Source organism: Streptomyces sp. NPDC003016, from assembly GCF_053591455.1.
Window position 1 is genome coordinate 1 of the sequence record NZ_JBSFTV010000043.1, and the last position, 51,826, is coordinate 51,826.

Consider the following 51,826-nt stretch of genomic DNA (forward strand, 5'->3'; position numbering starts at 1 on the left):
CGTATCGAGAAGAAGCTCAACCGCATGGACGGTGTCGAGGCCACCGTGAACTACGCAACCGAGAAGGCCAAGGTCGTCCCCGAGCGCCCTCGCTCGGGGACCAACCGGACTTCCCCCGCCCTCTGGGGCGGGGGCAAGTGCGTACGACGGGCCGTAGGACCGTCGTACGCGACAACTTGCTCCGCCAGGAGCCGTGGTGGCGTCACGCTGCTGTCCAGCGGAGGTGGCCACCGGGTCGTTGGTGTTCACCGGCTCGTCTCCGGGTCCTGCTGCTGGATTTCGCGGACGAGTTCCTCGATCCAGTCCATGGCCAGGACGGGGTGGTGCAGGGTCCAGGGCCGGTCATGCTGCTCGCGTTGCACGATCCAGGTGGTGTCGGGGCCGGACTGGGCGCGGTGGAGGTGTCCGTGCTGGTGCAGGACGGTCAGCCAGGAGTCGACTTCGGCGGGCGTGGCCGGGTGAGTGCGCATCGGGTGCTCTCCGCTTCTGCTGTGGCGGGGGGTGTCGGTGACATGCGGAGTGGGTGACCGGCCGGGGTGACCGGTTCGGTCACCCACTCCGTGGAGGTTCGGTCAGGGCCGGGAGGAAGTGACCGGCTGGCGGTGCTGCTCACGCAGCTGAGCCATCAGCGCGGTCAGGGTGTCGCTGGACAGCGGGATCTGCTGACCTCGGATCGCCTGGGCGACCACCTTGCGGGTCAGTTTGTCCTCGGCCCCGACCGCCGACCGGGCGATCGCCAGCAGCTCCTCGGTGTCCGGGTCAGGACGCCGGTCACCAGTCGACCGAGCGGCCCGGTCAGTGACCGGCGGCGAGGTGACCGGCGGGGCACTGACCGCCGCCGGGCTGTCCTGGTCATCACCGACCGGGGCCGCACTGCTGGGGCGGTCAGTGACCGTCCGGCCCTTGTCCGCCTGTCCCGGCAGGTCAGGGGCACCGTGGCTGCGGTTGTGGTGGTCGGTGACCGAGTGGCCGCTGGTCGCCGGGGTCGAGTCTCCGGTCACTGACCGGGCGGCGGTGTCCTCGTCGGTCGGGGACAGCGGCAGCCGGTCGGTCAGAGCGGTGACCGACTGACCGGACTTGACCTGACCGGCCGCTGACCGCTGCTGACCGGCTCGGTCGGTCCGGGTGACCTCGATAGCGTCGCTCCGGTCGGTCTCACCGAGGTGACCGGGCTGACCGAGGTTCTGCCGGCCAGAGTCCTCGACCGGGCCCCGGGCAATGAGGATGTAGAGGTGGACCGCTCCGGCCAGTGCGAGCGGGGCGATGGTGGAGAGCACCGCGACCACCGCGTCACCGAGTTGGAGGCCGGTGCCGGCGACCGTGTCCTGGTTGATGCGCACCGCGTGGAGTGCGTTGGCCCAGATGCTGGCGGCGGTGGCCGTGCCGAAGAGCGTCCAGACGTAGAGCCGGGCGCGCAGTGGTGCGTTGCGCAGGACCAGGAGGGCTCGGATGCCGTAGGCGATGAACCCGTCGATCACCAGGGGGAACAGGTAGGTAAGGAAGCCTCGGATGTGGATGGCCACGGCCATCTGCTGCAGGGCGTCGTACGACAGCGCGCACCCCGCGCCCCCGAGCGCCACGACAGCCGCGCGGTCCCACCCGGATATGTGCGCCGTCTTCGACGCGCTTGCGATATTCATGCCGCCGTCCCGAAGTCGTCGCGGATCAGGCGCTCGCCGCTGGTCTCGGGGGGTGTGGTGTTCGTGGTGGGCTGGTTCAGGGTTCGGTTGCGCTCGGCCCGGCGGATCTCGCGGTATCGCTTCTTGGCGTGCTCCTCGGTGACCTTCAGAAGCCAGGCCAGGCGCTGCTCGCTCACCCCGTGGCGGTAGGCCGCGTACTCGACCGCGCGGCGCTCCGTATGGGTGAGGTGCACGTCGCGTCCGGCGATGGTGGCATTGACGCGGCTGTAGTCGAGGCGGCTGGCGAGCTTGTCGTGCAGCGGCCCGCGCTCCTCTTCCGTCAGGCCGCCACGGATCCCGTCGGTGTCACCCCCTTCGAGAGCGGCGTCCAGGCAGGGGCGCCGGACCGGGCACTGGCCGCACAGGGCCTTGGCCGTGGCGATCTTGGCGGTCTCGTCGGGTTCGGGGAAGAAGACTTCGGGGTCCACCGGGTTGTACTCGGTGCTCTGGCAGACGGCGTCGGCCTGCCAGGTCTGGTCGCCGAGCTGACGGTGCTGGGCGGGGCCATTCATCGTGCTGGTCATGCGGGGTGCTCCGATCGCTCTCCGCGCGCAGGGGCGTCGGCGGAGAGGTGCGCTGGCGGTAGGTGCCCGGGGGGACGGCGGTGCGAGGGCGCGGTCCGGCGGGGTGGCCTGTGGAGGGTCAGGCGGCGGCGCTGTGGCGTCTGCGGTCGACGGCCTCGAACTCGACTCGGGTGGTCATCTGCGCGAGCCTGCTGGCGACTCGGTCCCCGAGGTAGGAACGCAGGTCCTTGATCGCCAGGTTGGTCGTGATCAGCGTGGGGAGTTCGTAGTTGTACCGCCGGTTGATCAGCCGGTACGTGATCTCCTCGACCCACTCGCTCGCCTTGGCCGCGCCGAGGTCGTCGATGATCAGCAGCGGGCACCGGCTGACGGCCGCCAGCTCCCGCTCGCTGTCGACCCCGGGCCGGGGGCGGAGATAGGCGTAGAGGTCGGCGGCGGTGGTCGCCCGCCAGCGCGCGCCGACCCCGCTCTGCACCAGCGCTCGGACCGCGCCGTACGCCTGGTGCGTCTTGCCCGCGCCGACGACCCCGGCCATCAGCAAGCTAGGGCCGGTGGTGACCTGTCGTCGGGCTCCTCGGCTGGGGGCGACGGCCGCGTCGGTGACCTTCCGGACCCACTCCAGGACCGTGGGGTGATCGGCGACAGCCGCTTGATAGCGCGGGGGCATCCCGGCGAGCAGAGCGTCCAGCGGTGAGAAGGGCTCGGCGTCGTCCGGCAGCGCGGCGTCCGCCGGGTCGATGTTGCGGGCGGCCAGGATCCGGGCCATGCGCTCCAGCGTGGCTTCGTTGCCGAGGAGCTGGGGTTCGCGGTGACGGGTGTGCATCACAGCTCCTCGGCGTAGGCGGCAGAAGCGTTGGCCGGGTTGGTCCACGCCTGGTGGGCGGGCACGTTAGGCCGGATTCCCGGCCGCGCCAAACCGCCGGGGCGAGCGTTCATCGCCTCGTTGACCATGCTGGTCAGCACGCTCGGGTGCTTGGGGTTGGCCGTGAAGTTCGCCAGCCCGGCTCGGATGTGCGCCGGTGCGATGCCCTCGTCCAGGAGCTTCTTGATGATCCGGCCGAGGTGCCCGATCACGTCGCTCGGGGGACGCTGGTCGCACCCGGCGACGTACTCCCCGACGAGGTCCTTGGCGGAGATGCCGGCTGCGGGCGCTGTGCGCCCCGTAGGGACAAGAGATCCAGGATCCAAGATCCTAGATCCAGGCGCCGAGCCTTCGGGGAGGCTTCGGGGAAGGTTCGGGGAGCCGCCGGAGACAACCCTCTGACCTGCACTTTTAACTCCGGTCCGCCCGGGTGCGCTGCTGGCTCCATCGGCGGCGTCCTGCCGGTCGGCGCTTGGCCCGTCTGCCTGTTCCGACACCGTCGAGGAGGGTGCGGCGGGCAGATCGAGGGCTCGGGGTGCCCTCGCCGAGGTCTCAGCGAGTCCTCGGGAAGTGGTGGGCGAGCCCTTCCCCCTCCGGGAGCAGGAGCCCTTGCAGGGGGCGCACCGGTCGGCAGCCTGGTGCTGCGGGCACGAGGGCAGGCGCGACTGGCTCGGCTTGTCGATCTTCTGGTGCTCGGACCAGGTCACGATGTGGAGGTAGAGGCGGCCGTCGCATCCGGTGTATCGGCAGATCAGTCCGGCGTTCGCGAGCTGGTGGAGGTCGTCTTCGACGTGGACCGAGGTGTGCTCGGCGCGCAGGGGCCAGAGAAGCCCCGCGATGATTGCGGCGTTGTCCCGGTGGCGGCCATGGTCGTCGGCCTGGGTGAGCAGGCCGAAGAAGGTCCGCTCGGCCGCCACGGTCACTTCGGCGAGCGACTCGGACGTGAACGCCTCCGGCTTGACGGTTCGGATCCGGGCCATCTCAGCGGCCCTGCTCAGCGGCGACCAGGTCGCTGCGGGTCAGGGTGGCGTCGACAAGGCAGAAGGTGTGGGGGCGAATCCAGTCCACCTCCGGCCAGACCCGCAGGATCCAGCGTGCCGCGACCCTGGCGGTCGGGCGGCCCAGCTCCAGGGTCCTACCGGCCTCGTCCTTGACGACGGCGCGCAGATGAGGCCACGTCTGTGTCGGGTCGGTGAGGCTGACCCGGATCGTGGCCGCCCCCGGGATCATGTCGGCGAGCTGTGCGGCGAGGCGGCGCGGACGGCCGTCGTCCGCGCAGGCCGGGCTTCCGCTCGGCGTGGCGAGCATGCGATACTCCGTTGTTCGAAGGAGCGCGGTGCGGCGGTCTCGTGCAAGAAGCCCTGCCGCCCGCGTGATGTGTAATTGGCGCCCCTCGGGGTGCCAGCCCGGCGCTTGGGAGTTGGTAGCTCCTCGGCGCCGGTTTCAGTTTCGGGGTCAGGTCACGGGTCGTATGCCGACATCCGTCCCGCCTCCTTTTCGCAGGTCATCGGCCTCTTTCCGGGGTGCTGCCCGGCGTGGGACGACGAACATACGTAGACCCCGCGGACAAGTCCATCCCGTTGCCCGGAAGATCGTTTGCGGTCGTCTTACTCCGTGTCGGCCGCTCTCAGGAGGGCGATGCCGACGTGGATCCATGCCGCCCGGCAAGCGCTGCAAGCGCTTGTCGCCTGAGCGGTTATGGCATACGAATATGCACAGAGGTCCCCCAGGGCTCGGCACCGTAGAATCGGGCCTGATCAACAGGTGCGATACGGAAACGTACGTCAGTTTCGAAAATGCATCAACCCTGGCTTACAGTTGACCCCGACACCGAGCCCATCGCCACCTCGCACCAGGAGTCCCAGTGCCCCCTCGCCAGTTCGACGGCAGCCGCGTGCGTGCTGTCCGCCGACGCAGGGACATGCACCAGAGGCAGCTGGGCGAACTGGTGGGCGTCAGCGGTGCCACCGTCGCACGATGGGAATCCGGGAAGGATTTTCCCAAGGGCGAGAAGCTGCCGGCGATCGCCACGGCGCTCAACGAACCACTCGACGAACTGTTCCCCCACGACGGGCCGCCGGACCTACAGCTCCTACGCTGTGACGCCGGTCTCAGCGTGACGGAGGCCACCGAAATCATCGGCGCAAGCCGGGGGCCGGTGAGCAACGCCGAGTCCGGGCGGCGCAGGCTCAACGCCAGCTATGTGAAGCCGCTGGCGGCGGCGTACGGGGTGACCGAGGAGGAGCTGCTCGCGGCGCAGGATCGCTCGTTCGGCATTCGCACCACCGCCCCATACGGCGTTCAAGAGGCCGCGCCTCGCACGATCGGAGAAAAGATCAACTTTCTCCTGCAGTACGGTTCCACTGGCGAGGAGGCGCTCTCCGACGCGGAGATCGCGCGACTCGTCAACGAGCATGCGCCGACCGCAGCCGTCACCGCCGAGGGCATCGGCGAGCTGCGCGACGGAACCGAGACCGCGGCATCGGATGAAGTGCGCGCCGGCTTGGCGCACGCCTTCCAGGTCCCCGCCTGGCTGTTCGGCGATGACGCCGAACTGAGCCCCATGGTCCAGGAGTTCCTGGAGGCTGTTCGCTTCATCGACTCGATTCACCAGGGGCACATCCTCGGCTTGGCCGCACGCGGCAGCGAGATCCTCTCCCGGAGATCGATGGCCGACATCAACAGGCTCGTAGGAGAGCTGCGGCACGCTCTGTCCGAGGTTCAGGACAAGGAGCAGCCCCGCTAGTAGCGGGCGGGGGAGATCAGTTGCGGTACCGCCGCCTTGCGGGCGCGTCCGAGGATCCCTGACCGCCTATCGCTCCTCGGCTCTGGCCGGGCCAGCACACTTCTCGGACCGGATACACGAAGGGACTACGGCTCGGCCTCCGGGGAGGCCGAGCCGTAGTCCCTTCCCACGGACAGAATCGACGCCGATCTATGAAACGGCCAGGTCGACGTCGAACAGCTCGGACAGGGCTGCGACCGTCTGCTTCGGGTCCTGGTTGTGCACTCCCGCGAGGCCGAGCTGCTCCGCTGCCTGGACGTACGCCTCGGTGTCATCGACGAAGACGCACTCTTCGGCAGGCAGGCCCATCAGCTTCAGCGTGGTCTCGAAGAGCTGGGCGTCGGGCTTACGCATCATGTGGTGCTCGCTGATGACGACGACGTCGTACAGCTTCTCCAGCTCGTAGCCGGCATACAGGTCCCACGGCTCCAGGCCCACGGAATTCGACAGGATGCCGACCTTGATCCCGGCCCGGCGTGCTGCGGCGGCAGCGTCGATCAGCAGCGGCTCAGGACGGAGGTCGCCGAAGATCCTCCCCATCAGCCCGTCCGCCGGCACATTCAGCATCCTGCCGGCGAACTCGTTCCACTCGCGCTGGGACACCACTCCGCGTTCCAGATCGCTAGTGATCCGGACGCCCTCCGGGTCCTTGTACAGGGCAGTGAGGCAGGCCCCCTGGGGAAGCCCTTCACGCTGCTCGAACGCCAACACAGCGGGCAGCAGGGGGGTGGTGAGAACGCCTCCGAAATCAAGAATGAGGCCGGTACGGCGGTTGGACATGCGGGGAACTCCATTGCTGAGATTTCGGACGCCTATCCAGACCGGACAGCGTCGCGGACCCGGCGTACATGGCGGTCGCAGAAGCTGCGCATCGCAGGCCAGGAAGTGCACTTACAGGGCGGAGCAGAAGCTCCTTTTCCGCCTTGCCCACGGTACCAGTCGCGACCGCACGCCCGGTGGTGCCGAATCTCACGCAAGCCTTACAAGATCGCATCTCCGAGCGACAGGGCGCACACGCCGAAAACACGGATACGGCAACCCGACGCACCCCGTGCTCCAGAACTACCGCCGAGATTCCGATTCCAACTTCTCGGAGTCAAAAAGAACTTCTCGCGCTTGGTCACCGGTGATCTGCGTGTAGACCGTGCTGACTCGCACGTACCACGCAGCTTCACTTTCGGTGTCCACGAACGGCTTGTCTCTCATCAGGGTGGCCGAAGACGGCCTGACGGATTCCGCGTTAGCGGCAAGAAGGCCAGCCTTTATCCAGTATGCCTCCGCAGCAGGCTCGGGATCGGAGTGTGGGGACGCCTTATCCTCCGCAGCAAACATCAAGTCGCATGGCACATAGTAGCGCAGTTTCTCGCAGGCGTCGGAGATATCCTGCGTCCATCGGTCCAAGCGAACATCAATCGGGACGCGGAACTGCAAGAGTTCCGTGATCCGTCGGCTGGGCGGGTACAGGCTTGTTCCGGGAAAAGCCTCGACTAGATCGAACCAGAGCGGATAGATCAAGTTCAGGGTTCGGAACGTCTTCCATCGTGCAGCAGCCGCGCGGGTCGTCGGGATGCTTGCCCCTACTGCGACGATAACGAAAAGGAGATTCATCCAGATCGCAGTGGCATCGACCAGGAATCGCACCGTCGATTGACTGAGCGGGAATACTACGGCACTCCACAAGATGGCAATTCTGGCTATCGTGTGAACGAGCCCCATCCACATCGCGAAACCCATCAAACCGAGCCCGATGCGCATGCTCGTGCTCTCAGCTCGGCGTGCCGCCCTCGTCCACTGATAGCCGCATACGGCGGTGGTGACTAGCGGAAAGAAATAGAACACGGTCATGTAGACCGCGACACCCCATTCTCCCGCATGGTTAACGAGAAAGTCCTCGCTCGGCCGATCTCTTTGAACAACGGTAAAGAAGAGGATCGCGAGCAGCACCACGCCGACGGCTCCGGCCTTGTACGACGCTCGGGCGACCCACCGTGAGAACTCCACGTGCCTGGGCACGACCGCCTCAGCGGTCTTGCCGTAGCTGGTGGCGACATAGGTCAGGGCCGCCATGATCGCCGCCGTGCTGGCAAAGTGCCGGAGCAGGGCGCTGAGATCGACCACCGGAATGCGATCGACCGCGTCCATTGCTGCTGGAGTGTATAGACACAGGGCCACTGCAAATCCGGCGTATCCGCCCCAGAGCGCCCTACGATGCGCATCGCCATACCTGACAGCCGGGAAACGCCAGATGGAGATCAGCGTCATGACTGCAGCAGTGAAGTATTTGAAGGAGTCGAACACGGAATCAGTCGATCTATAGATGCCACACCTGTCGCCGCTCACGGGCCCTGCAGAGTGCAGACTTGGGCAGTGCGAGATTGCGGATCTTGTGGAGCTACCGCCGACGCCGCGGCGGGGCAACCGGATGCGCCAACGAATACTCCAACAGGCTGATCACATCGTCTCCGGTAGCAGACTGGCGACGTGCCAGGCGCTTGATCAATGACGCTGAAAGCTCGGCCTGCTTCTCCTCGTGGCTGTCGAAATCTACGCGCGCTTGAATGAGGGCTGATGGGTAGCGCCGAAGCACTTCTTGCCGGATACGCTCAGGGACGTAGCGCTCGATTTCAACGGCCGTCAGAGTGGTGCCGTGATCCATCCACTCATGCGCGATCTCATGGAGGATTATGTGTTCTGTTTGATTTCTGCTTGAGCGGCGACGATAGAGAATGATCGTTGCCTCGGGAGTTTTCACCCGAAGGCCGCACGCAGTCCCTAGGCCCCCGTCGGGGTCGTACAGTGGGACCAACTGGATCTGACGCCTCAGCGCGCTTTCCATATTGCTCACCAGCGTCTCGACGCTGAAGGGGGTTGGTATAGGGAGATCAGCGAGCTTCCTCTCGCATTCCCTCATAAGGGCGCGACGTGAAAGATCCCTACGCCAACGCATAGTCGCTCCATTCTCACTGCAGACCCCATACCTCAATGCGCGTACGCGAGGCGCTGGCAGGCTGGAGCCGTATTCGATGCGCACGGTGCTGGACCGGCACGCACTGTCCGCGCCTAAGCGTACAAGGGGGATTAAGTGATCATGAGAGAAGAACGTGTTGCAAAGGTCACCCGGGTGTGACGGATCACTAGGGCAAAGCAAGATCAAAAGCGGCAGGAGGCACTCCATTTCTCGCCAAGCACCGTTGCCCAGAAAGCCCGAGGACCTTCGCTGACCCGTCGCCTAAATAACCTAGTTGACGGCCGATAAATGCAACGAGTCGTCCAACAGGAAGGGTTGCGTTCGCGCGGATGTCTCAGTGGTGCTGGTCGAGGAGACGTTCGGCTCGCGCCAGATCCTCGGGAGTGTCTACTGCCACTCCGTCGTCCAGGACGGGCACCATCCGCACGGCGTGGCCGTGTTCGACGAAGCGCAGCATCTCCACTCCCTCGGCACGCTCCAAGGGCCTCTGCTGGAGCAGCCGGAAGTGCTGGAGAGCCTCGCCTGTGAAGCCGTAGAGGCCCAGTTGGCGCAGGTACTTCGGCCGGTCGCCCCTGGGGTACGGGATGGGCTGGCGCGAGAACATGAGGGCCTCGCTGTGGGCCGTGACGACGACCTTGACGACGTTGTGGTCCAGGACGGCGCCGACATCGACCAGCTCGGTGTAGGCGTTCACGGCGAGGGTGCCGGGCGGAGCGAATTCCAGGGCTTCGGAGACGTCGTTGATGGCGGTCGGCGAGATGAACGGCTCGTCGCCCTGGACATTGATGTATCCGTCGGCTGGCAGGCGTTCGGCGACCTCCGCGACGCGGTCGGTGCCGGTGAGGTGCTCACCGGTACGGATGCTGTCGATGCCGAGTTCGCGGCACGCTGCTTCGATACGTTCGTCGTCCGTCGCGACGATGGCTCCGTCGAGGCGTTTGGCCTCCAGGCAGCGCTGGTGGACGTGCCAGAGCAGCGGCTTCCCGCCGAGGAGGGCCAGTGGTTTGCCGGGGAAGCGGGAGGCACCCCAGCGGCAGGGTATGACGGCGATGTGCCGGCGCCGTTCGGCGTCGGTCGGTCGGGCTGTGGTGGCGGCCACGGCGTCCTCCAGGTGGTCGGGTTCGGGGGGCTTCAGGTGAGCTGGGCGAGCTTGGCGCGGACGGTGGGTGAGGCGGTGGTCGCGAACGGCCGCCACTGGTAGCCGTCGACCTCCTCTTCCTGCAGCGTCACCGCGTGATCGGCCCCGAGGTGGAAGGCCCAGCGGAAGTCCACGTGGTGGTGGGCCGGCTCGTTCTTCGACGGGTTCGCGTCGATCGCGTGCACGTCGATGTCGAGGGGGATGTCCTCGTGGCCGGCGAGGGCGACGACGGCGCTGGGCGGGATGCCGGCCTCCTCGTGCAGTTCGCGCAGGGCTGCGTCGCGCAGGAGCTGGTCGGACGGTTCGTTGTGCCCGCCGGGCGCCAACAGTTTCCCGGACGCCTTGTGCAGGATGTGGAGCACGTGCCGTTCACCGTTGATGAGGATGGCGCTGCAGGTCACGTGGGCGGGGAAGTCTTGCGGCTGGTGGGATCGTCCGCGCCAGCGAGCACGGCGAACAGCATCGTCAGGGAGGCGCGCTCGTCCGGGTGGCGGGCGAGGTACGCCTCCGTGACGGCACGGACGTGTTCGGTGGAGGGAGGCAACGAGGTCACCTTTCGAAGTGGCGGAGCCAGGTTCTGGCGATGGTGTCGCGGTCGGCCGCCGGCATCTCGTGCAGTCCGGGCTGGAGTCGCGCGTGGCTGAGTGCGGCGGTGGCGGCGAGTATCTCGGCCTGGACGAGGTGGATGTAGGTGCCGACGGCGGCACCGTGCACGAAGTTGACGGCACCTCCGTCGGCGAGGACGTAGAAGTAGTGGCCAGTGACCTCGTATCGAGTCAACTGCGGTCCGACGGGTTGGCGTTCGTAGAGGTCATCAAGGCTGCTGAGCTCGAGTTCATCCTCGGAAGAGGTCACCGATCCGAGGTAGGCGCCGTTGCGCAGGGCGGCGAAATCCTCGTGCCGGAGGGCGAGATTGCCAGTGGCGCAGAGGACGAGTTCCGCGTCGTGGACGGCCTCGGTGGTGGACGAGCTGGTGCGGAATCCGAGGGCGTGCGCCTGTACCCGCTTGACCGCGTCGTTGTCGTACACGGTGACGCGCAGGTCCTGTGCGCGCAGGGTCTGCGCAATCGAGCGGCCGATCTTGCCGAAGCCGATGACGCAGGCGCTGCGGCTCGTGAGGATGTCCCCGCGGGCGCGGACGAGGGCGTCGGTCGAGAACACGATGGACCGGCCGACGAGGTGGTCCTCGCAGTCCTTGAGCGGTGAGCGGGCCACGGACACGACCGGGCACGGCAGCGAGCCGAGAGCCGCGTACCGCTGGTGTCCGTTTTCGGTGTCCTCGACGACGCCGAGGATGCGGCCGGAGAACTTGTTCACGAGGGTGTCGAGGCTGGCCGCGAAGTACCCGCCGATGTCGACCAGGACGATGTCCTGGCCGCCGGCCGTGTCCTCCAGGTAGTGCAGGGCCTGGGTCTCGTCGGTGAACCGCTCCCGGCTCAGGTCGTGGACCGGCAGGGTGCGGCGGACGGTGTCGAGGGTCGGCTGGTGGATCGACCGGGGCTTGGGGAGGACGGCGCCGATCGTGGACACCGCGGTCATGGCGTGCAAGAACGCCGGTCGTTCCGGGAGCAGGTGGGTGATGACCAGCGTCGTGATCGCCTGCTCGGCGGGGAACTGCGCGGTGATCCTCCGGAAGAAGGCGTCCAGCCGTGCTCGCTCGGGGGTTTCCATGGGCACTCCTCTCGGGTTCCGAGGCGTAGGGCTACGCGGCCCGGCTGTAGTCCGGCACCGGGGCGGCCAGAGCCTGCATGTGAGCGCGCAGTCCGCCGTGGAGGTCGACGCGCGGCTGCCAGCCGAGGACCTCTCCCGCACGGCTGGGGTCGGCACGCGTGACGAGAACGTCCCCGTTGCGCACGTAGTCCTGGTGGAGCTGGATCTCGCGTCCGGTGAGGCTGTTGGCGATGTTGACCACGTCCAGCAGCGATGCGTTCGAGCCGCCGCCGACGTTGATGGGGCCGTGAGCATTCGGATTGACGCCGGCGGCGATCGTGGCGGTGACCGCGTCGTCGATGTAGGTGAAGTCGCGGCGCTGGTGGCCGTCTCCGTACAGGCGCAGGGGCTGTCCGGTCAGGGCGGCGTGCAGGGCGCGGTGGGTGAACATGTCGGCGCGCTGCCGGGGGCCGTAGACGGTGAAGTACCGCAGGGCGACGACGCTGGGGCCGCCGGGGCGCTCGGCGTAGGCGAGGCAGAGCTGCTCCTCGGCCAGCTTGGTCACGGCGTACGGGGAGGCGGGATTGGGGCGGTCGGTCTCGAGGCTCGCGTCGCCGTCGGTCGGACCGTAGACGCTGGAGGAGGAGGCGACGACCAGTCGGGGGACGCCGATCCGGGTGGAGGCTTCGAGGACGCGGTGGGTGGCCAGCACGTTGGACGCGAGGTAGTCGCCGAACTGCGGCCCCCAGGAGGGCCGTACACCGGGGATGCCGGCGAGGTGGAAGACCGCGTCGGCGTCGATCAGGAGCGGGTCGATCGCGCAGTGGAGGAGGTCGGCCGTGACGTGGTGGTATCCCGGGCGTCCTCGCAGCGCGGCGAGGTTGGCGGCGGCCGTCGGGTCGGTGGACGGGTCTCGGCGGTCCACGCCGATCACGGTGGTGCCGGCCTGGACGAGGGCGTGGGCGAGGTGGGAGCCGATGAATCCGGCGGAGCCGGTCACCACGGCCCGTCGGGGGGCAGCGTTGGTCGGGGGCTGCTCGTGCTGTGGCACGGGGATCTCCAGAGAGGTGTCGTCGAAGGGGTAGGTCAGGTGAGCCGGGACAGGACGGTTCTGCCGTGCGCGCTGAGGGCGGCGTCGTCCTCCTGGTGGCCCTTGACCAGGGCTGTGGCCGCCTCGATGGCGCCGAAGGACTCCAGGAGGCGTCGTTCGGTGTCGTTCGGTGGGCGCCCGTAGCCGTGGAAGAAGGCGGTGCGGAGGTGGGGTGCGGCCTGCCAGCGTCGGAATTCGAGCCGGGCGAAGTCGCGGACCCGGGCATCGCGTCGCATGTGCTCGAAGTCGTAGATGCCGAAGGTGTCGCCGAGCAGCCAGTTGCGCGGCTGGTAGTCGAGGTGGCAGATCGCGCTGTCCATGTGGCTGGTGCCCAGGATCACCGCGTGGTGCTTCAGCAGGTTCTCCTCGGCCGCGTCGAGCAGGTCGGCGTGGACGGCCCGGTCGATCCACCGCTGGAACCGCTCGGCGAGCGAGACGCCGACGGCTCCGCCCTGGGGCATGGCGGTGGCTCGGTGCAGCTTGCCGAGTACGTGCCCGGCCTCGTGGTGGGCCAGTTCCTCCTCGGGCGAGCCCGGAGCGACGGTGTCCGCGCGGTCGCCTGCGAGTGCGGTGAGCAGCAGGGTGTGGGTGGCGTCGTCCCGGCCGACCAACTCCGGCGCATGGCCGCTCAGATGGGTCACCCACGCCCCGTAGGCGTGGAGTTCTCCGGCGTACCGGTCTCGCTCCGCGTGCTGCTTCGCAATGAACTGACGCCCGTCGCCGGCCACCAGGCGTACGACGCGGGGCGGGAGAGCGGGGTCCGCTGCGATGTCGACCGCGCCAAGGAGGTGGTGCGCCAGTCGTATCCGGGGGTCGTCCGAGGTCGCGATCACGGGGTCGGCTCCGGCGTGAGGAGACTGAGGTGCTCGGTGTCGTTGTGCCGGTCGAGCATCCAGCGGGTCTGACCCAGGCGGTTACGGTGGTGCTGCCAGCGGGTGATGGAGGCGTGGTTGTGGGTGAATCCGGCCGGCGAGCCGATCGGGATGCCGAGCAGCAGGGTGTGGGCGGTGATCACCGTCTCCCCGTGGGCGGCGAAGACGACGCGCTTGCCATGGTTCTCCTCGATGAGCTGGCTCAGGTTCCTGCTGGCGCGCTCCAGGAACCCGTTCCAGGTGTCGGAGCCGTTGGCCCAGGGCGTGTCGGGGTGGGCGTGCGGCCCGCCGTCGGCGGCCGTCTTCACCGCGTCCCAGGGCTGGCCGTCGGCGTCGCCGTGGACCGGGCCGTCGAGTCGGTCGTCGTGGTGCACGGGGATCTGGAGCGTCTGGGCGATGATCTCGCCGGTCTGGACGAGGCGGATCCGCGGGCCGGTGTAGATCACGTCGAAGGGCTTCTTCAGATGCTCGGTGGCCAGGCGGCGCGCGGCCTGCTCGGCTTGGGCGTACCCGAGGTTGGTCAGGCCGGTGCAGGTGCGCGGGCCCCCGACGAGGCCGTCGGCGTTGCACTGGGCCTGGCCGTGCCGGACGAAGACGAGTTCGGTGGTGATCATGAGGCTCCTCGGTGGCTGAAACGGAGGGGCAGGCTGTAGCGGTAGCCGTTGCGGCCGACGTACGGGGCGGTGAGCACGGCGTGCAGGCCCAGGAAGCTGTCGAGCTGTCCCCGGTCCGTGGTGCCCAGCCGGGCGTCGTGGCGTCGGGCTGCCGCGTTGTACGCGAGCAGGGCGGTGGTGACGGCTTGGTCCGTGAGCGGCCCGTAGGTCAGGTGAAGCGTCGCGATGAGCTTGGCGAGGTCGTAGCCCAGCGGGGCGAGGGACAGGTCGTCGGTGTCGACGGCGACGATGTCTTGCGTGGTGATGATGAAGTTCCGCGGGTTGCTGTCCTTATAGAAGGCGCAAGGTCCCTCGGCGGTCGCTTCCAGCAGGCCGAGCATCGCGTGCAGCGCCGTCTTGTTCGGCAGGTAGCCCTGCTCGTGGCGTCGCCGCAGAGCGATCCTCCGGGGACCGAGGTAGTCGTCGAACTGCGTGCCGTCCTGGAAGTGGTGCGGGGTGTCCAGCGATGCGGAGTGCAGGTCGCTGGCCCAGGCGGCACCGTGGGCATGGCCCAGCAGTTCCGCCATGCGCGGAAGGTCCTCGGGGCGTACGGGGCGGCCCTCGATCCGTTCGAACGTCAGGAACCGCGGTCCGGCGGTGTGGAGGGCCGGCTGCCGCAGCGGCTTGGCGTGCGCGGTGAGCCACCGGTAGTGGCGCACCGCGCACGCCGCGCGCTCGGGTTCCGCGTAGTGCTTGGTGAACGGGGCGGGGCTCATGCCGGCTCTCCTCTCTTCCTTCGGCTGGGCGACGACGAAGGTGATCCGGGACCGGGTGGTCAGCGGCCGGTCGGGAAGGAACTCGTGCAGGGTCGCCGCCAGGGCACCGGGGTTGCCGTACAGGCCGGGCGCCAGGTCGTACTTGGGGTTGGTGGCCAGGTACTGCGCCGTGTGGTCGTGGCTGTCGAAGGTGAAGACGTGTTCCTCGTCCAGGACGGCGATCACGTCGAGCGAGGAGGCGACCACGTTGGCGAGGTTGCCGCTGTGGGCTGCGGTGTAGAGGCTCTCGCGCTGGGCGGCACGCGAATCGAGGCCGGCGGAGGCGACCAGCTGGTCCATCTCCCGGTAGCTGTCGAGGCCCTTGGTGACGAGCACGGCCAGACCTCCAGGGGCGAGGACCCTGGCGATCTGCCCGACGACGTCCTCGGGACGCGGCGAGTGGTAGAGGCAGAACGCCGCGACGACGATGTCGCTCGACCCGTCGGGCAGGGAGAGGTCGTGGAAGTCGCCTTCGACGAACTCCACCGTGCTGTCGGGCAGGTCCTTGGCGCGCTCGCGGGCTTGGGCGAGCAGGGAGGGGGCGGCGTCCAGGCCCACGACGCGCTTGGGCCGGAGCTGCTCGGCGATGACGAGGCTGCTCGTACCGCGACCGCAGCCGATGTCGAGCACGACGCCGAGCCGGTCGGGCCGGGCGTGGTGGGTCTGTACCAGGCTGACGATCGTCTCGGGCACCGGGTGTCCGGCGGTCTTGGCACGCATCAGGGCGCTGGTCCGCCCGGCCAGCCGCGAGGCGTGTCCGTACAGCTCCCGCTGCCGGGCGGGGTCCAGGAACGGGTTGGGCTCGTTCATGCCGCACCCCCTGACCGGGGGCGCGGACCGGTCAGGACTGCTCGGCGGCGACCTTCCGCAACCAGCGGCGCGTCTGGCGCCGGTTGGCCAGCAGCACCACATCGGCGCCGGAGCCGAACTTCTCGATCTTCGCCATCACGCGGGGTCGCATCTTGCGCCGGTACGTGGCGACGTACTTGATCACGCCCCAGTGGATGCGGTTGTGAATCCCGTTGCCCTTGTGCCCGGCCCCGTGCCGGATCTGCCGGGAGAAGATCCCGTACAGCGCCGCCACGGTCGACACGTCCATCAGGACCACCGTGTCGCAGGCTTCGAGCCGTACCTGCAGCGTCGAGTTGTAGTTGCCGTCGATCACCCACCGCGGCTGCGCGACCAGCTCGCGCTGCACGTCGGTGAACTTGTCCATGGGCAGCGCGTTCCACTCGTCGTCGTAGAACGCGGCGTCCAGGTGCGTCACCGGGGCGTCGAGGATCCTGCCCAGTTCGCGGGCCACGTGGGATTTGCCGCTGCCTCCGCAGCCGACGATGGCGACCTTCTTCATGGTGCTCCAGCGTAGAGAGGTTCGGGTGTCCGGCGGACCCATCCTCCGGGACGCGCCCGGAGGATCCGCGCGCCGTGGTCGATCGAGCGGTCTGCATCAGGCAGCTCCCCGCTCGGCCGCTGTGACCTGGAGGAGGCCGTGCAGGACGGACTCCAAGGTGTTGACCTGCTTGCACAGGCCGAACAGGCGCAGCCGGTCCACACATGTGGCGATTAGGGCGGCGTGCTGCTCGGTGCCGGCGATCTCGCGCAGGTAGGAGAGGCGTTCGAGCACGTCGCTGCCGGAGCGCACGACCAGTTCCTTCGGGACGAACCGGTCGGCGAAGCGGATGTCCACCGGGGCCAGCGGCAGGCAGCCGGCGAGCACGGCCTCGAAGATGCGCTGGGTCATCTGCCCGACGGCGGCGTACCGCTCGGGCAGCATGAGCACCGTGGCCAGGGACCGGCCGTAGACGGCGGCGGCGTCCTCGAACGGGATCCGGCCCGCGAAGCGGACGTGCGGCCAGCGGCCGGTCTTCGTCCACTTCCCGGCGACCACGTGCTCGACGCGGGCGGCGGCCGGGGCGAAGAAGCGGTCGAAGGGCTCGTCGCGGTCGTACTGGTTGCCCACGTAGCCGAGCGCGAGATCCCGAGGCCGCGCCGCCAGGATGAGGGGATCGGCCTGGGCAAGGAGGTCCTCGGCGACGGGGAAGAGCAGCGAGTGCGCGCCGAGCGTCGGGGCGAGCGCGGCCTCGCAGACGCGGGTGTGGGCCGTACGGCGCCACACGCTCTCGGCGCGCAGGGTGCGGTCCTTGTCCCAGATGACGGTGGGCGTCTGAGACCGGGCCGTGTAGTGGTTGATGAGCTGGGCCTGCCGGTGGAGGTCGCAGGTGTGCCCCCCGCTGCCGCACACGGTGGTGTTGCGGCCGGGGATGGCCCAGCGCCACTCCAGGAACAGGGCGTCGATGCCGGGCAGGCCGTCGTCGAAGGTGTACGCGCCGCCGAGGTCGTCGTCGGCTTCGAGGCGGTCGCGGTCGGGCTGGAGGAAGACGATCTCGTGACCGCGGGCAATGAGGGCGTCGATGAAGGGGCGGCGGTGGCTGCGGCCTCCGTCGGGGGTGTCGGTGACGCCGTTGCCGAGGAAGCCCCAGAAGCTGTACCCGATCTTCATTTGGTGATCCACCGCCCTTCGAGGAGCAGGGCGTCGAGGCCGGAGCTGGCCAGGCAGTCCAGGGCCATCTCGGGCGTCCCGCAGATCGGCTTGCCCTTGACGTTGAGGGAGGTGTTGATCAGCACGGGTACGCCGGTCCGGCGGCCGAAGGCGGTCAGCACCGCGTGCATGAACGGGTTCTGCAACCGGGTGACGGTCTGCAGGCGGGAGGTGCCGTTGGCGTGCACGATGGCCGGCACCCGCTCGCGCGTCAGGTCTGTCACCCCGGAGGCCATCGACATGTACGGCGCCGGCTGGCCGAGGGTGAAGAACTCGGCGGCGCGCTCGGCGGGGACCACGGGGGCGAAGGGCCGGAACGGCTCGCGGAACTTCACGGTGGCGTTGAGCCGCTCGACGACGCCGGGCTCCAGTGGGGAGGCGAGGATCGAGCGGTTGCCCAGGGCGCGCGGTCCGGCTTCGACTCCTCCTTGGAAGAGTCCGGCGATCATGCCGTGGGCGAGCTGGTCGGCGAGGAACTCGGCGGTCTCGATGCCGAGGGTCTTCTGGTGGAGGCCGGGCCAGGGGGTCAGGTCGAGGGGCTGGTCCTCGTAGGAGGGGCCGAGGTAACAGTGGCGGGCGATACCGGCGACCGGGCGAGGGCTGCGCCCATCGACGTGCACGGCGAGGGCTGCCCCGATGGCCGTTCCGGCGTCTCCGGGTGCCGGCGGGACGAACACCTCGTCGAAGATGTCAGCCTCAATGATCTTCCCGATGCTGACGCAGTTCGTGGCGACGCCGCCGCCCACGCACAGGCGCCGGGAGCCGGTGAGCACACGGGCGCGGCGGGCGAGGTGAACCATCACCTGCTCGGTCCGCTCCTGGAGGGCAGCTGCCAGGTCTCGGTGGACGTCGGTGAGCGGCTCGCTCGGGTGCCGCTCGGGGCAGGTCTCGGCGACGAACCGCCGGGATGTCCTCGGGTATCCCGAGGTGAGGGTGCGCGTCGGGAAGTAGCCGGGCTGGATGCGGAAGCCCGTGGCCGTCGTGCGGACGGCCGTGGTGAACAGGTGCCGGAAGCGGGCGGGGTCGCCGAGGGCGGCCAGCGCCATGACGGTGCCTTCCTCGTCGCCACGCCTCCAGCCCAGGTGCTCGGTGACGGCGCCGTACACGTACCCGAGGGAGGCCGGGTCGTTGATCGCTCCCAAGGGCTGGAGGCGGGGGCGCTGGATGCCGTGGCCGTGGGCGATGGTGGTGGTCTGCCGCTCGCCGAGGCTGTCGACCACGAGTACGGCGGATTCCTCCCAGCCGGAGGCGGCGAAGGCCGTGAGCTGGTGGGCTCGGTGGTGCAGGACCGGTGTGACGCGGGCCGAGGGGAACTGACTGCCAAGGACGCGCAGCCGCAGCCGGGTCCGCAGAGCGACCTTGGCGAACCCGTGGGCGCGGGCCAGGCTGCGGTCGCGGGTCATCGGCGAGAGCGCCATGCGCAGGGCGGCGGGCGACTCGGCGAGGTAGCGGACGGGCTGGAAGTTGTAGGCGACGGCGTCCACCTCGCTGGCGCTCAGCTTGGCCTGGTCGAGGAGCCATCCCACGGCGCGGGCCGGGTAGAGCTTGGTGTGCTTCTGCGCGGTGAGGCGTTCCTCCTCGACGAAGCCGACGAGTTCACCGTCCACGAGAAGAGCGGCCGACGAGTCGTGGGTGTACGAGCACAGGCCGAGGACGACGGAGGGGGTGCGCTTCATGGCGGCGGTCACCTTGCCCCGGCCGTCGCGGCGCGATTGGTCGAGCGCCGCTCCAGCTCTCCGTACCAGGCGGTGAGGGCCTGGCCGAGGGGCCCGTCGATCGCGTCGGCCGCCCGCCACGCCTGCTCGCGCTTGCCGTCCTTCCACAGCCGGTAACTGCGCAGCGTCTCGGCCATCGCGTCCCAGCCGGGATGGCCGGTCACGTCGCGGGCCTCGACCTGGTCGAGCAGGCCGGAGAATCCCGTCCAGGGCGTTCGCAGGTCGGGCATGATTTCGCTCGCCGAGAGCGAGGTCAGCGCGTCGGCCTGCTCGATGTGCTCGTCGTAGATGTGCAGCGAGCCGATGTGCAGGTGGAACTCGCCGAGTTCCGCGTCGAGCCATCCGGCGACCAGCTCGTGCAGCACGGTGTAGAAGAACACGTCGTATGGCATGCCGATCCATACGTCCTGGCCGCGCATCATGGTCGCCATATGCAGGCGGCCGGCGCGCAGGTGGAACCGGAACCCGAGGGTGCAGGGCACGTCCTTGTGTCCGGCGGCGTCCTGGGCCGGGTCGTAGAGCTGGATCAGGGCTCGCCGGGAGTCGGGGTCGGCCTGGAGGATCTCCACGACGCGAGCGAGTTGGTCGACCTTGCCACCCCAGTTCCGCATCCTCGGTCCGTACGCCCCCAGAAGGACGCCGTCGTCGGCGAACTGCCGCAGCCGGTTGTTGTAGTCGAAGATCCACGGGGCGTCGGATCCGGACAGGTGCCAGACCGTTTCGGCGACGGCGAAGGCCGGATTCACGATGCGGGCGGGCGGGGCGTAGAGCAGGCGGGCACGCGGCTGGGTGAGCAGCAGGTGCACGTCGCGGACTTCGTGGGTGGCCATGCCCCGGGGGCTGATCTTCTCGCCGGATTTGGCCAGCGTGACGGCGCCGGAGAACAGCTCGGCGATGCTGTCGGCCGTGAGGGATGTCATCGGACGGATGCTCCTTCGTCCTGGGGCGACGCAGCGGCGCCCGGGTGGTGGTGGGTGGAGTCGTCGGCCCTCGGGCCGGAGGTGGCGCGGTCGGTGATGAGCCGGGCGATCCGGGCGGCACTGTCGCCGCGCCACCGGCAGACCGCGTCCAGGGCCGCCCGCGGGATCGGCGTAGGGCCCCCGCGCACGCCGGAGAGCGCTTCGGCGACGTCACCAGTGGCCTCGCACCGGGTCGCCAGTCCGTGACCGGTCAGGCTCAAGGTGCGTTCGCCCGGCGGGCCGATTTCGAGGACCGGGATGCCGAGCAGCGCGGCTTCGATCCCGCACGTCGAGTACGCACTCGCTATTGCGTCAGCGCCGGCGAGGCAGCCTCGTGCTCCGACCCGGGGATCGGTCACCGCGACGGGCGTCCCGCCGGCCCGCTTCACCAGAGCGTTGAAGACGTCGGCTCCCTGCGCCGGGTGTGGAGCGATGACGAGCCCCCAGTCGCCGTCCGCCTCGGCGAGCCCGTCCAGGAGGAGGTCCGCGTGGGACTTGAGGTGATCGGGGTTGAAGGGCTGGCAGGCCCACACCGCAATCCGGGTCGGCGCACGCCGGCCCCCCGGAGCGAGCAGCTTCTCCAGGTACCGCCGCTGCGCCTGGCGGCTCAGGCCGGCGAGGACGTCGAAGCGGGGCTGCCCGAGTACATGCACCTCGGCCTCGGGGTGGCGCGCCCACTCTCTGCCCAGGGCGAGGTCCTGCTCGCCCATGACGACGATGTCGCGGCTGTGCAGGGCCGGCCAGACGACCGATTCCGCCGTCCACGCCCCGTGCTGGACGTGCACCGAGTTCGCCCCGTGCCGCTCGGCGGCGTGCGCGGCCAGCACACCCAGGGGGCTGGTGTCGTTGCTCAGCAGGACGGTGTGCGGCCGGGTGGTCGACAGCATGTCGTCGAGCCAGCTCTCCGCCCGCACCATCGTCCGCCACGACGGCTGGGTGCAGCCCCCGCTGGTCTCCAAGAGCACGGACAAGAGTCGTACGAGCCGGGCAAGTTGGACACCGTGACCTCCCACCTGGACGACGTGCTCGTCGTCGGGACGGTGGAGGCCCTCGGCGGTGCCGGAGAGGGTGAAGAGGTCGCTCGGAGCCGAGCGCAGCTCGATACCCGTGACCGATCCCGCGCTGCACCGCTCGGCGGCATCAGTGGCGAGATCGAGCAGGAGACTCCTCTGCCCGCCGCGCGCCAGTTCGGCGAGAACCGGGGTCAGCGTGGCAGCGTGGCGGGAGGTCCACGACAGCGCCAGAACGTCCTGCCGTCCGAGATCCGAGGGGAGCGGACTCGGCTCCGTGTTCGCCGTACTCGTCCGGGCGCGGTTGCGGAGCTGGGCGAAGCGGGTCGGGTTGTGCGGTGCCGCAGCACCGAGCACGTACGCGACGCCGGACCACGTCACGGTGTAGGCCAGGTACTCACGCGAGCTGCTCGAACGCAGTCCCACGAGTCCTTCGTACGGGGCCAGGGTCAGGGGCCCTGGGGTCGAGGCGAACGGTGCCCAGGCGTTCAGGGCCAGGAGCTTGCGCACGATCTCGGCGACGAAGCGTCGCACGGGGACGTGCTGGACGTGGAGCCAGCCGGCTCCGCCCGGGGTGGAGGCCAGTGTGGCGCTGTAGTGGTCGAGGGCGGCCATGACGTCTTCGACGCCGGAGCGCAGTAACTGCTTGTCGACGGTCGTCGCTTCCAGGTCCGTGGTGTGGACGTGGTCGGTTCGCGCGTGCGCCAGGGCGCCGGTTCCGACGAGAGTCCACGTCGGCTTTCCGTCGTTGGAGGAGCGGACCAAGCCGAGGCCGCCAGTCGTGCGGGGACTCACACCGTGCTCCCCTCGACGAGCTGCTTGGCCGAGAGGAGGAGGCTCAGCAGTTCCTTTGGCGAAGTGGCCGTCTCGGGGTCGGGAACCGTCGGCTGCCCGTAGCCCCATGCAGCGTGTACATAGGGGACGCCGGCGCGTGCGGCCGACTCCTGGTCGACCGCCATGTCACCCACGTAGACGGCGGCGGCTGGGTCGACTCCCAGGTCGACCAGCGCCAGGAGGAGCGGGTCCGGGGCCGGCTTCGTCCGGCCCGCTCCGGCGGGCGTGCGGATGGTTGCGAAGGGACATCCGAGGCGCGCGAGGAGCGGGGCCGCCCGGTCGACGTGCTTGGACGTCACGACGCCCAGCCGCCAGTCGGCGGCCACGAAGGCGTGGAGCGTCTCGACGATGCCGGAGAACTCCTGCACGAGGTGCGCGGTGGCCACGGACTCTGCCTCGTACGTCTGACGGACCGCTTCGGTGTCGGTCACGCCCAGTCGCTGCATGATGTCCCCGAACTCGCGGCCCAGGTGGCGTTCGTAATCGCGGAAGGGGAGCGCGACGCCATGGATCTCCTGGACCCTCTGCCACGCCTTCCGCATCACGGGACGCGTGTCGAGCAGGACGCCGTCGAGGTCGAGGAGAAGAGCGCGCGACCTGTGGTCGCTCAGCGCGACCGGAGCCGGTGGCGATCCGTAAGTGGGAACGGTCATGATCATCCTCTCGTCAGGGGTGGCTGTTGCGCCTCATAGGGCCAAGGCCGGTTCGAGTTCCAACTCGGGGTACCGGGCCGGGCCAATCAGGCCGCGTCCGGCGGGCCGTCAGCCGAAGGCGAGACCGATCTGTTCGGCGCGGCCGGCAGGCGCGAGAGCCGGTGAAAGCGCGAGAGGTTGAAGCCACGCCCCTGAACCTCACCGGCGGGCACGGCGAAGAGATCGATGCCCTCTTCGCTGGGCGCCGACGGGGCGGCCTCCCGGATGGCGAGGAGCGCTTCGCCCTGCTCGCGGTGCGGCAGGAGGCGCGGCGCACGATCGGTGTGTCCCTCGAAAGTCATGGTCAGCCCTCGGTCAGGTGTATTTGAAGGTGAAGGCGAGCGCGACGCTCACGGTGGCGATCAGGGCGATCTGGGCGCTGATCTGCCGCCAGCCCCAGCCCTTCCTGTCCATCCAGCGCAGTGGACGCCTTCAAGTCGGCGCGACGGGCTCCTCGGAGATCACGAGGTGGAGAAACGCCCGGCAGTGCTCGCCCAGATGTTTGATCACGGCGTGGTACTCGTCGTCATCGGAGCTGATGTTGTGCCGGTCGAGGACCATCACGCCGTCGGCCAAGCCCTCTCGGAGCTGCCGCTCGGCTTCCCCCCAACCAGGTCGATCCCAAGGCGGCGTGTAGATGCCCTGGCTCGCACTGGATGCCGGGAAGTACGTCGTGGTCACCGGGACAGCCACATCGTGGAGCCGGGCGGCGATCTCGTAACCGAGCTGGTCGGCCTCAGCCTGTAGCGTCCCCCAGTCCTCGTCAGGTCGGGTTCTCGGACTCGGTACCAAGCTGTACGCCAGCACGCGGAGCGGCTGATCGTCCTGCGTGTCGACGGCCTGTCGGTAGAAGTGCTCACGGATGCCTTGGAGTTGGCCAGCTCGGGACTGGCGCTTCACTCGGAGAGGGGTGCGGGGCCATCTCGGGTGGTCATCGCCAGCAATCGGCGACCCACCGCCCGTGTGCTTCCCACGACCCCGGTCGAAGGCAACGAGGCTCAACACGTCGGCTCCGTGCTTGACTGCGTCGTGCGGCGACATGGGGGTGCCTCCGTGAGAGTGGGGATGACCGCGTACGTAGTTCGGCCGCCGTCCGCGACGCCCCATCGAAGCGACAGGCAGTCGACGAGGTGCAACCCTCGACCACCGAGGCCGGCGGTACTTGCACGTCGTCGCCTCGCCGGTGCGGTGCTGTCGTCGGTGACTCGGATTCGAAGCTCGTGGTTGTCGTGTCGCAGTCGCAGTCGGACATCCCCGGAACCGTGGATGATCGCGTTGGACACCAACTCCGAGATGACGAGCCGGGCGTCCTCTGCCGGCGCGTCCGGCAACGACCACTGCTTCAGCACGGTGGCCGTGGTTCGTCGTGCTTGAGCAACGTGCACATCCATCGGCTCCATGGCCATCTCGAAGACGTGAGAGGCCAGCGGACACCGAGCGGTCGCGGCGCCGACGACATGGGCGCCACTGTCGTCACCCCCAGGGCGGGGTGGCGTTGCTGTCCGGTGCGTGGTCATGCGCACATCGCACCGTGGCTGCGCGATCCGGAACAGGGGAAACCGGAGGGGGGAAATCTTTGTCAAGGGGGAAAATCAGGGGGGAGTTGAGGGGAGTATTGGCTTTCTCCCACGGATAGGGGTCAGACTCATGGCAGTGGATCCATTTGCCGAGCTGCTCCGTCACCTGCGGCGTAACGCGAATCGGACGCAGGACGAGCAGGCCGGTGCGATCAACGCCGCTTCCGGCCGGGCAACGATGACCCGCCGAGAGGTCAATCGGTACGAGAACGGTGCCAACGTGCCGACGGACCACACCCTGGGGAACATCGCTTTGGCCTGCGGCGTCCCGCTGGAGCCACTGCTGCGCGAGGCCAAAGCCGCCCGCGCCAGGCGGCGAGAGAAGAACAAGGCCGAAGCGGAGGACCTGGACGACGTGAAACGCCGAACGCTGCTGGGAGGCGCAGTCATCGGTGCGGCTGCGGCTGCCGAGCCGTGGGGCCGGCTGGCCTATGCACTCAGCAAGGGTTCCAAGATCGACCCTGAGTCAGCGGGGGTGCTTATTGATCATGCGGCCCGGTTGCACGTGGACGAGCTGAACGAGAGCGCGCTCAGCCTGCAGTCCCGCGTCGAGGCGCACTTGGACGCGATCACCGCAGCCCTTCCCCGCGCCGGAGCCCACGAGCGAGCCCTGACCATCGCGGCCGGGGAGACTGCCGCTCTTGCTGGGTGGGTCGCCTGGGACCTCGGCGAGCACGACAAGGCCACTTCCTATTACGGAGTGACCTCGGAGTGCGCGAAGAAGGCTGGACACCCCCCATTGCGCGCTCTCGCTCTGGGCTACGCGAGCTACGGTGCCCCCAGCCCAGCGAAGGCGCTGGAGATGCTTTCGCAGGCAGCTCAGGACGTACGCGGACGTGGCAACGCAACCGCCGCAGCGTGGGCTCTGGGCCGGTACGCGGAGGAAGCCGCCCAGTCAGGCGATGACGCTGGCGCCCTTCGTGCTCTCGACCAGGCCAAGTTCGCTTATGACTTCGCCGACCATATGAGCGAGCAGGCGTGGGTCCGCTTCGTGACGCCATACCGCATGGACTCGTTAACCCTCTCGGTCTACGGCGAACTCAAGCGTCAGGAGCTGACCGCCACGGCCGACTCCGCAGTCGAGCGCCTCGGCGGCGAACTGCCCGAGTCCGGTGTGGTCGTCCTGGGTGACCTGGCGTCCGCCCTTCTGCGCGGCGGCGACACAGATCGCGGGGCCTACGTGGCGCACCAGTTCGCCGCAGCGGCGGAGTCGAAGCCCAACACCATGGGCCGGCAGCGGGCTCAGGCCATCGCTGCCGGGCTCCCCGACACTGAGCATGACCTGGCCAGCCACCTGCTGACGTTCGCGACGCTGTGAAGCGTCGAAGCGCACAGGCTCGGCGAGAGCGAGGCGCTGTAGTGGAGACCTCTACCCCGGGCGCGTCTCGTCGACGACCCAGGACAGGTACGCCTCCGACCCTCCGGTCACAGGCAGCGTGACCCACTGGGGGACGTCGTACGGGTGCCTCTCGTGCAGCCATGCCTCTAGCGCGGGGAGGCGATCCGACGACGTCATGTAGGAGATCCGCCACTCCTGAGCCGCCTCGACCTTCCCCTGCCACCAGTAGAAGGCGGTGATGGGCGCATCGATGTGGACGCCCGCCGCCAGTTTGCTCTCAACAGCGCCTCTGGCGAGGGTCTTCGCCTGCTCCTCGTCGTCACTCGTCGTCTGCGCGATCACGATCTCGGGGTCCATGCGGCTACCTCTCCAGCTCGGGTACCGCGACCCTACCCATGTGTTCGACGCAGGCCAGCGAGAGGGGCGGAAGCGGCCCGTTGTGTTCGAGCCGCCATGATTTGAAAACGCCGGGCGCGCGAATCTGTTCCAGGTCTGCCGGATTCAGCACCCCCGACCGACCGCCCCTGGGGAGCCGTCGAAGTGTCGCCGCCTCGTGGCGGCAGCACGGCGCCCAGTCGGTGCCGGGCGAGAGTGGACCTTCACCCGCGAGTGGGCGCCCGCGCCCTCACTCTTCGTACGGGGCCTCCGAGCGAGAGTGGCCCGAATCGGCGGCCTCTGCCTCAGCAATCTGTTCGGCGATCTCCCTGCGGATGGCCGCCGTGTCCGCAGGCGACCATACCGAGCCGCTCCCGAAAGGCAGCACACGGTCATGGGGCTGGAACAGCTCCTCGCTTTCCAGACCGCGGCAACAGGCGCGGCACTTCCACGGACGCCGCAGGGTGATCCACTGTCTGAGCCCGCACCATGGGCACAACACGAAGTACACGCTGGGCCCGTGAGCGGCGGCCCAACTGGCATAGCCCGACCGGCTGCGTGCCACGTTGATATCGCCGTGGGTGCGTTCCGCGACCCAGCCAAGGAGGACCATCTCGCCACCGGGCCACGCACAGGCGCAGGGGCCGTCGCAGCGGCAGGCGCGCGTCTTGCCCAGCTCGACGGCCTTTTCCTTACGGGGAGTGGCTGGTCCCTTGACCTCAAGCCATGTCCCGATCTCGGGCAGCCAGAAGTCCGGCAGATAATGCGCCCCTGACGGCAGGATGACTCGCTCGGGCTCGTACTGCCAGAGGATGCGTTGGGTATCGAGGGTGCGGGCCCAGTCGGCTTCGAGCCGGGAACGGAAGGTGGTGCCGCTGTACTCCGTCGGCACAGCTTCGATGGGCTGGCCGTCTGTGGGGAGGTCCGTCACGGCGTCTCCGTTCCTGGTCAGTTATGCGCCGACCCACAGTTTGACCGCTAACCTCGCGCTTTCATGAAGCGAGTTGTCCGACGGGTGGTCACGTAGGCGAGACGTGCTTCTGAACAGCAAGAATACGGCTTCTCTACTTTGTCGGCCATCACCGAGCTCGCCCTCAACAACGGCGAAACACTCCACTCACAGGCCGGGGCGCTGCTGCTGGCCGAGATGGTCCGCAAGTCCGTTCTGAACACCGCGATATCGGTGGCACTCACGCCGTGGCACAAGCTGCGGGCCGTGCACGATCCGGGGAAGATCCTGCTGGATGTGGCCTTGGCCGTCGCACTCGGCGGGGGCTGTCTGGCCGACATCGGCATGCTTTCCCAGACCCGCCCCGTGCTCGGGAACGTGCGTCCCGGATCGCCGCGTGGGCTTTCGGGCCGGATGCAGCGAGTCTGCCGATGACACGGGAGACTGTGGGATCGGAGGCCACCGGGCCGAACATCCGGCTCTGCCCGCGCTGGCCCATGCGAACAGTCCGGCCACCGACGGCCAGGTGATCGTGGACATGGGCGGAGTGCTACCCCTCGCGCACTCCGAGAAACAGGACACCACCGCGCCCCGGAAGAAGACCTTCGGCCACCGCCCCCCTCGTCGCGTTCGCCGACCACGGCCAGGCCGGGTCCGGGGAGCCGGTGGCCGCCCTGCTGCGGCCCGGCAACGCAGGCTCCAACACCGCCGCGGACCACATCGAAACCGCCCGACTCGCCCTGGCACAACTCTCCAGACTCTGCGACTGGGGCGGCAGACACTGGTCCGCACCGACTCCGGCGGCAGCGTGCACGCCTGATGGGCAGTGGCTGTCCTATTCCGTCGGAATGACCATCACCGACGGCATCCACCAAGCCGTACTGAAGATTCCTAAGAAGGCGTGGACGCCAGCCCTAATACGCCGGCGGCACCGAACGGCCCGGCGCCTGGGCCGCGGAAATCACCGATATGCCCGACCTGGGCACCTGGCCCAGGGGGATGAGGCTGGTCGTCCGGGAGGAGCGACCTCACCCCCGGAAGAGCCGCACCCCACACGCACAGCGTCCCCGTCAGCGAACTGATGAGAACTCATGAACGATTGAGGCTAACCTCCGTTCCATGCAGTTCACCCTCGATGGCGAATCCTTCGAGCTGACGCCCACGCTTGTTCGTAGGCGTCTCGCTGGTCACGTGCCCGAGGAGATCCGCGAGTACTGGGTCGAAGTAGATGGTGTGCATTGGCCGGTCAAGCAGGTCATCTCCCTTGCGACAGGTGCCAAGCGCAGCCGGTTTCAGTCGCAAGCCTCTCGGCGGTGGCTGCAGAACCTCGGGTTCTTGATCGGTGCCGGCTCCTTGGCCACCGAGAGCGGCTCAATCCCGCGGTTGACCGGCGCGACTCATCGTGGACCTTTCGACGAGTCCGAGCTCGAGGAACTGGAGGCGCTCGACGTCCGCGTTGCGTTCTCGTGGCTGAGCGCGGGCCCGATCACGCTGGACGAAGCCGGCCTGCCGAGATTTCCCGGACTCCCGCGAGCGCCAGGGCTCTACCGCTACGACTTCGGTGTGGACGACGACGGCATCCGCGTGCTCTACATCGGGGAGTCCGTGGAGCTGGCCAGGCGAGCCAGCAACTACCGCAACGCCAAGACGGATCGCTCTAGTCAGCGCACCAGCCGCCGCATCCACAAGGAGATCGTCGGCCACTTGGAGTCCGGTGGTTCGATCGCATTCGCCATCGCAACGTCAGTCCGCTGGGGTGACCATGTCGAGCTGGACCTGCGGCTCAAGTCCGCCCGTCGCCTTGCCGAGAACGCTGCGGTGCTCCTCGCGCAGTCGCAGTCCGGGATGCGCGTGCTCAACATCGACGCGGAGCTGGGAAAGGACAGCGAGTGAGTAGTCTTCCGGACCTTCGCTTCCTGCTCTCGATCAACAGCGAGAACGCGTGGAGCGATCTACTCGCCACCCTCATGAATGCCGACCAGGCAATCACCCGCTCCGTCCTCGGGATCAACGCTGTTGGCCCGCTCCAGGTCCGTCGGGAGGTCTCGAAGTCGCGGGGCCGGAAGGCATCGGATCGCCCCGACCTGGTGGTGGAGACGAACGGTCAGGTTGTCGCTGTCGTCGAAGTGAAGCTGCTTGCCGGCCTCGGAATTGAACAACTGGAGCGGTACTACAGATACGTCGCCGAGGAGGACCGAGACGACTGCCGGTTCGTGGCGGTCTCGCTTCAGCGCGTCCGCCTCGACACCACCCATGCCCAGGACTGGCAGAATCTCACCTGGGAGGAGCTCATCGCTCCCTTCGCCTCGTCCCCAGTGCCGTGGGCCGCGACGACCGCTACAGCCTGGACGAGCCACATCGAGTCCCAGGTGCCGGAGGTGGATGGCCACACCGTCTGGAATCAGATCGACGGTATCGACCTGTACCTCGCCCTCCGGCTTCGGGCTGCCCATATGTACGACAACGTCGCCTTACCCGGCGGCTCATCGAAGTCCATCCGGGAGATCGACTCCGGTGGTCTGTACGTCGCGATCGTGGACGCCCCGATTCCGGGCAGTAGTTACACCGTCCGCTGGGAAGCCACCGAGAGCTTGCCGACTCAGGACGTTGGCAAGCTCGTCGACAGCAGCGGGCTTCGCGGGGTCGACTTCCGCTTCTTCCTCGTGCAGCAGCGAGTCACCTCCTCCAAGGCCTACGACTGGGATCACCTGGCGCTGCTCTGGCAGGAGTACCTCGCCCAAGAGGAGTGGATTCCGTGGAAACCCCATCCGCCGCGCAAGACCTTGCAGTGGGAGAAGGATGGCGTGGCTCGACTCAAGGCGCTCGGCGCTCCAGCGTTCCTCGGCGCTGGCTACGGCGAGAAGCAGGCCAAGCTCAGCGGTGAAGTGGAGTTCGGCGCGCGCTTCGTGCTGCCGCCCTCAACCACACTCAAGGAAGCCGCCGAGGTGCTCAGCAGGGTGGCTGTGATCGGGTCCCGGATGGCACAGCACGCGACTCAGCCGCAAGGGAGGGTGTGATCGCATTGATCGACGGAGAATCTGACAGCGGCGATGCAGGGGTGGATGGATAGATGATGGGCGACTTTGGACCCGACCGCTTGCGGCAGCTCTTCGGCGACCCGAACGAGGACGGGGTCTACCTTGTCGGCGTCGTGGAGTTCTCGGACGATGCGAGCGAGGACCAGTGGTCGTACGTCGGGAACACTCAGATGGGGACCCTGAAGTCAGTTGCCAGCAGGCTCGGCTATGAGCGGCGTGACATGGGGATTGCGGAGCCCTACCGAGAGCCTGGCCGTGGGGTGCTGCCAGACGGAACAGAGCTGGCAGTCACCTCGACCACAGTGCCGGGAAGCGCATCCTGGCATCGGATTAGCCGGGAGCCAACGCCGGAGGAACGGCTCCGGTGGGCAGGGCATCCAGTGCCGCCGCCACCTCCGCCCGAGCCGGTGCCGGTCGGTCCCAACATGGAGACGGCGAGGCCTCGGATCGAGGAGCACCAGGGCGAGGTCTTCTACACGAAGACCGGCAAGCCCTTCACCTACCGGACCAACCACTACACCCTGGTCATCGTCGAGAGCCGGCGCAACGTGCAGTGGCACGAGATCAGGTCAGCGCTGGAGGCATGGCCGATCGTGGGACCGTCGGAGATTCCACAATGCCCCGAACGTTCTGGGCGGTACGTCTACGGGATCGTGTCCGACGAGCGGATCCGGCAAGGAGACTGGTGACAACCTTGGACCTGCGGCTCTGTGGCGGTTGATGCGATGCTCGCCGAACATGCCGAATCGTCGGATGCTACAGCTACGGTTATGGGTGAGGTTCTACTACCGTGACATCCTCGTCGACCGAGCGCCGAGGCAGTCCCGAGCACTGACGAGGATGCATGGCCGAGGACCAGGAGTACGACGAGGTCGATGCAGTTGTTCGCATCCCCAAGGGCGAGCGTCTCGCCGAATCGCGGAAGAGCGAAGGCTGGAGTCGTGGATTCACTCCCAAGACGAGTGACAAGGGACCGGAGCACGTCGAGATCCGCCTGAAGGCCAAAGACGAGTCAGGTTCCGCAGACAAACCCGAGATCGTCTACGTCACCGAGTACGTGGAGGATCAGCGTCCTCAGCTCACCCCCGGCCAACAGGCCCAGGCTGACATCGCGCGCCAGATCATCGAGGGTCTCGTAGAAATCGCAAAACCTCTCGTTGCCCACTGGTGGCACACCCAGACCGTGCCGTTCCTCGTTGCCAAGCGCGAAGCCTTCGTGCTGAAGCAGCAGGCCCGCAGAGCCCAGAAGAAGGCCTTGCGGGCCGGGGTCACGACGACGCCTCTTATTGCTGTCCCGGGGGTCGAGGCTGACGCGCCTTCCCAAGATTTGGCCACCGCGCGGAGCGACCCGAAGGTCACTGTGACGAGCGAGCAATTCCAACAGATGTTCATGACTTGGCTCGCTCGTGAGGACGCCCAGCAGGCACTCTGGAGCCTCATCGTGAATGCCGAGGTCGAGGATGGAGGTGCCGCCACCCTGGCATGGCAGCAGGAACTGACAGAGCTTTCGCCTGAGCAGCGAACCGAACGGGTCATGGAGTTCCTAGCTACCAACCCCTCGATTCTGGAGGACTTCGCTCGTCAGCTCATGGGCAGCATGGCCCTGGGGCTCAGCGAGACGACTCTCAGGCGCGACCGGGCGTAGAGCCGTGCCGTTTCGGATGGCGCATCACTAGACAGGGCCTCCGACCTGCTTCGGAGGCCCTGTCCAAGACAAAGCCGCTGGTGGCGTCAGGCGAGTCGGGCTGTACGCCGGGTTCTGTCGCCCGACCAAGGACAAGGGCACCAGCCAATCTTGGCCGATCAGGTCGCGCGATTCACCACTTGAGCTTCCAGCCATGCCTCTACCTCCGGCCAGCGGTAGCGCAAATAGCGGCCGACCTTGTGGGCTCGCGGACCCTGGTGTCGGTGATTCCATATGTAGACCGTGTTCAGAGGTACGCCCAGGAAGTCGGCCAGCTCCTCCGCGCTCATCAAGGGACATCGGTCCCCCGCGCCACTAGCGGCTTCTTCCGCACGGGCAGTGGTTCGACGCATGGGCACTCCAGAACGGTTCGAAGCGGGCAGGAAAAGATCCACGTGAGCGGCATTCCGCCGTGGTGGTGCACGGAACGTTTGCATTAAATTCCGGCCGGACCAAACAGAGGGCCTTGCGACGAAATGCCTACGACTCTTGCGAACTCTCGAAGGACACCGGCGAATCTTCGCTGAGGGTTCGGCGAGCCCTCGTCGAACCCTCAGCGAGCATTCGCCTAGGTGAAATCTTCTCTACCACTCTGCACCCTTTGTCGCGAAGACCCCAAGAATGCATTTGACATCTTCAGCTCGCCTGGATCAACATCCAATCCACTCAGGGCGCGATGAACGGGCAGACAATCTCGCCGTCGACGATGGCCCTGATTAAAAAAGAGTCCACAAATAGACTCAAGGGCCGTTGGAAACTAGGAGTTGAGTCGATGCCGTACGACCGCTGGCACAAGTCGCGCCCGAAAGACGGGGAGTCGACCTGCAAGGAACACGGCAAAGTTCCGACGCGGGATCACGGGACGGGGAGGCGGTGGCAGGCCCGATGGCGCAACCGGGAAGATGTCCAGCAGACGGAGCTTTTCCGCACCGAGGTCGAAGCCCGCAGGCACGAGACCAAGATGCGGTCCGGAGTGGACGACGGTTCATACATCAACCCTCGCGCCGGAGAGGTCAGGGTCGGTGAACTCGCCCTTACGTGGCTCAAGGGGCACGAACACAAGAATCCACGGACTTACCGACGCCACAAGGAGCGGATTCACCTGCACGTCGTTCCTACCGCAGTGGGGAAGATGCGCGTAAAGGACGTGAACGCCTCATCTTTGCTGGACTGGCTGCACGACCGTCGCAGGCTGCTCGAAAGTTCCACGCTGCGCCTGGTCTTCGACAATCTTCGGGCCGTCTTTGACCTGGCCGTGGACGACAGCCTGATACACAAAAATCCGTGCCTCGCCAAATCGGTGCAGGACGCCAAGCCGAAGCGAGGAGGTGGCGGCCGGGCAGAGCTGACCCTGACATGGGAGGACACCGAGAAGATCCGTGCCGAACTTCCCGACCGCTACAAAGCACTTGTTGACTGTGGTCGCGGCCTGGGTCTTCGGCAAGGAGAGATATTCGGCCTGTCACCAGAAGATATCGACTGGGCACATCCAGACGGCGCCATGGTGCACGTGCAACGGCAAGTAGTCCACGACGGCTCGTTCCTCGTATACGCCCTCCCCAAGGGCGGAGACGACGAGGATGCGAAGGACCGGTGGGTCGAGCTGACCGACAACGTGGCCATCCCCCTGCGCGAGCACATGCAGAAGTACCCGCCGGTCGAGGTGACGCGACCGTGGGGCAGCAAAGGCGGCGACCCGGTCACGGTGCGGCTGATCTTCTACACCCGGGAGAAGACCGCCATTCAGTCGAATTGGTTCAACTCCTACCGCTGGAAGCCCGCCCTGGCGTCGGCCGGCCTCATCAAGCCCCTTGAGCCCGACGCGAAGGGACGACGCTGGGAGAAGTCCCGCGACGTGATGATGCACGCGCTCCGACACCTGTACGCGTCGATGATGATCAACGGCGGGGTAGACGTGTACACGCTCGCGGACCGCCTCGGACACGCCGATCCCGCGTTTACCCTGCGTAAATACGTGCACCGGGTCGTGGGAGCCGGTTCCAAGGTCCGCATCGCGGTCCGGAGCGCCTACACCAGGGCCGCGTGAATCCTGCTCCGTTCGGCTTGTGCAACAACCGTGCAAGATGATCTTCGAGAGGGGTCATTTTCCCAGGTCAGAAGCTTTGTCTATGAGTTCCGCGACATCTGAACGAAGCCTGGGCTTGTTCTCGTCTCGTGCTCGGTGGCCGACGGCCGGAGCGCCGACACAGCCCGGGGCGCGACGCGACCGTCCCGCTGAGCTGCCGGCAATACCACCGCGCACCGTGCAACGAATCGATCCTGGTGGGCGAAAGCCGGGGGCGGCGGCGCGCCGGGCGGTGTTGACGCGGTCGTATCACGCGCTCGCCCCGCTGCCGGCCTCTCGTGACGGGGCTGGCAGCGGGGCGGGCGATCGCGGTGGGCTGGGTTCACTTGCCGGTGGAGGTGACACCGAACATGAGAGTGCGGCGGACGACGTCGTAGTGGACGGTCGCGGTGTTCTCCAGCAGGTCCTGCAGAACATCGGCGTCGTTGGCGTCGAGGGTCAGCACTTCTTCCCAGGCTCCTTCGTCCAGGACGAGTTGGAGGGTGAAGGTGCCGGGGACGCCGGGTTCGCCGGCTACCCAGCTGAACTGGTAGTGGCTGAGCTGACGGACCTTGATGCTGTCGTCGGTGAGCGGCTGCTTGACCCTGGCCATGTGTTCTCCTCGTTCAACAGGTGGTGTGGTACGCGGCTCGGACTCAGTGGGTGTCCGGGTGATCCGCTTGTTCTCCGGCATACGGAAGGAACCGGTTGTCAGCGGTCGGTGTCGCGGTCGGGGAGGTCGGTTTCGACGTGCTCCTTGCGGACTCGGCCGCGGACCGTCTCTCCCTCGACGTGTTCCCCGGCGCCCTGGCGCACCCGCTCCGACCGGAACGGCCTCGGTCCCGGTCCCGGGCTCGACGACGGGGCGTTCGGCGCGTGCAGGGTGACCTCGTGCTCGGCCTCTTCGGTGATCACGTACTCACGCGGGCGGCTGCGGCTGTTCTCCTGCCGTCCGGTGCCGACGTGCCTCCGTTCCTCGGAGCGGGGCATCGCGTCGTCACCGCTGCGGGCCACGCCAGATGCGTTGGTCCCGCCGGTGGCGGGGTGTGGGCCCAGCCGGCGTCACCGGACTGGTCGGCCTGCTGCCAGGCTTCGTCCCCGGCGGGGCCGTAGTGCTCGTAGAGGCGGTGTTCCTCGTCCGCACAGAGGTGTCCGCCGACGTCGACATCGTCATCGGAACCGGGGGCATCCTTGGTCCTGTCCTTGGCGCCGGGGACCTCAAGGTGGTCCTCGACCGCGGTGGCGCCCTCGATCGGCACGAACGATTCGCCGGTGGCGGACCTGCGGGTCTTGGCACTGGCCCACTCGGGCCGACCGCTGACGTCGTCGAGGAAGACGTGCTTGCTTCGCCGATCTTGTTGCCCTCCGGGTCGCGGACCGGATGCTCCGGCACGCTCGGGACCTGCTCTCGGGCGACCATCCGAACCCTCCTCCTTCCTCGGTGCGGGACTCCCCCTCCGGCTCACCGGATTCCAGGGGACGAAACATGCGCAAGCGCGTTAAAGGGAATTTGTTTTCGTCCGCCGGAGGCGGCTACCTGTTTGGCATGGCACGGACACCGGAACCACATCAGCATCGAAACGAACCCGGCAACCACAACGGCACCGGGCGACACGGGGACCGCAAGGGCGGCGAGCACGACGCCCTGCAGGAGTCCCACAGCATCGGACCGGACCCGGAAGTGGAGCGCAACGCGCCCGATGAGCCGACTTCCATGCCGGCCAGGTCGTGGTGGGCGGTGCTGAAGCGCACGGCGAAGGAGTTCAAGGACGACGAGCTCGCCGACCGGGCAGCAGCCCTGACCTACTACGGCGTCCTTTCCCTGTTCCCCGCCCTGCTGGTGCTGGTGTCTCTGCTCGGTATCGCGGGCAAGTCCGCCACCCAGCAGGTGATGGACAACCTGCAAAAGCTCGCCCCCGGCCCGGCCCGGGACATCATCTCCAACGCCGTGCAGCAGCTGCAGGGCAACGGCGGCACCGGATCGCTCATGGCCATCGTGGGTCTGGTGCTGGCGCTGTGGTCGGCCTCCGGCTACATCGCCGCGTTCATCCGCACCTCCAACGCCGTCTACGACATGCCCGAAGGCCGCCCCGTATGGAAGGTGCTGCCCCTGCGCCTGGTGCTGACGGTGGTCCTGATGCTGCTGGCGGTCGTCAGCGCCCTGATCGTGGTGTTCACCGGCCCCCTCGCCCAGCGGGCCGGCTCCGCCCTGGGCGTCGGCGACAGCGCCATGACGGCGTGGTCGGTCGCCAAATGGCCGGTCCTGGTCCTGCTCGTCACCATCATGATCGCGATCCTGTACTGGGCCGCGCCCAACGCCCGGGGCCGCGGCTTCAAGTGGGTGACCCCGGGCAGCTTCCTCGCGCTGCTGCTGTGGATGATCGCCTCGGCCGGCTTCGCCCTGTACGTGGCGAACTTCGCCTCCTACAACAAGACCTACGGCACCCTCGCCGGCGTGATCGTCTTCCTGGTCTGGCTGTGGATCACCAACCTCGCGATCCTGCTCGGCCTCGAATTCGACGCGGAGATGGCCCGCCAGCGCGCCATCGACGGCGGCCACCCCGTCACCGAGGAGCCGTATGTCGAGCCGCGTGACACCGCCAAATGGACCGAGGAGGACCGCCGTCGCCTCGACTGAACCCCTCCTCGCACCCCAGTGCCACCGGTTCCGCGACGAGCCGCGCGGGCGCGTCCGCCAGGCCCGGCGGCAAGGACAGGCGGCGAGGACAGGCCACCTGTGTATGACGGGTGCGATGGCGGGAACCTGCCCCTACATGACTGGTTTGACTGATCTGAAACAGGGCGATCGTCGCCTCACCCGTCGCGTGGCCCACTGGACCTCGCCCCTGGCACGGCAGGGGCTGCCCGCGGTGGAGTCGGCGGCCGAGCACACCAAGCTGTGGTGGGCTGCGGCGGCGGTCATGTCCGCCGCCGGTGGGGGTCGGGAACGGAAGGCCGCGGTCGCGGGACTGGCCGGCATGGGGGTGGCGGAGCTGGTGTCCAACGCGGTGTGCAAGCAGCTCTACGAGCGGCGCAGGCCGCCCGAGGAACTGATCCCCCATGAGGATGTCCACGACCGCCCGGACAGCTCTTCCTTTCCTTCCGGGCACACCGCTGCCGCCGTCGGCTTCACCGCCGCCGTCGCCGCCACCTGTCCGGGGTGGGGCACGGCCTGCGCGGTCCCGGCGGTGGCGGTCGCGGTCGAGCGGGTGCACTCCGGGGCGCACTACCCCAGCGACGTGGCCGTCGGCGCCGTGATCGGACTGGCCGCTGCCTGGCTGGTCCGCCGGGCTCCCGGGCTGTGGCTGCGCCGCCTGCTGTGAATCTCTGATCATGGAAGCGATGGAGGATGACTCGTTCTCGTCGGGGTATCCGCTGCGGTGACACGCCCACAACAATGCGGAGGTTCGTGTGACGGCGGCGCGCCATGAGGTCCGGCATCAGCCCGGCCGGGGCCACCACTTCGCGCTGATCGCGACGGACGGACAGGCCATCGCCACCAGCGAGCACTACGAAAGTCACCGTGCCTGCCTGAACGGCATCGACTCGGTCAGACGCAACTCCGGCGCCCCGTTGCAGGATGTCACCGGCGACGAGGGCAAGCAGAGCTGACAACGACCGAAAAGGGCAGCCCTCGTAAGGGGCGGTACTTCAGGGAAAGGCGGGCGAGTGGCCATGAGCAGCGTTGAGCACCCCACCGGGCCAAGCGGTAAGGACGACTCGGTGGGGGCGCTGGTGACGCAGGCGTCGCAGCAGTTGTCGCAGCTGGTGCGTGACGAGATGCGCCTGGCGCAGACGGAGATGGTCCGGAAGGGCAAGCGGTTCGGTATCGGCGGTGGGCTGTTCGGCGGCGCGGGCATGGTGGCGTTCCTCGCGCTGCAGGCCCTGGCGGCCGCGGGGATCGCTGCGCTGGCCCTGGTGCTACCGGTGTGGGCGTCCGCGCTGATCGTCTGCGTCGTGCTCCTGGTGACCGCCGGGATTCTGGCCCTGGTGGGCAAGAAGCAGGTCGCCCGGACCGGCCCGCCCACACCCGAGCGGGCGATCGAGGGCATCAAGGCCGACATGACCGAGATAAAGGAGAAAGCGCACCGATGAGCAACCAGCCGCAGTCCCATGACAAGGCCCCTACGCCCGAGGAACTGCGGGAGAGGACCGAGGCGACGCGTGAGCAGCTCGGGCAGACGGTGGAGGCTCTGGCCGGCAAGGCGGATATGAAGGCACAGGTCCAGCAGAAGACGGCTGAGGCAAAGGCGCAGGGGCAGCAGAAGGCAGCGCAGATCAAGGACAAGGCGGCCCGGGCCGTGCGGGTGGCGCAGGACAAACTTCCCGGCCCGGTTGCCGAGAAGGCCGCCCAGGCCAAGGACCAGATCGCCCGGACCGCGGCCACGGTGGCGAGCAAGCTCCAGGAAAAGACCCCGGAAGCGGTCACCGAAAGGGCGAGTCAGGTCACGCAGGCCGCGCGCCGGCGTCGTGGCCCCTTGATGGCGATGGCCGCCCTCGTACTGCTGGTGCTGGTCAGGAAGCGCCGCAACAGGGGGCGCCGGTGAAAGCGTCCAAGATCGCCTACAAGCCCGTCGGTCTGGCGCTCGGGGCAGCCAGCGGAATGATCGCCGGAGCGGCGTTCAAGCAGGCGTGGAAGATGCTCGGGCACGACGACGACGCCCCCGACGCAACCGACCAGGACCGCACCTGGAAGGAAGTCCTGATCGCCGCGACCGTACAGGGAGCGATCTTCGCCGGCGTCAAAGCCGCCGTCGACCGGGCCGGCGCCGCCACCCTGCACCGCCTGACCGGCACCTGGCCCGGCTGACACACGCCGACCGCCTGCGACCTCAGGAGGGACCAGTGGCCGCACACCGTGAACCGCACGCCATCACTGCGGTGGCCCTGACCGCCACGGTTCTGGCTGCGCCATGGTGGTCGGTGTCCCGTCACCGCCGGCGGTACGGGAAGGCCAGCGCCGCCAGGGGACCCTGGCGGCGCACCGCCCTCCGGACCCCCCGGACCGATCCGGGAGTCGACCGGCTGGCGGAGCTTCACGTCTCGATGCTCGACCCCGCCGCCGACCAGGCCCTGCGCGAGACCGACGGGCACCTCAACCGGTACTGGGAACAGCTCCAGCCGCTCTATGTCCGGCACGAAGACGAGTCCGGGGCCAGTCAGTCGGAGGCGCCGGCAAAGGCGTTGGACGTGGCGGTGGGTGATCAGGGAGGTGGCGAGGCCGAGGAACGCTTCGTGGCTGGCGTCGCGCCGTTCCCAGCGGGTGCGTAAGCGGCGGGACCGGTGCAGCCGGGAGACGGCCCCCTCGACGACCCAGCGGAAGACGCCCGGGCCAGAGCCGTGTGGTTGCCCGCGTTCGGCCGTCACGGGACGGATGCCGTGGTGCACGAGCAGGCACCGGTACTCGTCGTGGTCGTGGCCACGGTCGGCAAGCAGCGCGTCGGGGCGTCGCCGTGGTCGGCCGGCGACGCCGACCACAGCGGGAATCCTGTCGGGCAGGGGCAGTAACTGGGTGGCGTCGTGTCGGTTTCCGCCGGTGGGCGACACCGTGAGCGGGATGCCCTGTCCCCCGGTGATGACGTGGTGCTTGCTGCCCGGCCGTGCGCGGTCGACCCGGCTGGGACCGCTTCGGGGCCCCGCCGCGGGGCTCGGACGTGGAAGGAGCCGTTCACCACCCTCAGCACACCCGGACTCGCCATTCCCTCCCCTGGAAGTCGGCAGTGCCGGTCAGACGGGGGCGGCGCCCCGCCCGCGGGGGTGGTTGCCGGCAGCCCGGGAACCGGCCGGCGGCTCGTCGGAGTCGAGCACGTCCTCGCCGTACAGGGCATGCAGCCAGTTGGTCTGGTAGATGGTGTCGAGGTAGCGCTCCCCGAGGTCCGGGGCGATGGCCACCGCGGTGAGGTCACGGGTGTCGTGCTGGTCCAGCCACCCCATCGCGCCGCTGACCACCGTGCCGGTGGAGCCACCGAACAGGAATCCGCGTCGGGCCAGACGACGGCAGGCGCGGATGGTGTTCGTCTCTTCGACGCGGATGACCTCGTCCACGTAGGACTCGTCGAGCAGCGGTGGACGGATGTTCATGCCCAGTCCGGGGATCATCCGGCGGCCGGGGGGACCGCCGAAGGACACCGAGCCGACACTGTCGAGTGCGACGATCCGCACCGGACGGTGCCACTCCCGGAAGTAACGGGCGCAGCCCATCAGGGTGCCCGTGGTGCCGGCCCCGACGAACAGCACGTCCAGACGCGGGAACTCGCGGGCGATCTCCGGTGCCGTCCTGCGGTAGTGCGCCTTCCAGTTACTCGGATTGGTGTACTGGTTGAGCCACACGTACCGGTCGTCGGAGTCGCACAGCGCGCGGACGTAGTCGAGCCGCGCGCCGAGGAAGCCGCCGTGGGCGTTCTGGGCGGAGATGACGTGCACCTGACTGCCCAACGCTTCCATCATCAGCCTGGTCGCCAGGTTGCAGCGGGAGTCCGTCACACACAGAAACCGGTAGCCCTTGCTCGCGGCGATCACGCTCAGCGCCACGCCCAGGTTCCCGGAGGAGGATTCGACGATGACGGACCCGGGCGTCAGGACACCGTCCCGTTCGGCGGTCTCGACCATCTCGATCGCGGTCTTCAGCTTGACCGAGCCGGCGAAGTTGAAGCCCTCGCACTTCAGGAAGAGCGAGTGTCCGAAGATCGGTCGGAGGTCGACGTAGAGGTCCCCCTCGTTGAAGTCCTGGGGAACGGATATCACTGACACGATGGCCTCCTCGTCTGCGGCGGAGCGGTCTCGGGTGTGTGCAGGCGGCAGTCCTGCGGCTGCGTGACCGACGGATCTGTCGGGAGCCGGTGGTGCACGGGATTCCTCGCGGGGTGCCGGGGCCGGGGAGAAGGGGCGCTCGGCCGCTCATCCGTAACGCCGTAGTTCGTGGAAGAAACCGTCGATGATGTGCAGCCCTCCGGAGCGGGCCACCTCGTCGTAGACATACTTGCCCACCGCCAGATCGAGAACCCCGAGGCCGAAGGGCGAGAAGACGACCGGCCGGTCCCTCGGGACCGTCACCCGTCCGTCCATCACGTCGCTCAGCGTGCCGTGCAGGAAGTCCCGGTTGCCCGTGAGCTGCTCGGCCAGGTGGGGTGAGGTGTTGGCCTTGAGACAGTGCTCGACGTCGTCGACGATGTTGACCGAGGCAAGGATGATCTCCGGCGCCAGGTCGCGCAGCGACACGTGCAGCACCATCGGGTTGTGCTCGAACCACGACAGGTCGCTGACGTGCGGCTGCGCGGCGACGGTGGCGAAGACCACCAGATCGCTGTAACGGATCAGCTCTTCGGCGCTGTCGTGCACGCTGATCCGGCCGGTGGTCTGCGACTGCTCCAGGTAGCAGCGGAATCCGGCCGCGCTGTCGGCGGACACGTCGTGTACGCCGACCTCGTCGAACGACCAGCCGGTGGCGACGAGGAAGTCGTAGATGTAGCGGGCGATCAGGCCCGCCCCGAGGAACCCGACGCGCGTCGGACGCGGTCGGCCGCTGCTGAGCCACTGGGCCGCCAGAGCCGCCGAGGCTGCCGTTCTGGTGGCACTGATGATGGAGCCTTCCAGGCAGGCGAAGGGGTAGCCGGTGCCGTGGTCGTTGAGGATCAGTACCGCCGAGGCCCTCGGGAGGCCGGCCACCACGTTCTCCGGGAAGCTGGAGATCCACTTCAGGCCGTCCACCCGCGTCGGCTCCCCGATCGAGGCGGGCAGCGCGATGATCCGGGAGGACGGGCGGTCGGGGAACCGCAGGAAGTAGGACGGCGGGTTCACGCAGTCACCGGCGCTGTGCAGCCGGTACGTGGCCTCCACCAGCTCTACGATCTGCTTCTCGCGCCCCATCAGCACACCCTCGACCTGGGCGCCGGAGACGACAGCGAACGTCGGCACGTCGACCGGCTCACGCAGAAAGAGTTCCATCGCGGGGGAACGCCTGGCAGTCATTCCGTGGTCACCTCCCCTTTCGGCGAGCAGTCGGTCAGGCGCACCGGGTCGGCCATCCCGACGAGCACCTCGCGGGGTCCCTCGTAGGGCTCCCTGCTGTGCGCGGTGCGGACGTTGTCGACGATCATCAGGTCGCCGGCCTGCCACGGCTCGCGTACGGTGTTGTCCTCGTAGATCTTGTTGAGCAGTTGCACGACGTCTTCACCGAGGGGATCGCCGTTGCCGAACCGGGTGTTGAACGGCAGGCCGTCGCCGCCGTAGACGTCGACGAGGTACTCGCGCACCTCGGGGGCCAGCGTCCACTCGTTGAGGAACGCGATCTGGTTGAACCAGCAGCGTGCGCCGGTGACCGGGTGCCGCACCACGGCGTTGCGGCGCTGCCTGGTGCGCAGTGTCCCGTCGGGCTGCCAGGCGAACTCGATCGCGTTGGCGCGGCAGTAGCTCTCGACAGCGCCGCGGTCCTCGGTACCGAACACCTCGGCCACGGACGCCCCGATCTCGTCGTTGTAGCTACGGGTGAGCAGCCAGCCCTCCCGCTCGAACCGCTCGGTCAGCTCGGTGGGCAGCGCCTCCAGCACGGCCGACGAGTCGGCCACCGCGGTCGCCCCGCCCTCGGTGGGCGCGCCGAGGCACGCGAACAGCATCAGGGCGGGGAACTCCAGGACGTAGCTCAGTTCGTGATGCATGCACATCGGCTGGTTGGGCGGCCACGGGGACGAGGAGTACACGCCGGACTCGTAGGTCCGCCGGGGCGCGAAGGACTCTTTCTCGGTCATCAGGGCCGTGGCCAGCCGCCGGAAGACGGTGCCGGTCCCGTCTGCGTCGCGCAGCCCGAGGCCGCGGACCAGGACCGCACCGTGCTCGGCGACGAGGGCGCGCAGCGCGTCCCTGTGCCCGGCCGCCCAGTGGGCCGGGTCGCCTGCGGCCTCGGCCCTCAGCACCGGGGGCCTGCCGGATCCCAGCTCGAGACCCGGTGGCGCCGGGAATGGGGTCGGCATCTCGTTCTCCTTTCGTCTTGCGTCGCTCACGTCAGGAAACCGTTCGTTCGGCGGCGCGCAGCACGGCCTTCGCTGCTTCCGCCGGGCGGGTACGCGGGAAGTGGTGACCGCCGTCGGCGAGCTCGTGCAGGTCGACGTCGTCGGCCAGCAGCCGCCAGTCGCGGTGCCGCTCCCGGAACCCCGCGGTGATCGGGTCGTCGGCGGCCACCACCACCGTGACCGGTGCGGACAGCTTCACCGCCGGTGGGCTGTCCAGGGCGTCCGCGAAGTAACGGTGGGCGGACGCCACGTCGTGCCGGTAGGCGGCGGCGACGTGCTCGGCCTGCGCGGCATCGAGCCCACGCAGTCCGGGGCAGCCGCTGTCCTCGCTCAGCTCGGCGGCGATCCGGGCGTCGCTCCACCCGGCCAGCTCGGTGACGGCGGCGCGGCGGCCGGCGGCGTCACCGAGCAGCTGCGCCGCGACGAACACCCGTTGGACGCCGGCCCCGTGCTCCTCGAGCCTCCTCGCCGTCTCCAGGGCCGGCGCGGTCCCCGAGGAGTGGCCCCACAGCAGGATCCCGGTCGGACCGAGGCGGGAGATCTCAGCACTGACCTCCTCCACCACCTGCGCCATCGACACGAAGGGGCCGACCCCGGAGGACACGTCGTGGCCCGGCGGCTCGACGGCGTACACCGCCGGTCCGCTGCCCTGCAAGGCCCTGGCCAGCGGCTCGAAGCTCACCGCGCTGCCGCCGGCGTGGGGGAAGCAGACGAGGGCACCGGTCCGGGTACCGGCCGGTTCCGACAGGAGCTGCAGCAGCCCGGAGGACCGTTCGGATCCGTCGTCGACCAGCCGGGCCAGGTCGGCGAGCACGGGGTGACGTGCGATGTCCTTGAGGGACACCGCACGGTCCAGGGCTACTGCCAGCTTCACCGCCGACAGCGATGTGCCACCCAGGCCGAAGAAGTGGTCCAGCCGTCCGATCCGGTGCTGCGGGATGCCGAGTACCTTCGCCCAGGCGGCTGCCAGCCGCTGTTCGGTCGGTGTCATCGGCTCGGTCGGCGTCATCGGCGCGCCACGGTCCTCGCCGGCCGCGTCGAGTTCGCCGGACAGCGCCGTCAGCGTCTTCCGGTCGGTCTTGCCGTTGGCGGTCACCGGCAGGCTCTCCCGCCAGTGGAGGGCCGAGGGGACCATGTACGCGGGCAGCGACTCGCCCAGCCGGTCCAGCAGGACGCCGGCATCGAGCGGCCGCGGGCCGGTGCAGAAGGCCACCAGGTGCCTGCTGTGGTCGGACCGCTCGGTGACGACCACCGCGGCGTCACGGACACCGGGCACCCGCAGCAGGGTGTTCTCGATCTCGCCGATCTCTATCCGGAAGCCACGGATCTTGACCTGACTGTCCCGGCGGCCGAGGAAGTCCAGCTTGCCGCCGGGCAGCCAGCGGCCGTAGTCGCCGCCCCGGTAGAGGCGTCGGCCGGCGTCGTGCGGATCGGTCATGAAGGCATGCCGGGTGCGCTCGGGGTCGTTGACGTATCCGCGGCCGACGCAGACGCCGGAGAAGACGATCGCGCCGGGAGCGCCGAGCGGTACGGGTGAGAGGTGCTCGTCGACGACATAGACACGTACGTTGTTGACGCACCGGCCGAGCGGCACCCGTTCGGTGTCCGGAACCCGGTCCATGACCTCGTGGTGGGTGTCGTCCGAGGTCTCGGTCAGCCCGTAGGCGTTGACCAGCCGGATCCCCGGCGCGGCCGCGAACCAGCGCTGCGCGAGCTCCTTCTTGAGCGCCTCGCCGGTGACCGACACGTACCGCAGGTCCGGCAGCTCGCGGGGGCACTGCTCCAGACAGGAGAGTACGACGTCGAGGTAGGACGGCACGACCTGCAGCACCGTGACCCGGGCCTCGGCGACCCTGTCCACGAACCGCTGGACGTCCAGGATCACCTCCTGCTCGACCAGCAGGGTCCGCCCGCCCACCAGGAGCGCGGAGAGCAGCTGCCACAGTGATATGTCGAAGCACTGGGGTGCGGTCTGGGCGACCACCTGGCCCTCGCGGATCTCCAGGTCGTCGATCTTGGCGCAGAGGTGGTTGAGCATGCCCGCGTGTTCGCACATCGCACCCTTGGGCTCGCCGGTGGAGCCGGAGGTGAAGTAGATGTACGCCGCCTGGTCCGGTGCCACCCGGACGCCGGGATCGGTGGCGGCGTGGTCCTCGGCGCGGACCTCGTCGACGTGGAGCTTGCGCACTCCGGGCGATGCGCCCGGGGACAGCGAGCCGAGGGCCTGGTCGAGCGTGGCGGTGCTGCCGTGTTCGGTCAGCACGAGTCCGCACCCGGCGCGGGACAGCGTGGCCGCGATGCGCTCGGCCGGGAAGTGCGGCTCGATGGGCAGGTACACCCCACCGGCCTTGAAGACGGCGAGGACGGCGGCCGTCCAGTCCAGGTTGCGCTCGGTCACCACGGCGACGACGCCTTCGCGCCGCAACCCCCGGGCCAGCAGGGCCCGTGCGAGGCGGTTGGCTCGTTCGTTGAGCTCCCGGTACGTCCACTGCCGGTCGCCGTGCACCGCCGCGACGGTCTCGGGGTGCGCCCGTACCCGCTCCTCGAACAGCTCGTGGACCCTGCGGTCCGGCAGGTCCCGGTGCGGCCCGGCCAGTCCTTCGACCTGGAACCGGAGCTCCTCGGCGCAGAGCAGGCTCTGCCGACGGTGCTCCGCGTCCGGATCGGCGGCTGTCAGCGCGAGCGCGGTGAGGTGGTAGCCGGCGATCCTGTCGGCGGCGTCCGCGTCCAGCACGTCGGTCCGGTACCGCAACCGCAGTACGGACCTTCCATTGTCCTGTGACACCCCGAGCCCCAGTACGACGTGTCCGGGAAGGTCGCCGACACCGCCGGCCGGGTCGAACACCGCCTCGGTCGACGGCCCGGCCAGGCACAGCTCGTGCCTGAGCTCGTCGACCGGGAAGTCCTTGTGCGCCAGCAGTTCCGACTCGGCCCGGCGGGTCCGCCCCAGCAGTTCCCGCCACGAGTCCGGTGCGGTCGTCAGCCGGCAGGGCAGCGGCGGGCCACCCTCGACGGCGATGTAGCCCGTGCTGACCTCGGCGTCGCCGGACAGGGCCGCGAGCACCTTGGTGTGCGCGGCGAGCACCACCGTGGTGAACGGCATCGCCAGGTCCTCCACGAGCCGGTGCAGCGCTGTCATCACGTCGTCCGGGACCGTCGCCTCGTGCGTGGCGATTCCCGGCACCGGGTCCGGCGCCCAACGCGGGAGCGTGGTGGATCCACCGGCGGTGAGCACACCGCTCCAGAACTTCCGGCCGGCCTCGGTCCGCATGTCCGTTCTCCCTCCGCTCACCGTCGCCGCGTCGCGGGATCGTCGTGGACATCGCGCGACTCCACGGCGGGATTTCCGCCCCACCGGGCGTGCTGCGGCACGTCCTCGCCCTTCATCAGGAAGGAGTCGGTGGCGAGCACCGCGCCGTCGCCCATCGTCACGCCGTAGTGGACGAGGGCACCGGCACCGAGGGTGCAACCGGCGCCGACCACGCTGTGGTCGGACTTGAAGGTGCCGTCCTCCTGTGAATGGCACTGGATTTTGCTTCCGGCATTGAGCGTGCAGTCACTTCCGATCGTGGTGAGCGTCCGCTCCGTCACATAACAGCCGTCGTCGAACACCTTGCTGCCGAGCCGGACTCCGAGCGAGCGCCATATCACGTTCTTGAAGGGAGTGCCGTTGAAGATGTTCAGGTAGTGGTCGGGCACCTTCCACAGGCGCTCGTGCCACCAGAAGTACGGGTCGTAGATCGAGCACAACCGGGGCTTCAGCGGGCGGAATCCGGCGACGGCGCGCTCCAGCAGAACGAAATAGGCCGCAGTGAGCAGGAGGGCGAGGACCAGCGACACGGCCACCACCAGCTGTCCGAGTACGCCGTGCAGGTCGACGGCAGCAAGGCCGAGCACCGTAAGGAAGAAGAAGTGGAGCCACCGTACGAAGAGGCAGAAGCCCATGGTGCGGATGTTGTAGCGGTTCTTCGCGGCGAGGTTCCGGCGCAGGTTTTCTCCGGTCCGGAGGTGGTCGAACCGGGAATCGCGTTCTACCGAGCGGGGAATTTCGAAGCAGGGGGAGCCGAGCAGTCCGACGCCTTGCCGTATTTCGCCGTCGAGAGGGACCATCACCTTCGTCCCGAGAAGGCAATTCTCCCCGGTCCTCGCACCGGAGGGATAGGCGATGTGGTTTCCCAGGAAGTTATGAGAACCGATCGACGCCCGGGACACACGAAATGACGTACTGGAAAATTCCGCGTTCATGATGGAAAGCCCGTCGGCGACCATTGTCCCACTGCCCACGGAAGCCAGGTAGGGGGTCTCGTGCCGCACGTCCGAGCCGAAGTTCGACCCGGTCTGCTCCACCCGTGACAGGTCGTATCCGAGACCGCGCAGATAGTCGACGATGTAGGAGCTGTCACCGCAGAGCCAGAGGAAGAACTTCACGTTCGTCAGGCGCGTGATCGTCCGGTGCACCGAGTAGTGGAGGCCGTACAGCGGATAGGTCCTGTCGGGCCTCACCACCAGGTTCAGCAGGCGCGGAACGGTGAGCAGCGTGGCGAGGCCGACGACGACGAAGCCGAAGAACAGCACGAGGGAGACGATCAGCGCGTCGAGGTAGAGCTCAGGCGACGTGAAGCCCACGGTGCCGGGGGCGAGCGCGTCGTCGAGCGCCGGGACCTCGGCCAGCAGCATGTAGACGCCCCCCACGGTCAGTGGCACGTACAGCAGGAACAGCTGACCCGCGGTGAGCAGGCCGTACCAGGCACGGCGCAGTGCGCCGCAGGGCGCCGGAGCGACCCGCACGTAGTCGACTTCGGTGCGCTGGGCGGGCGATCCGTGCCAGCGCTCGCCGTCCGGGACGCGCTGGCCGCCGTGCAGCGCCGACGTATGGCCCAGCTGTGAGCCGTCTCCCATCGACGTGTCGATGTCGAGGACGGTCTTCTCGCCCACGAACACGTCCCGGCCCAGGGTGACCCGGCCTGTCCTGATGCGTCCGGCCTGCGCCCGGTAGCACAGGAAGTACGAGTCCTTGCGGATCACCGTGCCGGCGCCGATCGTGAGCAGGTCGGTGCAGACCGGCACGGTCGGAGAGAGGATCGTGACGCGCTTGCCGATCCGGGCGCCGAGTGCCCGCAGGTAGAGCACGTACAGGGGATTGCCGACGAAGAAGATCATCGGGTTGGCGTGGAGCAGGACTTTGACGGTCCAGAAGCGCAGATACGTCAGCCCCCAGACCGGGAATTCGCGGGCGCTCCACCGGCCGATCAGGATCCATTTGGCGACGACCGGGAAGGCGCACAGCCCCACGAAGCCGACGCCGCCGAAGAGGAGCGAACGCAGGTAGAGGCCGGCCGGCCCCGAGCCGTCGGAGACCCATTCATAACCCCGGACGGTGAGGATTCCCGCCAGGAACGAATAGCCGAGAAACAGCAGAAATTGAGACGTTCCGCAGAGTACGTACCGCAGTGTGCCGGTCGGTTCCACCACTCGGGTCTGTGCCGGGATCGACGGCTCCGCAGGGGAGGGCGCGATCTCATCGAGGGCCGCCGCGAGACTTCTGATCGTCGGATTCCGGTAAATGTCCTTCATCGAGACCGACGGAAGGTCCGCACGCTTCCTGACCCGTGCGCAGAAATGAGCCATGACCAGGGAGTTGGCCCCCAGGTCGTCGAAGAAGTGGCTGTCGGCCGACACCCGTTCGACGTGCACAAGGTCGGCCAGCACGTCGGCGAAGTTCTTCTCGGTGTCCGCCACAGGGGCGGTGTGCCCCCGCTCGGTGAATTCGGATTCACCCGGTGCGGGCGTCAGAACCTCGACAGATTCTCCTTCCGTGCGAACCCCAGAAGAGAATTCCTCCGGTTGCAAATCCTCACCTCCCCGTGTCCGTTGTCCACCGCCGGGCTTTCGCTCGAATCCGGTTGCCGTCAAACTCGTTCGAATGCGGAGAGCTGTCGGCCGGTCAGTGGAGAGTCACACCGTCAGGGGCCGGTCCGCCGGGGAGACCGGGGCCGGGAGCACCGTGGCGCCGGTCAGGTAGCGGTCGGTGGCCGCCGCCGCGGCCCGCCCCTCCGCGATGGCCCACACCACCAGCGACTGGCCGCGTCCGGCGTCGCCCGCGATGAACACGCCCTCCGTCTCGGCGTGAGCGGTCTGCTTCTGCTTCTCCACCCGCGCGGCGGCGAAGGCGGTGTCCCGGGCGAAGTTCCCGCGGTCGTCCAGTGTGATCCCGAGCTGCTCCATCAGGCCGTTGTCCCGCTCGGGGCCGGAGAAGCCCAGGGCGAGCAGCACCAGCTCGGCCGGGGTCGTCCGCTCGGTGCCCGGCAGTGGCCTTCTGGTCGTCGGCTCCACCTCCGTCAGGTGCACCGCACGCACGTGGCCCGCCGGTCCCCCTTCGAAGCGGAAGGTGGCGGCGCAGAAAACCCTCGGGTCCGCGCCGTGCCGCTCCCGGGCCTCGTGATGGGCGTGGGAGATCCGGTATATCTTCGGATATACGGGCCACGGCTCGCTCTCGGGCCGGGTGTCACCCGGCACCGGGTTGATGTCCAGCTGCGTCACGGAGGCCGCACCCTGGCGCAGCGCGGTGCCCAGGCAGTCCGACCCGGTGTCCCCGCCGCCGACGATCACCACGTGTTTGCCCTCGGCCGTGAGGGGCGGCGAGATGCAGTCGCCCTCCCTGGTCCGGCCGGCCAGGGTCAGGTAGTCCATCGCCTGATGGATGCCGCGCAGTTCGCGGCCGGGAACCGGCAGTTCCCGCCGCTCCGTGGCACCGACAGCGACGATCACCGCGTCATGGCGCCTCCGCAGCTCGGCGGCGTCCAGATCGCTGCCGACCCGCACATGGGTGTGGAACCTGGTGCCCTCGGCCCGCATTTGCTCGATGCGGCGGTTCAGGTGCCGCTTCTCCATCTTGAATTCGGGAATGCCGTAGCGCAGCAGTCCGCCGATGCGGTCGGCGCGCTCGTACACGGCGACGGTGTGGCCGGCCCGGGTGAGCTGCTGCGCTGCCGCCAGGCCGGCCGGCCCCGACCCGATGACGGCGACGGCCTTCCCGCTCAGCCGCTGCGGCGGCCGTGCCGGTACGCACCCGCTCTCCCAGGCGTGGTCGGCGATGGCCTGTTCCACGTTCTTGATCGTGACCGGATCGGCGTTGACGGCCAGTACACAGGCGTCTTCGCACGGTGCCGGGCACAGGCGCCCGGTGAACTCGGGGAAGTTGTTGGTCGCGTGCAGCCGCTCGGCCGCGGCGCGCCAGTCACCACGCGTCGCGTACGCGTTCCACTCGGGAATGAGGTTCCCCAGCGGGCAGCCGCTGTGGCAGAACGGTATGCCGCAGTCCATGCAGCGCCCTGCCTGCTCGGACACGAAAGGAAGCAGCGGCTGTCCTGCGTGGACCTCACCCCAGTCGCTCAGTCGTTCCTCGACGGGACGAGCCCCGCTGGGCCTACGGGGGGTCCTCAGGAAGCCATGGGGGTCTGTCATGAGCGCCGCCTCCAGCGCCGATTCGAAGTGCTTTAAGCCACTTTCGTACTTTACGCTCCCTTTCTCAAGATTTCACCCATATGGCAGTTTATATGCAAAGAAGGGCAGTTGGGGATGGATGCCTCGACGCGTTGCATGCAGAGAGCACGCTTCTCTGGCTTCCTAGGGCGGCGGTACCGAGGCGGACAGGGGCAGGGGAAGTCGCACAGCAGTGGCCCGGATCCTCGCGGCTCGTCGGCGCCGTGCTCGACGCCGAGGAGACGGCGGGCGGCCGCCGGTTCGGTACGGGCAGCCACCACGCGGACCTTGCCCCGGAGCTTGGACACGGGCTCATGCGGCGGGATCGGCATAGTTGACGGTGTGTGGTGCGCCGATGCGAAGGTGGCAGGACTGTGGTGTCCGAGGCTGGAGTGGCGGCGGGCGCGGTGTGGCGGTGCAACCGTCGGAACGCGTCGAGACGGGCCCGCGCTCGCAGCGTCAGCCCTTTTGGTCCTGGAACGTCTCTCGTCCGAAGGCCGTGTTGAACCACTTGGCGAGCGCGTGGTCGGCAGAGTTTCCGGCCGGGCTCGTCGACCGGGTCACGCGAGCGGTGCGGCAGGCGCCGGTGCATGCCTTGTCCGGGTACCGGGCGTCGTGGCCGATATGCAGGATGACCCCGGTGAGGCCGGCGCGGGACCGCTCGGCCGCAGCCGGAACACCGACGGCGGGTCCGGCCCGCATGCGACCTGTGTCCAGCCGGCCGGGTGGTGTGGGCGCAGGTCGGCCGTGGCCGCCGGGTGCAGGAACTTCCCGTCCGTCGGGGAGAGATATGCGATGTCGCCGGCGTACTTGCTGTTCGGTTCCTTCGCCGCGCAGCCCTGTCCGGCCAGGCCCGTGGTCTCCGTGACGGGTGGGGCGGAGAGGGTGCCGCGGTGCTTGCGCCACAGGCGGAGGCCGGCGAGCCCCGGGCTTGGACGAGACGGGTGACGTACTTGCGGTGGACGCGCTCGCCGTCGGCGCGGAACTCGGCGGCGACTCCGGGGACGCCGTACACCCCGCCGGAGTCGCAGGGGACGGTTCGTGTCCGGGCGGCGAGCCCGGTCTGCGGCGAGTCCGGATCCTGGCCGGCGGGGCAGCCCGAGTGCCGAGTGGGAGCCCGGGCGCCGCCCGTCGGCGGCCCGTATGAAGAACGGTCCACCAGCCGTGGGCCGGTCCTCCCGTGCGACTGTTCTGCACGCATGGCGATCTTGGTGAAGACCGTCCCCAAGCCCCCGCGACCGGCGCCGGCGATCGGTCCACCCGGAAAGCCGACCGAGTGCATGCAACGGCATCGGGTGACAGGCAAGCCCGGCCCCGAAAGTTTTTCACATGGCCGGCACGACGGACCAATCCGCTGTGCGGCCGGCGCCGAATAGAGGGTGTGAGGATCTCCCGAAGGGAAATGGCCCACGGCGGGCTCACCGCGCCCAGCGGCCTGCTCTCCGGCTTCGCAGCGCTCGCCGTTGCCGAGCTTGTTTCGGCGGCCGTCCGGCCCGAGGCCGGACCCGTCACCGCGGTGGGCGGCGCGGCGATCGACCGCACTCCGGCGCCCGTGAAGGACTGGGCGATCCGTAATTTCGGCGAGAG

52 protein-coding genes and 3 pseudogenes are annotated in these 51,826 nt (G+C 68.4%); 16 read left to right on the plus strand and 39 right to left on the minus strand.

Annotated elements, in window-relative coordinates; translation table 11 throughout:
• Window positions 1–245 precede the first annotated feature (245 nt).
• The 6 genes from ACWDZ4_RS29010 to ACWDZ4_RS29035 form a co-directional block, all read right to left on the minus strand.
• On the minus strand, window positions 246–470 hold the full coding sequence (locus ACWDZ4_RS29010) for a hypothetical protein (RefSeq protein ID WP_003972986.1): 225 nt from the start codon (window positions 468–470) through the stop codon (window positions 246–248).
• Window positions 471–572: 102 nt separating this feature from the next.
• The gene (locus ACWDZ4_RS29015; RefSeq protein WP_451511357.1) at window positions 573–1,640 is read right to left on the minus strand and encodes a DUF2637 domain-containing protein; all 1,068 of its coding nucleotides are present in this window, start codon (window positions 1,638–1,640) and stop codon (window positions 573–575) included.
• Window positions 1,637–2,203 (minus strand): WhiB family transcriptional regulator, encoded by a 567-nt coding sequence (locus tag ACWDZ4_RS29020; protein ID WP_451511358.1) that lies wholly within the window; start codon window positions 2,201–2,203, stop codon window positions 1,637–1,639. Before ACWDZ4_RS29020 ends, ACWDZ4_RS29015 begins: the two co-directional genes overlap by 4 nt.
• A 118-nt stretch (window positions 2,204–2,321) precedes the next feature.
• Window positions 2,322–3,026: an ATP-binding protein gene (locus ACWDZ4_RS29025; RefSeq protein ID WP_451511359.1), complete on the minus strand. Its 705-nt coding sequence runs from the start codon at window positions 3,024–3,026 to the stop codon at window positions 2,322–2,324.
• The gene (locus ACWDZ4_RS29030; RefSeq protein ID WP_451511360.1) at window positions 3,026–4,045 is read right to left on the minus strand and encodes a hypothetical protein; all 1,020 of its coding nucleotides are present in this window, start codon (window positions 4,043–4,045) and stop codon (window positions 3,026–3,028) included. The genes ACWDZ4_RS29025 and ACWDZ4_RS29030 overlap by 1 nt, the downstream gene beginning before the upstream one ends.
• A 1-nt stretch (window position 4,046) precedes the next feature.
• On the minus strand, window positions 4,047–4,373 hold the full coding sequence (locus ACWDZ4_RS29035) for a transcriptional regulator (protein ID WP_451511361.1): 327 nt from the start codon (window positions 4,371–4,373) through the stop codon (window positions 4,047–4,049).
• A gap of 556 nt (window positions 4,374–4,929) precedes the next feature.
• Between ACWDZ4_RS29035 and ACWDZ4_RS29040 the strand changes: the two genes are divergently transcribed.
• On the plus strand, window positions 4,930–5,811 hold the full coding sequence (locus ACWDZ4_RS29040) for a helix-turn-helix domain-containing protein (protein WP_451511362.1): 882 nt from the start codon (window positions 4,930–4,932) through the stop codon (window positions 5,809–5,811).
• Window positions 5,812–6,000: 189 nt separating this feature from the next.
• Here ACWDZ4_RS29040 and ACWDZ4_RS29045 read toward each other — a convergent pair whose 3' ends face one another.
• The 20 genes from ACWDZ4_RS29045 to ACWDZ4_RS29140 form a co-directional block, all read right to left on the minus strand.
• The gene (locus ACWDZ4_RS29045) at window positions 6,001–6,630 is read right to left on the minus strand and encodes an HAD-IA family hydrolase (protein WP_451511363.1); all 630 of its coding nucleotides are present in this window, start codon (window positions 6,628–6,630) and stop codon (window positions 6,001–6,003) included.
• 282 nt (window positions 6,631–6,912) lie between these two features.
• Window positions 6,913–8,148 carry an MAB_1171c family putative transporter gene (locus tag ACWDZ4_RS29050; protein WP_451511364.1) on the minus strand — a complete coding sequence of 412 codons (1,236 nt, stop codon included), beginning with the start codon at window positions 8,146–8,148 and terminating at the stop codon, window positions 6,913–6,915.
• Window positions 8,149–8,242: 94 nt separating this feature from the next.
• Window positions 8,243–8,686 carry a hypothetical protein gene (locus ACWDZ4_RS29055; RefSeq protein WP_451511406.1) on the minus strand — a complete coding sequence of 148 codons (444 nt, stop codon included), beginning with the start codon at window positions 8,684–8,686 and terminating at the stop codon, window positions 8,243–8,245.
• A 466-nt stretch (window positions 8,687–9,152) separates the two neighbouring features.
• Window positions 9,153–9,917, minus strand: coding sequence for a 3-deoxy-manno-octulosonate cytidylyltransferase (locus tag ACWDZ4_RS29060; protein WP_451511365.1), 765 nt, complete (start codon window positions 9,915–9,917; stop codon window positions 9,153–9,155).
• A 32-nt stretch (window positions 9,918–9,949) separates the two neighbouring features.
• A complete protein-coding gene (locus tag ACWDZ4_RS29065; RefSeq protein WP_451511366.1) occupies window positions 9,950–10,357 on the minus strand; it encodes an NUDIX hydrolase in 408 nt (135 codons plus the stop codon).
• A complete protein-coding gene (locus ACWDZ4_RS29070; RefSeq protein ID WP_451511367.1) occupies window positions 10,354–10,509 on the minus strand; it encodes a hypothetical protein in 156 nt (51 codons plus the stop codon). Before ACWDZ4_RS29070 ends, ACWDZ4_RS29065 begins: the two co-directional genes overlap by 4 nt.
• Window positions 10,506–11,627, minus strand: coding sequence for an adenosylhomocysteinase (locus ACWDZ4_RS29075; protein ID WP_451511368.1), 1,122 nt, complete (start codon window positions 11,625–11,627; stop codon window positions 10,506–10,508). Before ACWDZ4_RS29075 ends, ACWDZ4_RS29070 begins: the two co-directional genes overlap by 4 nt.
• Window positions 11,628–11,658: 31 nt before the next feature.
• Window positions 11,659–12,657, minus strand: coding sequence for an NAD-dependent epimerase/dehydratase family protein (locus tag ACWDZ4_RS29080; protein ID WP_451511369.1), 999 nt, complete (start codon window positions 12,655–12,657; stop codon window positions 11,659–11,661).
• 35 nt (window positions 12,658–12,692) lie between these two features.
• Complete coding sequence (locus ACWDZ4_RS29085; RefSeq protein ID WP_451511370.1) at window positions 12,693–13,529, minus strand: aminoglycoside phosphotransferase; 837 nt, start codon at window positions 13,527–13,529, stop codon at window positions 12,693–12,695.
• On the minus strand, window positions 13,526–14,182 hold the full coding sequence (locus tag ACWDZ4_RS29090; protein ID WP_451511371.1) for a histidine phosphatase family protein: 657 nt from the start codon (window positions 14,180–14,182) through the stop codon (window positions 13,526–13,528). Before ACWDZ4_RS29090 ends, ACWDZ4_RS29085 begins: the two co-directional genes overlap by 4 nt.
• Complete coding sequence (locus ACWDZ4_RS29095) at window positions 14,179–15,786, minus strand: class I SAM-dependent methyltransferase (protein WP_451511372.1); 1,608 nt, start codon at window positions 15,784–15,786, stop codon at window positions 14,179–14,181. The genes ACWDZ4_RS29090 and ACWDZ4_RS29095 overlap by 4 nt, the downstream gene beginning before the upstream one ends.
• 31 nt (window positions 15,787–15,817) lie before the next feature.
• Window positions 15,818–16,327, minus strand: a complete 510-nt coding sequence (locus tag ACWDZ4_RS29100; protein ID WP_451511373.1) for a topology modulation protein — start codon at window positions 16,325–16,327, stop codon at window positions 15,818–15,820.
• Between the two features lie 96 nt (window positions 16,328–16,423).
• A complete protein-coding gene (locus ACWDZ4_RS29105) occupies window positions 16,424–17,476 on the minus strand; it encodes a glycosyltransferase family protein (RefSeq protein ID WP_451511374.1) in 1,053 nt (350 codons plus the stop codon).
• The gene (locus tag ACWDZ4_RS29110) at window positions 17,473–19,191 is read right to left on the minus strand and encodes a carbamoyltransferase family protein (RefSeq protein ID WP_451511375.1); all 1,719 of its coding nucleotides are present in this window, start codon (window positions 19,189–19,191) and stop codon (window positions 17,473–17,475) included. Before ACWDZ4_RS29110 ends, ACWDZ4_RS29105 begins: the two co-directional genes overlap by 4 nt.
• Window positions 19,192–19,199: 8 nt before the next feature.
• A complete protein-coding gene (locus ACWDZ4_RS29115; RefSeq protein WP_451511376.1) occupies window positions 19,200–20,150 on the minus strand; it encodes a thymidylate synthase in 951 nt (316 codons plus the stop codon).
• Window positions 20,147–21,994: a hypothetical protein gene (locus ACWDZ4_RS29120; protein ID WP_451511377.1), complete on the minus strand. Its 1,848-nt coding sequence runs from the start codon at window positions 21,992–21,994 to the stop codon at window positions 20,147–20,149. The genes ACWDZ4_RS29115 and ACWDZ4_RS29120 overlap by 4 nt, the downstream gene beginning before the upstream one ends.
• Window positions 21,991–22,686: an HAD family hydrolase gene (locus ACWDZ4_RS29125; RefSeq protein ID WP_451511378.1), complete on the minus strand. Its 696-nt coding sequence runs from the start codon at window positions 22,684–22,686 to the stop codon at window positions 21,991–21,993. Before ACWDZ4_RS29125 ends, ACWDZ4_RS29120 begins: the two co-directional genes overlap by 4 nt.
• An 86-nt stretch (window positions 22,687–22,772) precedes the next feature.
• Window positions 22,773–23,027: a hypothetical protein gene (locus ACWDZ4_RS29130; protein ID WP_451511379.1), complete on the minus strand. Its 255-nt coding sequence runs from the start codon at window positions 23,025–23,027 to the stop codon at window positions 22,773–22,775.
• Between the two features lie 130 nt (window positions 23,028–23,157).
• On the minus strand, window positions 23,158–23,766 hold the full coding sequence (locus tag ACWDZ4_RS29135) for a hypothetical protein (protein ID WP_451511380.1): 609 nt from the start codon (window positions 23,764–23,766) through the stop codon (window positions 23,158–23,160).
• Complete coding sequence (locus ACWDZ4_RS29140) at window positions 23,724–24,242, minus strand: ATP-binding protein (RefSeq protein WP_451511381.1); 519 nt, start codon at window positions 24,240–24,242, stop codon at window positions 23,724–23,726. The genes ACWDZ4_RS29135 and ACWDZ4_RS29140 overlap by 43 nt, the downstream gene beginning before the upstream one ends.
• 130 nt (window positions 24,243–24,372) lie before the next feature.
• Here ACWDZ4_RS29140 and ACWDZ4_RS29145 point away from each other — a divergent pair, with 130 nt between their 5' ends.
• Entirely contained in the window at window positions 24,373–25,620 is a 1,248-nt protein-coding gene (locus ACWDZ4_RS29145; protein WP_451511382.1) for a helix-turn-helix domain-containing protein, read from the plus strand.
• Window positions 25,621–25,671: 51 nt separating this feature from the next.
• Here the strand turns inward: ACWDZ4_RS29145 and cutA are convergent, their stop codons facing one another.
• Window positions 25,672–25,998: a divalent-cation tolerance protein CutA gene (cutA, locus tag ACWDZ4_RS29150; RefSeq protein ID WP_004921029.1), complete on the minus strand. Its 327-nt coding sequence runs from the start codon at window positions 25,996–25,998 to the stop codon at window positions 25,672–25,674.
• A 268-nt stretch (window positions 25,999–26,266) separates the two neighbouring features.
• On the minus strand, window positions 26,267–26,947 hold the full coding sequence (locus tag ACWDZ4_RS29155; RefSeq protein ID WP_451511383.1) for a hypothetical protein: 681 nt from the start codon (window positions 26,945–26,947) through the stop codon (window positions 26,267–26,269).
• Window positions 26,948–27,085: 138 nt separating this feature from the next.
• On the opposite strand from ACWDZ4_RS29155, the pseudogene ACWDZ4_RS29160 reads away from it, so the two are divergent.
• The 5 genes and pseudogenes from ACWDZ4_RS29160 to ACWDZ4_RS29180 all read left to right on the plus strand — a co-directional run.
• Window positions 27,086–27,310 (plus strand): annotated as a pseudogene (locus tag ACWDZ4_RS29160) (hypothetical protein); the annotation flags it as partial.
• A gap of 774 nt (window positions 27,311–28,084) precedes the next feature.
• Window positions 28,085–28,858 carry a hypothetical protein gene (locus tag ACWDZ4_RS29165; RefSeq protein WP_451511384.1) on the plus strand — a complete coding sequence of 258 codons (774 nt, stop codon included), beginning with the start codon at window positions 28,085–28,087 and terminating at the stop codon, window positions 28,856–28,858.
• Complete coding sequence (locus ACWDZ4_RS29170; protein ID WP_451511385.1) at window positions 28,855–29,982, plus strand: PD-(D/E)XK nuclease family protein; 1,128 nt, start codon at window positions 28,855–28,857, stop codon at window positions 29,980–29,982. Before ACWDZ4_RS29165 ends, ACWDZ4_RS29170 begins: the two co-directional genes overlap by 4 nt.
• A 446-nt stretch (window positions 29,983–30,428) precedes the next feature.
• Entirely contained in the window at window positions 30,429–30,692 is a 264-nt protein-coding gene (locus ACWDZ4_RS29175; protein WP_451511386.1) for a hypothetical protein, read from the plus strand.
• A 155-nt stretch (window positions 30,693–30,847) separates the two neighbouring features.
• Entirely contained in the window at window positions 30,848–31,648 is an 801-nt protein-coding gene (locus tag ACWDZ4_RS29180) for a hypothetical protein (protein ID WP_451511387.1), read from the plus strand.
• 158 nt (window positions 31,649–31,806) lie between these two features.
• Here ACWDZ4_RS29180 and ACWDZ4_RS29185 read toward each other — a convergent pair whose 3' ends face one another.
• Complete coding sequence (locus tag ACWDZ4_RS29185) at window positions 31,807–32,124, minus strand: helix-turn-helix transcriptional regulator (protein ID WP_451511388.1); 318 nt, start codon at window positions 32,122–32,124, stop codon at window positions 31,807–31,809.
• A gap of 239 nt (window positions 32,125–32,363) precedes the next feature.
• On the opposite strand from ACWDZ4_RS29185, the gene ACWDZ4_RS29190 reads away from it, so the two are divergent.
• Entirely contained in the window at window positions 32,364–33,734 is a 1,371-nt protein-coding gene (locus ACWDZ4_RS29190; protein ID WP_451511389.1) for a tyrosine-type recombinase/integrase, read from the plus strand.
• Between the two features lie 361 nt (window positions 33,735–34,095).
• Here ACWDZ4_RS29190 and ACWDZ4_RS29195 read toward each other — a convergent pair whose 3' ends face one another.
• Together ACWDZ4_RS29195 and ACWDZ4_RS29200 are read right to left on the minus strand one after the other, a co-directional pair.
• A complete protein-coding gene (locus ACWDZ4_RS29195; RefSeq protein ID WP_451511390.1) occupies window positions 34,096–34,365 on the minus strand; it encodes a hypothetical protein in 270 nt (89 codons plus the stop codon).
• Window positions 34,366–34,463: 98 nt separating this feature from the next.
• Window positions 34,464–34,766 carry a hypothetical protein gene (locus ACWDZ4_RS29200; protein ID WP_451511391.1) on the minus strand — a complete coding sequence of 101 codons (303 nt, stop codon included), beginning with the start codon at window positions 34,764–34,766 and terminating at the stop codon, window positions 34,464–34,466.
• A 532-nt stretch (window positions 34,767–35,298) separates the two neighbouring features.
• On the opposite strand from ACWDZ4_RS29200, the gene ACWDZ4_RS29205 reads away from it, so the two are divergent.
• The 7 genes from ACWDZ4_RS29205 to ACWDZ4_RS29235 all read left to right on the plus strand — a co-directional run bounded on the left by ACWDZ4_RS29205 (window position 35,299) and on the right by ACWDZ4_RS29235 (window position 39,023).
• The gene (locus ACWDZ4_RS29205) at window positions 35,299–36,390 is read left to right on the plus strand and encodes a YihY/virulence factor BrkB family protein (RefSeq protein WP_451511392.1); all 1,092 of its coding nucleotides are present in this window, start codon (window positions 35,299–35,301) and stop codon (window positions 36,388–36,390) included.
• A 136-nt stretch (window positions 36,391–36,526) separates the two neighbouring features.
• Complete coding sequence (locus ACWDZ4_RS29210; protein WP_451511393.1) at window positions 36,527–37,075, plus strand: phosphatase PAP2 family protein; 549 nt, start codon at window positions 36,527–36,529, stop codon at window positions 37,073–37,075.
• 88 nt (window positions 37,076–37,163) lie between these two features.
• Window positions 37,164–37,364 carry a YegP family protein gene (locus ACWDZ4_RS29215; protein WP_451511394.1) on the plus strand — a complete coding sequence of 67 codons (201 nt, stop codon included), beginning with the start codon at window positions 37,164–37,166 and terminating at the stop codon, window positions 37,362–37,364.
• Between the two features lie 63 nt (window positions 37,365–37,427).
• Window positions 37,428–37,847: a phage holin family protein gene (locus ACWDZ4_RS29220; protein ID WP_451511395.1), complete on the plus strand. Its 420-nt coding sequence runs from the start codon at window positions 37,428–37,430 to the stop codon at window positions 37,845–37,847.
• Window positions 37,844–38,299, plus strand: a complete 456-nt coding sequence (locus tag ACWDZ4_RS29225) for a DUF3618 domain-containing protein (RefSeq protein WP_451511396.1) — start codon at window positions 37,844–37,846, stop codon at window positions 38,297–38,299. The genes ACWDZ4_RS29220 and ACWDZ4_RS29225 overlap by 4 nt, the downstream gene beginning before the upstream one ends.
• A complete protein-coding gene (locus ACWDZ4_RS29230; protein WP_451511397.1) occupies window positions 38,296–38,562 on the plus strand; it encodes a DUF4235 domain-containing protein in 267 nt (88 codons plus the stop codon). Before ACWDZ4_RS29225 ends, ACWDZ4_RS29230 begins: the two co-directional genes overlap by 4 nt.
• A 35-nt stretch (window positions 38,563–38,597) precedes the next feature.
• On the plus strand, window positions 38,598–39,023 hold the full coding sequence (locus ACWDZ4_RS29235; protein WP_451511398.1) for a hypothetical protein: 426 nt from the start codon (window positions 38,598–38,600) through the stop codon (window positions 39,021–39,023).
• Here the strand turns inward: ACWDZ4_RS29235 and ACWDZ4_RS29240 are convergent.
• The 8 genes and pseudogenes from ACWDZ4_RS29240 to ACWDZ4_RS29275 form a co-directional block, all read right to left on the minus strand.
• Window positions 38,967–39,392: pseudogene (locus tag ACWDZ4_RS29240) on the minus strand (transposase); the annotation flags it as partial. The gene ACWDZ4_RS29235 and the pseudogene ACWDZ4_RS29240 sit on opposite strands and share 57 nt — an antisense overlap.
• Window positions 39,393–39,479: 87 nt before the next feature.
• Window positions 39,480–40,502, minus strand: coding sequence for a 2,3-diaminopropionate biosynthesis protein SbnA (sbnA, locus tag ACWDZ4_RS29245; protein WP_451511399.1), 1,023 nt, complete (start codon window positions 40,500–40,502; stop codon window positions 39,480–39,482).
• Window positions 40,503–40,649: 147 nt separating this feature from the next.
• Window positions 40,650–41,720 carry a 2,3-diaminopropionate biosynthesis protein SbnB gene (gene sbnB, locus ACWDZ4_RS29250; RefSeq protein WP_451511400.1) on the minus strand — a complete coding sequence of 357 codons (1,071 nt, stop codon included), beginning with the start codon at window positions 41,718–41,720 and terminating at the stop codon, window positions 40,650–40,652.
• Window positions 41,717–42,718 carry a TauD/TfdA family dioxygenase gene (locus ACWDZ4_RS29255; RefSeq protein WP_451511401.1) on the minus strand — a complete coding sequence of 334 codons (1,002 nt, stop codon included), beginning with the start codon at window positions 42,716–42,718 and terminating at the stop codon, window positions 41,717–41,719. Before ACWDZ4_RS29255 ends, sbnB begins: the two co-directional genes overlap by 4 nt.
• Before the next feature lie 31 nt (window positions 42,719–42,749).
• Window positions 42,750–46,028, minus strand: coding sequence for a non-ribosomal peptide synthetase (locus tag ACWDZ4_RS29260; RefSeq protein WP_451511402.1), 3,279 nt, complete (start codon window positions 46,026–46,028; stop codon window positions 42,750–42,752).
• 17 nt (window positions 46,029–46,045) lie between these two features.
• Window positions 46,046–48,496 carry a Pls/PosA family non-ribosomal peptide synthetase gene (locus tag ACWDZ4_RS29265; RefSeq protein WP_451511403.1) on the minus strand — a complete coding sequence of 817 codons (2,451 nt, stop codon included), beginning with the start codon at window positions 48,494–48,496 and terminating at the stop codon, window positions 46,046–46,048.
• A gap of 216 nt (window positions 48,497–48,712) precedes the next feature.
• Window positions 48,713–50,221: a glutamate synthase subunit beta gene (locus tag ACWDZ4_RS29270; protein ID WP_451511404.1), complete on the minus strand. Its 1,509-nt coding sequence runs from the start codon at window positions 50,219–50,221 to the stop codon at window positions 48,713–48,715.
• A gap of 477 nt (window positions 50,222–50,698) precedes the next feature.
• A complete protein-coding gene (locus tag ACWDZ4_RS29275) occupies window positions 50,699–50,941 on the minus strand; it encodes a hypothetical protein (protein ID WP_451511405.1) in 243 nt (80 codons plus the stop codon).
• Between the two features lie 700 nt (window positions 50,942–51,641).
• Here ACWDZ4_RS29275 and ACWDZ4_RS29280 point away from each other — a divergent pair.
• Window positions 51,642–51,826 (plus strand): annotated as a pseudogene (locus tag ACWDZ4_RS29280) (molybdopterin-binding oxidoreductase); the annotation flags it as partial.

Coding starts and splice junctions, on each gene's coding strand:
- ACWDZ4_RS29100 (WP_451511373.1), bottom strand. CDS start 16,327: ATGAAGAAGGTCGCCATCGTCGGCTGCGGAGGCAGCGGCAAATCCCAC.
- ACWDZ4_RS29225 (WP_451511396.1), top strand. CDS start 37,844: ATGAGCAACCAGCCGCAGTCCCATGACAAGGCCCCTACGCCCGAGGAA.
- ACWDZ4_RS29145 (WP_451511382.1), top strand. CDS start 24,373: ATGGCAGTGGATCCATTTGCCGAGCTGCTCCGTCACCTGCGGCGTAAC.
- ACWDZ4_RS29175 (WP_451511386.1), top strand. CDS start 30,429: ATGGAGACGGCGAGGCCTCGGATCGAGGAGCACCAGGGCGAGGTCTTC.
- ACWDZ4_RS29185 (WP_451511388.1), bottom strand. CDS start 32,124: ATGCAAACGTTCCGTGCACCACCACGGCGGAATGCCGCTCACGTGGAT.
- ACWDZ4_RS29205 (WP_451511392.1), top strand. CDS start 35,299: ATGGCACGGACACCGGAACCACATCAGCATCGAAACGAACCCGGCAAC.
- ACWDZ4_RS29270 (WP_451511404.1), bottom strand. CDS start 50,221: ATGACAGACCCCCATGGCTTCCTGAGGACCCCCCGTAGGCCCAGCGGG.
- ACWDZ4_RS29095 (WP_451511372.1), bottom strand. CDS start 15,786: ATGAACGAGCCCAACCCGTTCCTGGACCCCGCCCGGCAGCGGGAGCTG.
- ACWDZ4_RS29105 (WP_451511374.1), bottom strand. CDS start 17,476: ATGAAGATCGGGTACAGCTTCTGGGGCTTCCTCGGCAACGGCGTCACC.
- ACWDZ4_RS29020 (WP_451511358.1), bottom strand. CDS start 2,203: ATGACCAGCACGATGAATGGCCCCGCCCAGCACCGTCAGCTCGGCGAC.
- ACWDZ4_RS29210 (WP_451511393.1), top strand. CDS start 36,527: ATGACTGGTTTGACTGATCTGAAACAGGGCGATCGTCGCCTCACCCGT.
- ACWDZ4_RS29140 (WP_451511381.1), bottom strand. CDS start 24,242: ATGACCACGCACCGGACAGCAACGCCACCCCGCCCTGGGGGTGACGAC.
- ACWDZ4_RS29135 (WP_451511380.1), bottom strand. CDS start 23,766: ATGTCGCCGCACGACGCAGTCAAGCACGGAGCCGACGTGTTGAGCCTC.
- ACWDZ4_RS29075 (WP_451511368.1), bottom strand. CDS start 11,627: ATGGAAACCCCCGAGCGAGCACGGCTGGACGCCTTCTTCCGGAGGATC.
- ACWDZ4_RS29195 (WP_451511390.1), bottom strand. CDS start 34,365: ATGGCCAGGGTCAAGCAGCCGCTCACCGACGACAGCATCAAGGTCCGT.
- ACWDZ4_RS29130 (WP_451511379.1), bottom strand. CDS start 23,027: ATGACTTTCGAGGGACACACCGATCGTGCGCCGCGCCTCCTGCCGCAC.
- ACWDZ4_RS29090 (WP_451511371.1), bottom strand. CDS start 14,182: ATGATCACCACCGAACTCGTCTTCGTCCGGCACGGCCAGGCCCAGTGC.
- ACWDZ4_RS29125 (WP_451511378.1), bottom strand. CDS start 22,686: ATGACCGTTCCCACTTACGGATCGCCACCGGCTCCGGTCGCGCTGAGC.
- ACWDZ4_RS29030 (WP_451511360.1), bottom strand. CDS start 4,045: ATGGCCCGGATCCGAACCGTCAAGCCGGAGGCGTTCACGTCCGAGTCG.
- sbnB (WP_451511400.1), bottom strand. CDS start 41,720: ATGACTGCCAGGCGTTCCCCCGCGATGGAACTCTTTCTGCGTGAGCCG.
- ACWDZ4_RS29275 (WP_451511405.1), bottom strand. CDS start 50,941: ATGCGGGCCGGACCCGCCGTCGGTGTTCCGGCTGCGGCCGAGCGGTCC.
- ACWDZ4_RS29260 (WP_451511402.1), bottom strand. CDS start 46,028: ATGCGGACCGAGGCCGGCCGGAAGTTCTGGAGCGGTGTGCTCACCGCC.
- ACWDZ4_RS29220 (WP_451511395.1), top strand. CDS start 37,428: ATGAGCAGCGTTGAGCACCCCACCGGGCCAAGCGGTAAGGACGACTCG.
- ACWDZ4_RS29035 (WP_451511361.1), bottom strand. CDS start 4,373: ATGCTCGCCACGCCGAGCGGAAGCCCGGCCTGCGCGGACGACGGCCGT.
- ACWDZ4_RS29015 (WP_451511357.1), bottom strand. CDS start 1,640: ATGAATATCGCAAGCGCGTCGAAGACGGCGCACATATCCGGGTGGGAC.
- ACWDZ4_RS29165 (WP_451511384.1), top strand. CDS start 28,085: ATGCAGTTCACCCTCGATGGCGAATCCTTCGAGCTGACGCCCACGCTT.
- ACWDZ4_RS29255 (WP_451511401.1), bottom strand. CDS start 42,718: ATGCCGACCCCATTCCCGGCGCCACCGGGTCTCGAGCTGGGATCCGGC.
- ACWDZ4_RS29055 (WP_451511406.1), bottom strand. CDS start 8,686: ATGGAAAGCGCGCTGAGGCGTCAGATCCAGTTGGTCCCACTGTACGAC.
- cutA (WP_004921029.1), bottom strand. CDS start 25,998: ATGGACCCCGAGATCGTGATCGCGCAGACGACGAGTGACGACGAGGAG.
- ACWDZ4_RS29180 (WP_451511387.1), top strand. CDS start 30,848: ATGGCCGAGGACCAGGAGTACGACGAGGTCGATGCAGTTGTTCGCATC.
- ACWDZ4_RS29025 (WP_451511359.1), bottom strand. CDS start 3,026: ATGCACACCCGTCACCGCGAACCCCAGCTCCTCGGCAACGAAGCCACG.
- ACWDZ4_RS29115 (WP_451511376.1), bottom strand. CDS start 20,150: ATGACATCCCTCACGGCCGACAGCATCGCCGAGCTGTTCTCCGGCGCC.
- ACWDZ4_RS29110 (WP_451511375.1), bottom strand. CDS start 19,191: ATGAAGCGCACCCCCTCCGTCGTCCTCGGCCTGTGCTCGTACACCCAC.
- ACWDZ4_RS29190 (WP_451511389.1), top strand. CDS start 32,364: ATGAACGGGCAGACAATCTCGCCGTCGACGATGGCCCTGATTAAAAAA.
- ACWDZ4_RS29010 (WP_003972986.1), bottom strand. CDS start 470: ATGCGCACTCACCCGGCCACGCCCGCCGAAGTCGACTCCTGGCTGACC.
- ACWDZ4_RS29045 (WP_451511363.1), bottom strand. CDS start 6,630: ATGTCCAACCGCCGTACCGGCCTCATTCTTGATTTCGGAGGCGTTCTC.